61 protein-coding genes and 1 riboswitch (1 of these 62 running past the window's edge) are annotated in these 56,028 nt (G+C 70.3%); of the genes, 8 read left to right on the top strand and 53 right to left on the bottom strand.

Annotation, left to right across the window (positions count from 1 at the left end):
• Positions 1-1,150 carry the 3' portion of an ABC transporter substrate-binding protein gene (locus ACFY1S_RS11240; protein WP_387116046.1) on the top strand. The gene continues 8 nt to the left of window position 1, outside the view, so the window shows 1,150 of its 1,158 coding nt (coding positions 9-1,158); its start codon lies off the left edge, out of view; the stop codon is at positions 1,148-1,150.
• A gap of 74 nt (positions 1,151-1,224) precedes the next feature.
• On the opposite strand, the gene ACFY1S_RS11235 is transcribed toward ACFY1S_RS11240, so the two are convergent.
• Both ACFY1S_RS11235 and ACFY1S_RS11230 read right to left on the bottom strand, forming a co-directional pair.
• Complete coding sequence (locus ACFY1S_RS11235; RefSeq protein WP_139583398.1) at positions 1,225-2,076, bottom strand: ABC transporter permease; 852 nt, start codon at positions 2,074-2,076, stop codon at positions 1,225-1,227.
• Between the two features lie 99 nt (positions 2,077-2,175).
• Positions 2,176-3,207: an ABC transporter substrate-binding protein gene (locus ACFY1S_RS11230; protein WP_387115524.1), complete on the bottom strand. Its 1,032-nt coding sequence runs from the start codon at positions 3,205-3,207 to the stop codon at positions 2,176-2,178.
• 270 nt (positions 3,208-3,477) lie between these two features.
• On the opposite strand from ACFY1S_RS11230, the gene ACFY1S_RS11225 reads away from it, so the two are divergent.
• From ACFY1S_RS11225 to ACFY1S_RS11210, 4 genes are all read left to right on the top strand, one after another.
• A complete protein-coding gene (locus tag ACFY1S_RS11225; RefSeq protein WP_387115521.1) occupies positions 3,478-4,263 on the top strand; it encodes an ABC transporter ATP-binding protein in 786 nt (261 codons plus the stop codon).
• Positions 4,264-4,265: 2 nt separating this feature from the next.
• On the top strand, positions 4,266-5,216 hold the full coding sequence (locus ACFY1S_RS11220; RefSeq protein WP_387116042.1) for an LLM class F420-dependent oxidoreductase: 951 nt from the start codon (positions 4,266-4,268) through the stop codon (positions 5,214-5,216).
• Positions 5,213-5,521, top strand: coding sequence for a cupin (locus ACFY1S_RS11215; RefSeq protein ID WP_203177721.1), 309 nt, complete (start codon positions 5,213-5,215; stop codon positions 5,519-5,521). The genes ACFY1S_RS11220 and ACFY1S_RS11215 overlap by 4 nt, the downstream gene beginning before the upstream one ends.
• 77 nt (positions 5,522-5,598) lie before the next feature.
• Positions 5,599-8,364 (top strand): hypothetical protein, encoded by a 2,766-nt coding sequence (locus ACFY1S_RS11210; protein ID WP_387115518.1) that lies wholly within the window; start codon positions 5,599-5,601, stop codon positions 8,362-8,364.
• 84 nt (positions 8,365-8,448) lie between these two features.
• Here the strand turns inward: ACFY1S_RS11210 and thiC are convergent, their stop codons facing one another.
• The 7 genes from thiC to thiE form a co-directional block, all read right to left on the bottom strand.
• Positions 8,449-10,041 carry a phosphomethylpyrimidine synthase ThiC gene (thiC, locus tag ACFY1S_RS11205; protein WP_387115515.1) on the bottom strand — a complete coding sequence of 531 codons (1,593 nt, stop codon included), beginning with the start codon at positions 10,039-10,041 and terminating at the stop codon, positions 8,449-8,451.
• 17 nt (positions 10,042-10,058) lie between these two features.
• On the bottom strand, positions 10,059-10,844 hold the full coding sequence (gene thiD, locus ACFY1S_RS11200) for a bifunctional hydroxymethylpyrimidine kinase/phosphomethylpyrimidine kinase (RefSeq protein ID WP_387115512.1): 786 nt from the start codon (positions 10,842-10,844) through the stop codon (positions 10,059-10,061).
• Positions 10,841-11,587, bottom strand: coding sequence for a thiamine phosphate synthase (locus tag ACFY1S_RS11195; RefSeq protein ID WP_387115509.1), 747 nt, complete (start codon positions 11,585-11,587; stop codon positions 10,841-10,843). Before ACFY1S_RS11195 ends, thiD begins: the two co-directional genes overlap by 4 nt.
• Positions 11,584-12,363 carry a thiazole synthase gene (locus tag ACFY1S_RS11190; RefSeq protein WP_139585996.1) on the bottom strand — a complete coding sequence of 260 codons (780 nt, stop codon included), beginning with the start codon at positions 12,361-12,363 and terminating at the stop codon, positions 11,584-11,586. The genes ACFY1S_RS11195 and ACFY1S_RS11190 overlap by 4 nt, the downstream gene beginning before the upstream one ends.
• Positions 12,360-12,560: a sulfur carrier protein ThiS gene (gene thiS, locus ACFY1S_RS11185; RefSeq protein WP_139585994.1), complete on the bottom strand. Its 201-nt coding sequence runs from the start codon at positions 12,558-12,560 to the stop codon at positions 12,360-12,362. The genes ACFY1S_RS11190 and thiS overlap by 4 nt, the downstream gene beginning before the upstream one ends.
• Positions 12,551-13,678 (bottom strand): glycine oxidase ThiO, encoded by a 1,128-nt coding sequence (gene thiO, locus ACFY1S_RS11180; RefSeq protein WP_387115505.1) that lies wholly within the window; start codon positions 13,676-13,678, stop codon positions 12,551-12,553. The genes thiS and thiO overlap by 10 nt, the downstream gene beginning before the upstream one ends.
• Entirely contained in the window at positions 13,675-14,298 is a 624-nt protein-coding gene (gene thiE, locus ACFY1S_RS11175) for a thiamine phosphate synthase (RefSeq protein ID WP_387115502.1), read from the bottom strand. The genes thiO and thiE overlap by 4 nt, the downstream gene beginning before the upstream one ends.
• Positions 14,293-14,402: riboswitch (TPP riboswitch) on the bottom strand. (Overlaps the previous gene by 6 nt.)
• A 293-nt stretch (positions 14,403-14,695) precedes the next feature.
• Between thiE and ACFY1S_RS11170 the strand changes: the two genes are divergently transcribed.
• Positions 14,696-20,539, top strand: a complete 5,844-nt coding sequence (locus ACFY1S_RS11170) for a ThuA domain-containing protein (RefSeq protein ID WP_387115499.1) — start codon at positions 14,696-14,698, stop codon at positions 20,537-20,539.
• Between the two features lie 73 nt (positions 20,540-20,612).
• Positions 20,613-21,146 (top strand): hypothetical protein, encoded by a 534-nt coding sequence (locus ACFY1S_RS11165; RefSeq protein WP_387115496.1) that lies wholly within the window; start codon positions 20,613-20,615, stop codon positions 21,144-21,146.
• Positions 21,147-21,157: 11 nt separating this feature from the next.
• On the opposite strand, the gene ACFY1S_RS11160 is transcribed toward ACFY1S_RS11165, so the two are convergent.
• The 4 genes from ACFY1S_RS11160 to ACFY1S_RS11145 are packed head-to-tail and all read right to left on the bottom strand — an operon-like array spanning position 21,158 to position 25,343.
• Positions 21,158-22,183, bottom strand: a complete 1,026-nt coding sequence (locus ACFY1S_RS11160; RefSeq protein WP_387115493.1) for an aldo/keto reductase — start codon at positions 22,181-22,183, stop codon at positions 21,158-21,160.
• Between the two features lie 37 nt (positions 22,184-22,220).
• Positions 22,221-23,021, bottom strand: a complete 801-nt coding sequence (locus ACFY1S_RS11155; protein WP_387115490.1) for a nucleotidyltransferase domain-containing protein — start codon at positions 23,019-23,021, stop codon at positions 22,221-22,223.
• Entirely contained in the window at positions 23,018-24,697 is a 1,680-nt protein-coding gene (locus ACFY1S_RS11150; protein WP_387115487.1) for an ABC-F family ATP-binding cassette domain-containing protein, read from the bottom strand. Before ACFY1S_RS11150 ends, ACFY1S_RS11155 begins: the two co-directional genes overlap by 4 nt.
• A gap of 40 nt (positions 24,698-24,737) precedes the next feature.
• Positions 24,738-25,343 carry a class I SAM-dependent methyltransferase gene (locus ACFY1S_RS11145; RefSeq protein ID WP_387115484.1) on the bottom strand — a complete coding sequence of 202 codons (606 nt, stop codon included), beginning with the start codon at positions 25,341-25,343 and terminating at the stop codon, positions 24,738-24,740.
• 102 nt (positions 25,344-25,445) lie between these two features.
• On the opposite strand from ACFY1S_RS11145, the gene ACFY1S_RS11140 reads away from it, so the two are divergent.
• On the top strand, positions 25,446-26,504 hold the full coding sequence (locus ACFY1S_RS11140; RefSeq protein WP_387115481.1) for a hypothetical protein: 1,059 nt from the start codon (positions 25,446-25,448) through the stop codon (positions 26,502-26,504).
• Positions 26,505-26,531: 27 nt separating this feature from the next.
• Here the strand turns inward: ACFY1S_RS11140 and truA are convergent, their stop codons facing one another.
• The 40 genes from truA to ACFY1S_RS10940 all read right to left on the bottom strand — a co-directional run bounded on the left by truA (position 26,532) and on the right by ACFY1S_RS10940 (position 55,854).
• A complete protein-coding gene (gene truA, locus ACFY1S_RS11135) occupies positions 26,532-27,362 on the bottom strand; it encodes a tRNA pseudouridine(38-40) synthase TruA (RefSeq protein WP_387115478.1) in 831 nt (276 codons plus the stop codon).
• A 68-nt stretch (positions 27,363-27,430) separates the two neighbouring features.
• On the bottom strand, positions 27,431-27,991 hold the full coding sequence (gene rplQ / locus ACFY1S_RS11130) for a 50S ribosomal protein L17 (RefSeq protein WP_357986649.1): 561 nt from the start codon (positions 27,989-27,991) through the stop codon (positions 27,431-27,433).
• Positions 27,992-28,025: 34 nt separating this feature from the next.
• Positions 28,026-29,048 carry a DNA-directed RNA polymerase subunit alpha gene (locus tag ACFY1S_RS11125; protein WP_007465227.1) on the bottom strand — a complete coding sequence of 341 codons (1,023 nt, stop codon included), beginning with the start codon at positions 29,046-29,048 and terminating at the stop codon, positions 28,026-28,028.
• Positions 29,049-29,147: 99 nt separating this feature from the next.
• Positions 29,148-29,774, bottom strand: coding sequence for a 30S ribosomal protein S4 (gene rpsD / locus ACFY1S_RS11120; protein ID WP_089018952.1), 627 nt, complete (start codon positions 29,772-29,774; stop codon positions 29,148-29,150).
• 13 nt (positions 29,775-29,787) lie between these two features.
• Complete coding sequence (rpsK, locus tag ACFY1S_RS11115) at positions 29,788-30,195, bottom strand: 30S ribosomal protein S11 (protein ID WP_030329919.1); 408 nt, start codon at positions 30,193-30,195, stop codon at positions 29,788-29,790.
• 87 nt (positions 30,196-30,282) lie between these two features.
• Positions 30,283-30,663 carry a 30S ribosomal protein S13 gene (gene rpsM, locus ACFY1S_RS11110; protein ID WP_007465236.1) on the bottom strand — a complete coding sequence of 127 codons (381 nt, stop codon included), beginning with the start codon at positions 30,661-30,663 and terminating at the stop codon, positions 30,283-30,285.
• 264 nt (positions 30,664-30,927) lie between these two features.
• Positions 30,928-31,041 carry a 50S ribosomal protein L36 gene (rpmJ, locus tag ACFY1S_RS11105; protein ID WP_012184307.1) on the bottom strand — a complete coding sequence of 38 codons (114 nt, stop codon included), beginning with the start codon at positions 31,039-31,041 and terminating at the stop codon, positions 30,928-30,930.
• Positions 31,042-31,132: 91 nt separating this feature from the next.
• Positions 31,133-31,354: a translation initiation factor IF-1 gene (gene infA, locus ACFY1S_RS11100; protein ID WP_007073013.1), complete on the bottom strand. Its 222-nt coding sequence runs from the start codon at positions 31,352-31,354 to the stop codon at positions 31,133-31,135.
• A gap of 271 nt (positions 31,355-31,625) precedes the next feature.
• Positions 31,626-32,195 carry a DUF1707 domain-containing protein gene (locus ACFY1S_RS11095; protein WP_387115474.1) on the bottom strand — a complete coding sequence of 190 codons (570 nt, stop codon included), beginning with the start codon at positions 32,193-32,195 and terminating at the stop codon, positions 31,626-31,628.
• Between the two features lie 56 nt (positions 32,196-32,251).
• Entirely contained in the window at positions 32,252-33,103 is an 852-nt protein-coding gene (map, locus tag ACFY1S_RS11090) for a type I methionyl aminopeptidase (protein WP_387115470.1), read from the bottom strand.
• An 87-nt stretch (positions 33,104-33,190) separates the two neighbouring features.
• Complete coding sequence (locus ACFY1S_RS11085; protein ID WP_282264468.1) at positions 33,191-33,844, bottom strand: adenylate kinase; 654 nt, start codon at positions 33,842-33,844, stop codon at positions 33,191-33,193.
• Entirely contained in the window at positions 33,845-35,173 is a 1,329-nt protein-coding gene (gene secY, locus ACFY1S_RS11080) for a preprotein translocase subunit SecY (protein ID WP_357986640.1), read from the bottom strand.
• 233 nt (positions 35,174-35,406) lie between these two features.
• Complete coding sequence (rplO, locus tag ACFY1S_RS11075) at positions 35,407-35,850, bottom strand: 50S ribosomal protein L15 (protein ID WP_357986637.1); 444 nt, start codon at positions 35,848-35,850, stop codon at positions 35,407-35,409.
• On the bottom strand, positions 35,850-36,032 hold the full coding sequence (gene rpmD, locus ACFY1S_RS11070) for a 50S ribosomal protein L30 (RefSeq protein ID WP_030329904.1): 183 nt from the start codon (positions 36,030-36,032) through the stop codon (positions 35,850-35,852). The genes rplO and rpmD overlap by 1 nt, the downstream gene beginning before the upstream one ends.
• Positions 36,032-36,646 (bottom strand): 30S ribosomal protein S5, encoded by a 615-nt coding sequence (gene rpsE / locus ACFY1S_RS11065; RefSeq protein ID WP_074314587.1) that lies wholly within the window; start codon positions 36,644-36,646, stop codon positions 36,032-36,034. Before rpsE ends, rpmD begins: the two co-directional genes overlap by 1 nt.
• A gap of 34 nt (positions 36,647-36,680) precedes the next feature.
• On the bottom strand, positions 36,681-37,070 hold the full coding sequence (gene rplR, locus ACFY1S_RS11060; protein ID WP_139585972.1) for a 50S ribosomal protein L18: 390 nt from the start codon (positions 37,068-37,070) through the stop codon (positions 36,681-36,683).
• Positions 37,067-37,609 (bottom strand): 50S ribosomal protein L6, encoded by a 543-nt coding sequence (rplF, locus tag ACFY1S_RS11055; RefSeq protein ID WP_364375594.1) that lies wholly within the window; start codon positions 37,607-37,609, stop codon positions 37,067-37,069. The genes rplR and rplF overlap by 4 nt, the downstream gene beginning before the upstream one ends.
• Before the next feature lie 16 nt (positions 37,610-37,625).
• Positions 37,626-38,033, bottom strand: a complete 408-nt coding sequence (gene rpsH / locus ACFY1S_RS11050; protein WP_007465270.1) for a 30S ribosomal protein S8 — start codon at positions 38,031-38,033, stop codon at positions 37,626-37,628.
• 116 nt (positions 38,034-38,149) lie between these two features.
• Positions 38,150-38,335: a type Z 30S ribosomal protein S14 gene (locus tag ACFY1S_RS11045; RefSeq protein ID WP_007465272.1), complete on the bottom strand. Its 186-nt coding sequence runs from the start codon at positions 38,333-38,335 to the stop codon at positions 38,150-38,152.
• A gap of 1 nt (position 38,336) precedes the next feature.
• The gene (rplE, locus tag ACFY1S_RS11040) at positions 38,337-38,903 is read right to left on the bottom strand and encodes a 50S ribosomal protein L5 (protein WP_364375599.1); all 567 of its coding nucleotides are present in this window, start codon (positions 38,901-38,903) and stop codon (positions 38,337-38,339) included.
• Positions 38,903-39,223 (bottom strand): 50S ribosomal protein L24, encoded by a 321-nt coding sequence (gene rplX, locus ACFY1S_RS11035; RefSeq protein WP_007465276.1) that lies wholly within the window; start codon positions 39,221-39,223, stop codon positions 38,903-38,905. The genes rplE and rplX overlap by 1 nt, the downstream gene beginning before the upstream one ends.
• Positions 39,220-39,588: a 50S ribosomal protein L14 gene (gene rplN, locus ACFY1S_RS11030; protein WP_007073026.1), complete on the bottom strand. Its 369-nt coding sequence runs from the start codon at positions 39,586-39,588 to the stop codon at positions 39,220-39,222. Before rplN ends, rplX begins: the two co-directional genes overlap by 4 nt.
• A gap of 97 nt (positions 39,589-39,685) precedes the next feature.
• Entirely contained in the window at positions 39,686-39,964 is a 279-nt protein-coding gene (gene rpsQ, locus ACFY1S_RS11025; protein WP_109817183.1) for a 30S ribosomal protein S17, read from the bottom strand.
• Positions 39,961-40,197: a 50S ribosomal protein L29 gene (gene rpmC, locus ACFY1S_RS11020; protein ID WP_007465283.1), complete on the bottom strand. Its 237-nt coding sequence runs from the start codon at positions 40,195-40,197 to the stop codon at positions 39,961-39,963. The genes rpsQ and rpmC overlap by 4 nt, the downstream gene beginning before the upstream one ends.
• Positions 40,197-40,622, bottom strand: coding sequence for a 50S ribosomal protein L16 (gene rplP / locus ACFY1S_RS11015; protein WP_121653126.1), 426 nt, complete (start codon positions 40,620-40,622; stop codon positions 40,197-40,199). The genes rpmC and rplP overlap by 1 nt, the downstream gene beginning before the upstream one ends.
• 3 nt (positions 40,623-40,625) lie before the next feature.
• On the bottom strand, positions 40,626-41,495 hold the full coding sequence (rpsC, locus tag ACFY1S_RS11010; RefSeq protein ID WP_007465294.1) for a 30S ribosomal protein S3: 870 nt from the start codon (positions 41,493-41,495) through the stop codon (positions 40,626-40,628).
• Positions 41,495-41,953: a 50S ribosomal protein L22 gene (gene rplV, locus ACFY1S_RS11005; protein ID WP_139585967.1), complete on the bottom strand. Its 459-nt coding sequence runs from the start codon at positions 41,951-41,953 to the stop codon at positions 41,495-41,497. Before rplV ends, rpsC begins: the two co-directional genes overlap by 1 nt.
• A 41-nt stretch (positions 41,954-41,994) precedes the next feature.
• The gene (rpsS, locus tag ACFY1S_RS11000; protein ID WP_007465299.1) at positions 41,995-42,276 is read right to left on the bottom strand and encodes a 30S ribosomal protein S19; all 282 of its coding nucleotides are present in this window, start codon (positions 42,274-42,276) and stop codon (positions 41,995-41,997) included.
• Between the two features lie 12 nt (positions 42,277-42,288).
• Positions 42,289-43,128, bottom strand: coding sequence for a 50S ribosomal protein L2 (gene rplB, locus ACFY1S_RS10995; RefSeq protein ID WP_007465301.1), 840 nt, complete (start codon positions 43,126-43,128; stop codon positions 42,289-42,291).
• A 12-nt stretch (positions 43,129-43,140) separates the two neighbouring features.
• Positions 43,141-43,443, bottom strand: coding sequence for a 50S ribosomal protein L23 (gene rplW, locus ACFY1S_RS10990; RefSeq protein WP_007465304.1), 303 nt, complete (start codon positions 43,441-43,443; stop codon positions 43,141-43,143).
• Positions 43,440-44,090: a 50S ribosomal protein L4 gene (gene rplD / locus ACFY1S_RS10985; RefSeq protein WP_357986624.1), complete on the bottom strand. Its 651-nt coding sequence runs from the start codon at positions 44,088-44,090 to the stop codon at positions 43,440-43,442. Before rplD ends, rplW begins: the two co-directional genes overlap by 4 nt.
• The gene (rplC, locus tag ACFY1S_RS10980) at positions 44,087-44,752 is read right to left on the bottom strand and encodes a 50S ribosomal protein L3 (protein ID WP_139585963.1); all 666 of its coding nucleotides are present in this window, start codon (positions 44,750-44,752) and stop codon (positions 44,087-44,089) included. The genes rplD and rplC overlap by 4 nt, the downstream gene beginning before the upstream one ends.
• An 11-nt stretch (positions 44,753-44,763) precedes the next feature.
• Positions 44,764-45,072, bottom strand: a complete 309-nt coding sequence (rpsJ, locus tag ACFY1S_RS10975; protein WP_007073037.1) for a 30S ribosomal protein S10 — start codon at positions 45,070-45,072, stop codon at positions 44,764-44,766.
• Positions 45,073-45,422: 350 nt separating this feature from the next.
• Entirely contained in the window at positions 45,423-46,616 is a 1,194-nt protein-coding gene (tuf, locus tag ACFY1S_RS10970; protein ID WP_139585961.1) for an elongation factor Tu, read from the bottom strand.
• 214 nt (positions 46,617-46,830) lie between these two features.
• Positions 46,831-48,927, bottom strand: coding sequence for an elongation factor G (gene fusA, locus ACFY1S_RS10965; protein WP_387115458.1), 2,097 nt, complete (start codon positions 48,925-48,927; stop codon positions 46,831-46,833).
• A 74-nt stretch (positions 48,928-49,001) separates the two neighbouring features.
• Entirely contained in the window at positions 49,002-49,472 is a 471-nt protein-coding gene (gene rpsG, locus ACFY1S_RS10960; RefSeq protein ID WP_076466673.1) for a 30S ribosomal protein S7, read from the bottom strand.
• Position 49,473: 1 nt separating this feature from the next.
• A complete protein-coding gene (rpsL, locus tag ACFY1S_RS10955) occupies positions 49,474-49,848 on the bottom strand; it encodes a 30S ribosomal protein S12 (protein ID WP_007465318.1) in 375 nt (124 codons plus the stop codon).
• A 523-nt stretch (positions 49,849-50,371) separates the two neighbouring features.
• The gene (locus ACFY1S_RS10950; protein ID WP_387116039.1) at positions 50,372-50,794 is read right to left on the bottom strand and encodes a phage holin family protein; all 423 of its coding nucleotides are present in this window, start codon (positions 50,792-50,794) and stop codon (positions 50,372-50,374) included.
• Positions 50,795-51,502: 708 nt separating this feature from the next.
• The gene (locus tag ACFY1S_RS10945) at positions 51,503-51,871 is read right to left on the bottom strand and encodes a hypothetical protein (protein WP_387115454.1); all 369 of its coding nucleotides are present in this window, start codon (positions 51,869-51,871) and stop codon (positions 51,503-51,505) included.
• Between the two features lie 92 nt (positions 51,872-51,963).
• The gene (locus ACFY1S_RS10940; protein WP_387115452.1) at positions 51,964-55,854 is read right to left on the bottom strand and encodes a DNA-directed RNA polymerase subunit beta'; all 3,891 of its coding nucleotides are present in this window, start codon (positions 55,852-55,854) and stop codon (positions 51,964-51,966) included.
• Positions 55,855-56,028: the final 174 nt, after the last annotated feature.

The following is a 56,028-nucleotide window of genomic DNA, read 5'->3' as shown; positions in this document are numbered from 1 at the left end:
GCTCGCATCGGCCGTAGTTGCCACCACGCTCACCGGCTGCCAGTTCGGCGGGGACGACAAGGACACGAGTCCGATCGTGATCGCTGCGGACCTCGAACTCTCCGGCGCCGCCGCCCCCGTCGGGCGGGCATACCAGCGTGCGTTGGAACTCAAGAGGGACCAGTTGAACTCGTCCGGCGCACTGAACGGCCGGAAGATCGACCTGAAGGTCAAGGACAACCGTTCCGACGCCGCCGAGTCACTGCGCAACATCGCCGACTTCAGCAGCGATTCCCAAGTCAGCGCCATCATCATGGGCGGCTGTAACGAATGCGCGGTGGGTGCGGTCGGCACCATCAACGAGAAGCGGATTCCCACCATTGCGCTAGCCGCTTCCGGGGCGATCGCCGCTCCGGTCGCCGAACGGCGCTACGTGTTCAAGCTGGGCCCGAACGCCGCCGACAGCGCCGCCGCGCTGACCTCCGAACTGCGCCGCAAGGGCGTCCGCAAGGTCGGTCTGCTCTACAGCGACGACGACTACGGCCGGGAGGGCGCGACCGCGCTGCGCCGCGAACTGGCCAAGGTCAGCATCAAAGCGTCCGGCGAGCAGGTGGTGAAGACCACCGACACCGAGGTCGGCCAGCAGATCGGCCAGCTCACCTCGAAGAAGCCCGACGCGCTTGTCATCTGGACGCCGCCGGAGCAGGCGGCGCTGGCCGCGACCAGCGCGCAGCAGGCCGCCTTCAAGGGATCGCTCTTCTTCGACGCGGGAGCGGCAGGTGACCTGTTCCTCGGCGCGGCGGCCCGCGCCACCGAACAGGCCACGCTCATCTTCACGCAGACGATGGTGATCGACGACGTCATCGCCACCACGCCGGCGAAGGCGGCCCGGCGGCAGTGGTTCCAGGACTACACGGCGCGCTACGGCGGGTACAACGGATCGTCGTCGTTCGCCGCCGACGCCGTGCAGCTGATCGCCGACGCCGAACTGCGGGCCGGCGGCGAGATCGGCACGGTGGATCGCAGCGGCATCCGCGACGTGCTGGAGACGTCCCAGATGGACGGCCTCTCCGGCCCGATCCGGATGACGCCTGACAACCACTCCGGGCTGATGCCGCAGGCACTGACCACGCTCGTCGCCCGCAACGGCCGCTGGCGGCTGGCGGGCTGAGCACCACCACGAACGGCGAGGGCCGGCCCCCAACCAGGGGGCCGGCCCTCGCCGTTGTCCGGCCGGTGGAGCCGTCAGCGGCTGCTGGTGGTCTCGCGTACCCAGGGCAGGGCGATCCGCTCGATGAGCAGCAGCGCCGAGTAGAGCAGGATGCTCACCAGCGCCACCAGCATGATCGCCGCCCAGGCGGTGGCGGTGTCGCCGACGCCCGCGTACTGGAGGATGACGTAGCCCAGGCCGCTCTCACCGGCCTGGAACTCACCGATCACCGCGCCGATCGCGGCAAGCGGCATGGCCACCTTGAGACCGACGAAGATCTGCGGCAGCGCGGCCGGGAAACGCACCTTGCGGAACGCCTGCCAGCGGGAGGCGTTCCAGGAACGCACCAGCTCCGCCAGGTCGGACGGGGTGGTGGTCAGCCCGGTCGCGGTGGACAGCACGATCGGGAAGAAGCACAGCAGGAACACCATGGTCAGGATGGGCTTCTGACCCCATCCCAACGCCACCACGAGCAGCGGGCCCAGCGTGATCTTCGGCACCGCGTTCACCGCGACCAGCAGCGGGGTGAACATCCGCTCCACGGTGCGGGAGCTGGCCAGGGACAGTCCGATCAGGACGCCGGCGGCCGCCGACAGGGCGAAGCCGAACAGGATCTCCAGCAGCGTGTCCCAGGTGTGTTCCAACATCCGGGCGGGCTTGTCGACGAACGCGGCGAGCACGTCGCCCGGCGGCGGCAGGGCAGCCGGGTGGACCAGCTCCAGCCGGGCGATGAGCCACCACGCCGCCAGGGCCACGACGATGCCGGCCACGGGCAGCAGCGTCGCCCCGGTCCCGGCGCGCAGGCCGGCGCCCCGACCCGCCTCGCGGCCGGGACCCGGAGGCGGGGTCGCCGCCACGGCCGGCTCTGCTGAGCGGACGTCGGTCATCTTCTTCTCCTCGATATCCCACGGCCGCGGGGGCCGGCAAGCGACGGGGGTACGTCCCACCGGATGCGGCGGGACGTACCCCCTGGTGACACCGGACGATCAGGCCTTCGGCGCGAGGCTGAAGTCGATGATCTGCTCGGGGGTGATGTTCTGCTTCAGAGCGCCCGCGCCCTGCAGGATCGCGATGCTCTTGGCGACCCGGCCGCTGTCGAGCGTGCCGATGGCGGTGCCCGAGTTGCCGGAGCGGACGTACGCGGCCATCAGCTCCAGCTCGGCGGCGGCGGAGGCGATGTTGGTGGCGTCGACATTCTTCTTCAGCAGGTCGGCGGCCTCCTTCGGGTTCGCCAGGCTGTACTCCAGGCCCTTGAGCAGCGCCGTGGTGAACTTCTTCACCATCTCCGGCTTCTCCTTGGCGATCTTCGAGGAGGTGATCAGCACGTTGCCGTAGAGGTCCTGCATCACGTTGCTGTACGGCAGCATGACGGCCTTCTTCTTGGCCACCGCCTCGATCGTCGGCTGACCGACGACGAACTGGCCGATGCCGTCGACCGAGCCGGAGGCCAGCGTGCCGATCAGTGCCTGCGCCTCACCGTTGACCCAGGTCACCTTGCTGGCGTCCACACCGGCGAGCCGGGCGTACGTCGGGAACAGGTTGCGGACCACGGAGCCGGGGGTGTCGGCGAGCTTCTTGCCCTCGAGGTCCTTCGGGGAGGCGATGTTCTTGCCCTCGACGGTGGCGATGCCGGCCATCGTGCGCTGCTGGATCGCGGCCACCGCGACGAAGTCCTTCGCCTGGCCGTTGCCGAGTTGGAGCAGACCGCCGGTGAGGTCGATCGGCCCGAAGTCGGCCTGGCCGCCGACGACCGTCTGGATGACGCCACCGGTGCCCTGACCAGCCTTGATCTCGACGTCGAACCCGGCCTCCTTGAAGAAGCCCTTCTCCTTCGCCACCCAGGCGTAGGAGTCACGGCCGAAGTTGCCGAAGGAGGTGAGGTAGGTCACCTTCTCCAGTGCCCCGCCGCTGCCGCCCTTGGCGTCGTCACCCGAATCCGACCCGCTGCTGCACGCGGAGACGAGGGCGAGGGCAGTGGCCAGCGCGGCCGTAGCGACCGTACGGGTCAGCCTTCTCATCAGTAGCACCATGTCCTTTCCGACCGGGGCCGGCAGGCCACCGGAGGGGGTTGTCGCGGCGGAACCGGCGAGAGGGGTGGAAGCCGGCACCGCCATCGTGAGGGGACTCTTCGCGGGCACAGCGTACGAGAAACCCACAGTTGCGACGCCAGGCGTATCGGGTTGCGGAACGGAAACAACATGACGACCACCCCGGACGGTGCGATACCTCGACGGCCCCGCTAGCCTTTGTCGGATTCCTGACCGTCCACTCAGCGGAGGCCGCCGGAGATGATCCGACTGTCCGGGGTGTCGCGTACCTTCGAGGGCCGGTCCGGCCGGGTCGAAGCCCTGCGCGGCATCGACCTCGACGTGGCCGACGGCGAGTTCGTCGCCGTCCTCGGCCGCTCGGGCTGCGGCAAGTCCACACTGCTCCGGCTGATCGCCGGGCTGCTCCCGCTGACCGCCGGCGAGATCACCGTGGCCGGTACGCCGATCACCAGGCCCCGCCGGGACATCGCCATGCTCTTCCAGAAACCGGCTCTGCTGCCCTGGCGCAGCGTGCTCGACAACGTCCTGCTGCCGGTCGAGGTCTTCGGCTGGAGCCGCGCCAAGTACCGCGAACGCGCCCGGCAACTGCTCGACGTCGCAGGCCTGTCCGGCTTCGAGAAGCGGCTGCCCCACGAACTCTCCGGCGGCATGCAGCAGCGCGTCTCGCTGTGCCGCTCGCTGATCGGCGAGCCCCGGGTGATGCTGATGGACGAGCCGTTCTCCGCGCTTGACGCGCTCACCCGCGAGGAACTCTCCGGTGAGCTCCAGCGGGTGCACATGGAGAACAAGCCGACGATCGTCTTCGTCACCCACTCGATCGACGAGGCGGTGCTGCTAGCCGACCGGGTGGTCGTGCTGAGCCCCCGCCCCGGTCGGATCCGCAAGGTCGTCGACGTGACCATCCCCCGGCCCCGCACCCTGGGCCGCAACGCCCACCTGGCCGATGTGGCCCAGGTCAGCGCCGACCTGCACGAGCTGTTGATGGAACGCGACCAGCCGGCCGCGGCCGGCGCGGAGGGGCGATGACCATGCGGGTGTCGGTCTTCACCGAGCCGCACCGCGGCGCCACCTACGACGACCAGCTCCGCTTCGCCAAGCTGGTGGAGGCCGGCGGCTACGAGGGTTTCCTGCGCGCCGACCACTACCAGTCGATGGGCGCCGACCCCGGCCTGCCCGGCCCGACCGACGCCTGGCTGACCCTCGCCGCGCTGGCCCGGGAGACCGAACGCATCCGCCTCGGCACCCTTGTGACGTCGGCCACCTTCCGGCTGCCCGGCCCCCTGGCCGTGATGGTCGCGCAGGTCGACCAGATGAGCGGCGGCCGGGTCGAGCTGGGCATCGGCGCCGGCTGGTACGAGCGCGAGCACAGCTCGTACGGCATCCCGTTCCCGGCCGTCGGTGAACGTTTCGACAGGCTCGCCGAGCAGCTTGAGGTGATCACCGGTCTGTGGGCGACGCCGCCCGGCGAGACGTACCGCTTCACCGGTGACCACTACCGGCTGGTGGACGCGCCCGCCCTGCCCAAACCGGTGCAGGTGCCCGGGCCACCGATCATCGTGGGTGGACGCGGCCCCAAGCGCACGCCCGACCTGGCCGCCCGGTACGCCACGGAGTTCAACATGCCGTTCAAGTCCGTGGCGGAGACCGCCACGGCGTACGACCGGGTGCGGGAGGCGTGCGACCGCGCGGACCGGGCCGGCTCCGGGCGCGCGCCGCTCGTACTCTCCGCCGGGATCGTGGTGGCCATCGGCCGGACCGACGCGGAGGCGCAGCGGCGTGCCGCTCCCCTGCACGAGAAGAGCGCGTTGCCGCCGGAGGACCCGGTGGTCGGTTCGCCCGCGCAGCTCGTGCAGCGCCTCGGCGAGTTCGCCGAGATCGGCGCCACCCGCGTGCACCTGCGGATGACCGACCTCGCCGACCTCGACCACCTTGAGCTGATCGCCGCCGAGGTGCTCCCGCAACTGGACGGAGAACGATGACCAACGTGATCGACGGAACCGAACTCGGGCCGGTGGGCCAGGAGATCGTGTACGAGAACGACCGGGTCCGGGTCTGGCACATCCGGCTCGAGCCGGGTGAGCGGCAGCCACTGCACCGGCACGACCACCCCTACCTCGTGGTGGCGATCGAGGGCGCGAAGAACGTCGTACAGACCGTCGACGGGACCCGGATCGACGCCGACGAGCCCACCGGCGGAGTGGTCTACCGGGACCCGGGAGCAGTGCACATGCTCACAAATGTCGGAGACACGACTTACCTGGCCCGGCTGGTCGAACTCAAGTAGACCCGCCGGACGCGGGCCGGCGCGCCGCGCGGCGCGCCGGTGGCGATCCGGTGTACCAGGTGCGTAACGTGCCGGACATGGCCTTTCGGACCTGGGGCAGACTGCTGCTCACGGCGCTCGGGGTGAGCGTGCTGGCCGGGGCCGGTCAGCTCGGTGTCGCGTACGGCTTCGGCATCGTCCGGCTCACCGGCGCTTTCACCGGCACGACCGTCAACCAGTGGCCGGCCCAGCTCGTCTGGGTGGGCTGGTTCGCCGCGAACGCCGCCGTCGCCGGCGCCGTCCTGACCGGACGACTGGCGCGCCGGGACACCCCGGCGGCCAGCACCGGCCGGCAGCTGGCCATCGGTGGCGCTGCCGCGCTCGGCGCCACCGCCGTCGCGCCGCTGTGCATGCAACCCGCCCGAGCCGCCGAGCTGATCTCGGTCGACCCGGTCTGGGCGGTGGGCATCTGCGCCATCCTCGGCGCGGTCATCGGAGCGGGCGCGGCAATCGCCGTCCTGCTCCGGCCCGAGCTGGGCTGGAACATGGCGGCCGTGGCAGGCGCGGTATGGCTGGTGGCGCTGATCTCCGTCCTGCCGTCGCTCGGCACCACGGGCCCCCTGCCCACTGTGCGACTCGGCGTGCTGGAGCCGAGCTGGCTGGACGACGACGTCGCCCAGCGGCTGTCGCTGGTGCTGCTCCCGATCACGGCGCTGCTCGCCGGCGCCGCGACCGCCGGGTTCTCCCGCTGGCGGGGCCAGGTCCCCCTGATCAGCGGGGCCACCGGCGTGGCCGGTCCGGTTCTTGTGGCGTTCGCGTACCTGACCGCCGGCCCCGGTGACGCGGTGGACCGCTACCAGACCACCCCCTACTACGGCGCGCTGATCGCGGTCCTCGCCGGCGCGCTCGGCGCGGCGGCGGCGGCCCTGCTGCGCTGGCCGGTACGCGCCCGCGGCACCGCCAGCCAGGTGATCGAGCCGACCACCATCCTGCGTCCACTGCCCGCCGGTCCCGCCCTACCCGGTGCCAGGTCGACGGATCCGGTGGACGACCGCGACGCCACCGACCACCGGTCGGACGAGCCCACCACCGGGCGCACCGGCCTCGGGACCATCGCCGGCGAGCCCACCGTCACGGGGCGGACCGGTCCCGACCCGCACGCCGCCGACGCCGCGGTGCGCACCGTTCCGGCGCACTGGGACTGGCCGGGTACGACGGCGAGCGGCCAACACGGCCCAGCCACCCCCGACGCTCCCCGACCCTCCGCCGCCACGTGGGTGACCGCGCCGACCGGCGAACTCCTCGCATCGGACCAGGACCCCACCGCCGCGTCTCCCCTCGCCGGGCTGGACTCGTCGCTGAACGCCGACCTGTCGGACCGCCCGCTGGAGAGCGCCACGGGCCGCACGGTTCCGCCGATCGACGGCCTGTCGACGAGCGAAGGCACGGCCGCCGGGCGGGCGGACACCGGCACGGACGCCGACGACCAGGCCACGACCCGCGGGGGCACGACCGGCGCGAGCCCGACGGGCGGCACGAGCAGCAGCGGCGGCACGAGCGCGGCGGACGGTGACGCCACAGCGGCAACGCCGGCACCGAAGCCGCGCCGGACCCGCAAGGCGAAGTCCACCCCCTCCACCGCGGGCTTGGACGCCGACGGCACGCCGTCGACCACCGAGGCGGTACCGACCGCCCCGGTCCCGGCGACCACCGGAACCGGAGCGACCGCGACGCCCACCGACGGCACCCCGTCGAACACCGACGCCACCGCATCGCCCGCCGACGCCGCTGGCACCTCCGCCGCCGGTGCGGGCACGGGCACCGGACGGTCCAGGAAGGGCGTCCGGTCCGCGAGCGCCACCGACGGTGGCCGTCCCGCCGGCCGCAGTGCCCGGACCGACCCGGACACTCCCAGCGACCTGGACACCCCGGCCGCCACTCCGCAGAGCCCCGCCGCTCCCGAAAAGCCTCGCGACGCGGATGGCCAGGGAGCTGCGACGACGTCCGCGACGGCAGCCGAGGTCACCGCCTCCGAGGACGGCTCCGCCGCGCCTCTCTTCGGCGTGGTGTCCGCCGGCGACACGCAGCCGGACCGCTGGACGCCGACCCCGCCGGCCTGGCCCGTCACCTCGGGGCGTACGACAGCCGCGCCGGCCGAGGACGCCGAGTCGACGGTGCCGGACGCCGAGGCCAGCTCGGACCCGGTCGAGTGGACGCCCCGCCCCCGCCACCGGGCATCCCTGCCGGACCTGAGCCGGGCCACCAGCTGGGACGCGTTCAACACCACCAGGCGCCCTGGCCCGCCCGGCGTGCAGAACGTTCCGACGGACGCCTCCCGCAAGCCGTCGACCGACGTGCCAGCGTCGACCGACACGACGCCAGGTGACACGGCGGAGGCCGCCCCGACGGCGGGTTCGACCGCCTCGACCGAGCGCGGTGGCGGCCGTAGCGCGTTGGACCGGGCGGCTGGGCGCTGGCGCCGCGCGACAGGTACGTCGACCCGCTCCAGCGGGCTGCCGACGTCCGAGCCGGCTGAGGCACCGGAGCCGGTCCCGACCTCCCCTGTCGTGCCGGGGCAGGCTGATTCCGCGGTAGACCGCCCGGCGAACGCCGACCCGGCGGCCGGGGACGAGTCGGAGCAGCCCGTCCGGCGTGGACGGCTCGGCGGACTGTTCCGCCGCAACCGGTCCCGGGTGGACGAGGAGACCCGGCAGGTGTCGGACGCCGAGGAGCCGCTGCCGGCACAGGACGAGGAGTTCGTCGACTGGGTCGCCGGCCTGGGCAAGCCGGTGGCCGACAACGAACCGGACCAGGAGAACGGTCGCCGCTCGCTGCGTTCCACCGGGCGGCACCACCGCGACTGACCGGCCGCAGCAGGCAAGCGCGGTCTACCCGTCGAGCCGCTGCCGGCCCGCCCGTAGAAAGCGGGCCGGCACCGGACGGACGGATCAGGCAAGCGGCAGGTACACCCGGCTCCCGCCGGACACGAACTCCTCCGACTTGTCCTTCATGCCGCGGGCCGCGTACTCCTTGAGCTCCTGGGTGATCTTCATGGAGCAGAACTTCGGGCCGCACATCGAGCAGAAGTGGGCAGTCTTCGCCGGCTCGGCGGGCAGCGTCGCGTCGTGGTAGGAGCGTGCCGTCTCCGGGTCCAGTGAGAGGTTGAACTGGTCCTCCCAGCGGAACTCGAACCGCGCCTTCGACAACGCGTCGTCCCACGCCTGCGCGCCGGGGTGACCCTTCGCCAGGTCCGCCGCGTGGGCAGCGATCTTGTACGCGATCACGCCCGCCTTCACGTCGTCGCGGTCGGGCAGGCCGAGGTGCTCCTTCGGCGTCACGTAGCAGAGCATCGCGGTGCCGAACATGCCGATCATCGCGGCGCCGATCGCCGAGGTGATGTGGTCGTACGCGGGCGCGATGTCGGTGGTCAGCGGGCCGAGCGTGTAGAAGGGGGCCTCGTGACACCACTCCTGCTGGAGGTCCACGTTCTCCTTGATCTTGTGCATGGGCACGTGACCCGGCCCCTCGATCATCACCTGCACGTCGTGTTCCCAGGCGACGGTCGTGAGCTCACCGAGGGTACGCAGTTCGGCGAACTGCGCCTCGTCGTTGGCGTCCGCGATCGAGCCGGGCCGCAGCCCGTCGCCGAGGGAGAACGTCACGTCGTAGCGCGCCAGGATCTGGCACAGCTCGGCGAAGTTGGTGTAGAGGAAGTTCTCCTCGTGGTGCGCCAGGCACCACGCCGCCATGATCGAGCCGCCCCGGGAGACGATCCCGGTGACCCGGTCCACGGCCAGCGGCACGTACGGCAGCAGCACCCCGGCGTGCACAGTCATGTAGTCGACGCCCTGCTCGGCCTGCTCGACGACCGTCTCCCGGAACACCTCCCAGCTCAACTTCACCGGGTCACCGCCGACCTTCTCCAGGGCCTGGTAGATCGGCACCGTCCCGATCGGCACCGGCGAGTTCCGCACGATCGCCTCCCGGGTCTCGTGGATCCGCTTGCCTGTGGACAGGTCCATCACCGTGTCCGCACCCCACCGGGTGGCCCAGGTCAGCTTCTCCACCTCCTCGGCCACCGACGAGCTGACCGCCGACGTACCGATGTTGGCGTTCACCTTGACCAGGAACGCCTTACCGATGATCGCCGGCTCGCACTCGGGGTGGTTGACGTTGAGCGGCAACACGGCCCGACCGGCGGCGATCTCCGTCCGGACCAGCTCCGGGTCGACGTTCTCCCGGATCGCCACGAACTCCATCTCCGGCGTCACCACACCGGCCCGCGCGTACGCGAGCTGCGTCGGACGACGGCCGTCCGCGCCGGCAAGCGGCGTACCCGCGCCGCGCACCGGGGCCACGTCACCCCGCTCGGCGATCCACGGACCTCGCAGCGCGGGCAGCCCGACCTCCGGGTCCGATCCGGGGCCGGACGTGTCGTAGAGCCGCACCGGCGGCAGGTCCCCGGTCAGCCCGACCTCCGCGAACGGCACCCGCACATCCGGCCGCGAACCCTCGACGTACACCTTGCCTCGTGCCTGCACGACAACCTCCCTGGTGATCAAGCGGACCAGCCGAAGTGGTCCAGCGGCCCACGTCCCGCGCCCAGCTCCCAGCTCCGCGCGCCGGTCAGCCCGCGAAGCACGTACTCCTTGGCGGCCCCCACGGCCGCCGGCACCGGATCGCCGAGCGCGAGCCGCACCGCGATCGCCGCCGAGAACGAACACCCGGTGCCGTGGGTGTGCCGGGTGTCGACCCGGGGGGCGCGCAGCAGGGTGGTGACACCACCGCCGCACAGCACGTCGACGGCCTCGTCGCCGTCCACGTCACCGCCGGTCACCACGACGTACTCCGGGCCGCCGGCCGCGAGCGCCTCGGCGGCCACGACCATCGCGGCCACGTCGTCCACGTCGCGTCCGGTGAGGGCCGCGGCCTCCGCGCAGTTCGGCGTCGCCACCCTGGCGTACGGCAGCAGCCGCTCCACCGCGCCGACCACGCCGAGCCGGTGGCCGCTCGTGGCGACCAGCACCGGGTCGACGACGAGGTGCGGCAGCCGGCCGTCCCGGGCCGCCTCGGCCACCACGTCGGCGACAGCCGGTGTGCCGAGCATTCCCGTCTTGACCGCGCCGACCGTGAAGTCGCCGAGCACGCTGTCCAGCTGTTCGGCGACAGTGCGCGGCGGCAACGGCAGCACGGCGTCGACACCAGTGGTGTTCTGCGCGGTGACCGCCGTGAGGACGCTGGTGCCGTACGCGCCCATCGCGGCGAAGACCTTCAGGTCGGCCTGGACGCCGGCGCCGCCGCCGGAGTCTGAGCCGGCGATGGTGAGGATGGTGCGCGGGGTCATCTTTCCTCTTTGGTTGCGGTTTGGGGCTGCGGCCGACCGTGCCCACTCCGGGCGGTCAGGCTTGATCCCTGCGTGGGCACGGTCGGCCGCAGCCCACGTCGTGGAGACCTGGATGACCCCGCGCCGGGTTTTGAGAACCTTGGGGTGACCGCCTCGTGGAAGGCTCTGGTGAGGGTGGTGGCTGTTTCGGTGGGGTCTGGGGATCGCATTAGTGCGCCCAGCACCGCCACCCCGGCGGCTCCTGCTTGGACGCAGGCGGTCACCTGGTCTGGGGTTTCCACTCCGCCGAGGGCCAGAACGGGCACCGGGCTGACCTCGATCAGCTTTCGCAGGCCGTCCGGGCCGAGGGGTGGGCCGTAGCCGGGCTTCGTCCTTGTCGGCCAGACCGGGGAGACGGTGGCGTAGTGCTCGCTGGTCAGGCGGCTCAGCTCGACCACGCTGTGGCAGGAGCGGCCGACCAGTTGCCGGGGCGGTGGCGGGTACGGGCCGGCGGCGGGCAGGTGGACGGCGTCGCCGCCGAGCGGGTCCGGGCCCGCCACGACGAGGCTTCCGCCGACGTCGGCGAGGATCGCGCGCAGGTCGGCGGCGAGGGCGGCACGCTCGGCGCTGGGCAGGTCCTTCTCCCGCAGCACCACCCAGCGCACTCCCCCGGCCACCGCCCCCGCCACCACCAGGTCGAGCGGCCCTCCCGCGACCAGCCGATCGGTGAGCAGAACGACAGCCGACGGCACCGGCCCGGTCACAGGTCCGGTCTCCCCTCGTCGGGGGTGGATCCGAGGGCGTGGAAGCGGCGGGTGATCCGGCCGGCACCGGCGGCAAGGCGGCCCGCCTCGACCGCGTACCGCATCGCGGTTGCCATCGCCACCGGGTCGGCGGCCCTGGTGACCGCGCTGGCCAGCAGCACCGCGTCGCAGCCCAGCTCCATGGCCAGGGCCGCGTCGGACGCGGTGCCGATGCCGGCGTCCAGGATCACCGGCACGTCCACGCTCTGCCGGATCAGCCGGATGTGGTGGGGGTTGCCGATGCCGAGCCCCGAACCGATCGGGGACCCGGCCGGCATCACCGCGGCGCAGCCCACGTCGGCGAGCCGGCGGGCGAGCACCGGATCGTCACTTGTGTACGGCAGGACGGTGAACCCGTCGGCGACGAGCTCCTCGGCGGCACGCAGCAGCTCCACCCCGTCGGGCAGGAGTGTCCGCTCGTCGCCGATCACCTCCAGCTTCACCCAGTCGGTGTCGAACGCGTCCCGGGCCAGCCGGGCCACCTTCACCGCCTCGGTCGCGGTGTGGCAGCCGGCGGTGTTCGGCAGCAGCCGTACGCCGCAGCGGTCCAGCAGGTCCAGCAGCCCACCGCCGGTGCCGGGGGCGGTGTCCACCCGGCGCAGGGCCAGGGTGACCAGCTCGGTCCCGGAGGCGCGGATCGCCTGCTCCAGCACATGCAGGTTCGCGGCTCCGCCGGTGCCGAGGATCAGCCGCGATCCGAAGGTCTCCCCACCCAGCTCGAACGTCACGCCGCTCACCCGCCCTGCGCGGCGGTGAGCACCTCGACCCGGTCACCGTCGCGCAGCACCGTGACCGGCCAGCCGGCTCGGGGCACCACCTCCCCGTTGACCGCCACCGCCACTCCCCGGTGCTGCGGGGCGATGTCGCCGACGAGGTCGGCCACCGACGTACCACCTGCCACGCTGCGTCCGGTCCCGTTCACGGTCAACTCCACTGGTCCCCCTCCGTCGTCCGATCAGGTCCGCCACCGGCACCGGCGAACCGGTCCGCTCCGAAGGGCGCGAGCAGCGGATCGGGGACGCCGGTGAGCACCAGGTCCGCGATCAGGTCGGCGGTGACCGGGGTGAGCACGATGCCGTGCCTGTGGTGCCCGGTGGCGGCGAGCACGTCCGGCCGGCCGGGCAGCGGTCCGAGGACCGGCGCGTTGTCAGGGGTGCCGGGGCGCAGCCCCGCGACGGCCTCGACGAGGTCGTACTCGGCCAGCTCGGGCAGCAGGTCGACGCCGGCGCGGAGCAGCCGCAGCACGGCGCCGGCGGTGACAGTGGTGTCCGTGCGTTCCTCGACGGTCGCGCCGAGCACCACCTCGCCGTCGGCGCGGGGCACCGCGTACACCTGCTCGCCGTCGGCGTACCCCCGGATGACGTGCCGGAAGCCCGGCGCGACGCCGCCGGGCGCGCGCAGCCGGAGGATCTGGCCCTTCACCTGCCGCACCGGCAGCCCGGTGAGCGCGGCGGCGCCGCAGCCGGCGGCGACCACCGTGACCCGCGCGTCCAGGTCGGACAGTCGGCGGACCGGTCGCGGCACGAGCACCGCGCCGGCCCGCTGCGCGGCCGTGCGCAGCGCCGGCACCAGCAACCGCGGATCGACCTGGTGGTCGGTGGGCGCGAGCGCCCCGCCGCGCACCCTCGGCGCGAGCGCCGGCTCGCGGTCGCGCAGACCGCTGGGCAGCAGCGGGGTCACCGGCAGGCCCAGACCCTGCTGGTACGCCCAGAGCCGCCGCGCCTCGGCCAGGTCGTCACCGGTCAGGCCGACCATCAGGGTGCCCTCGGTCCGGTAACCGAACTCGACGCCGCTCGCCTCGGTCAGCTCGGCGGCGAACGCCGGCCAGCGCGCGGCGGACGCCAGCAGCAGCCCGGTCAGCTGCCGCTCACCGAAGTACGCCTCGGCGACCGGGGAGAGCATGCCGGCGGCCACCGCCGAGGCCCCCGACCCGGAGGCCGGATCGTGTACCACCACCCGCAGCCCCCGGGCGGCCAACCGCCAGGCGACGGCCAGTCCGATCGGTCCGGCCCCCACCACCGCCACGTCGACGGCTGCTCCGTCGCCTGTCACGCCAGTGCCCGCAGCAGCTCGGCGGTGGCACGGGCCGGGTCGGCGGCGGTGGAGATCGCACCGACCACCGCCACCCCGTACGCCCCGGCGGCGCGCAGCGCCGGCACCCGGGCGGCGGTCACCCCGCCGATCGCGATGACCGGGACGTCTACCGCGTCGGCGACCGCGCGTACCCCCTCGGGGCCGATGGGGTCGGGCAGTCCCGCTTTGGTGCTTGTGGCGTGACACGGTCCGACGCCCAGGTAGCTGGCCCCGGCGGTGACCGCCCCGGTCGCGGTCCCCGGCGCCCGGGCTGTGGCGCCGAGCACCGCGGTGGGGCCGAGCACCAGGCGGGCGGCGCCGATCGGCAGGTCGTCGGCTCCGACGTGCCCACCGGCGGCACCTGCCGCGAGCGCCACGTGCAGGCGGTCGTTGACCAGGCAGGTCGCCCCGTACGGCGTGCAGAGCGCCAACACCGCACCGGTCAGCTCGTACGCCTCGCGGTCGGTGGCGGAGTCCTCGACGCGGACCTGCACCACCAGCTCGGCACGGGCCGCAGTGAGGGCGGCGCGGACCACGCCGAGGGGGTCGCGCCCCGGTCGGGTGTCGGTGATCAGATGCAGTCGTCCAAGGGACGGCACGGCAACGCTCCTCCCTGCGCCGGCATTATCCGGATCAGGTTCGACGGTCGGGGGCTGTCAGCCCCCCTCTCAGCCCGGTACACCGGGCTCCCGTGGGTTACTTGCGTGTCACCGTACGACAGATCCGCCGGCCTGCCAAGGGAGGGGTCGGCGGCCGGGCACCACCAAATCGACAGGGTGCTTTCTCCCGGTCCCGTTCGGAATGTCGCCCGCCGTTGCAGAACCGTTACCCGCCGGCATCTTGCCCGACATCGAGCGAGCCGAATTAATTTGTTCAGCGATTCGACAAAATGCCGGCGTGGACGCCCTGGCACGGCGTCCCCACCGGCTCCATCCGGGACGGTCTTCGGCGAGCCGGCCCCCGCGTATTCCTGTCCACTGCGACATTGGAGGCGGCGTGTCCCGTTCTCGTCGTGCCCGAAAACCCATCACCGCGACCCTCATCGCCCTGGCCCTCGCGTCGACGACCCTGCTCGGGTCCCCGGCGCAGGCGGCCCCCGCTGCCGCCCAGATCCCCCCGCGCGACGCGCAAGCCGCGACCCCGGTGACCCAGGTGGTGCCGAAGGCGCCGAAGGCCGCCGCCGCCGACCCCTTCTCCGTGCTCGTCTTCTCCAAGACCGCCGGCTTCCGGCACGACTCCATCCCGACAGGCATCGCCGCCATCCAACAGCTCGGCGCCGCCAACGGATTCACAGTCGACAACTCCGAGGACGGCGCGGTATTCACCGACGCCAACCTGGCGAAGTACAAGGCGGTCATCTGGCTCTCCACCACCGGTGACGTCCTCAACGCCGACCAGCAGGCGGCGTTCGAGCGGTACGTGAAGGCCGGCGGCGGTTACGTCGGCATCCACGCCGCCTCGGACACCGAGTACAGCTGGGCCTGGTACGGCGACCTGGTCGGCGCGTACTTCGCCAACCACCCGCAGAACCAGCAGGCCACGGTCAAGGTGGAGGACCACGCCCACCCGTCCACCGCCGAACTTCCGGACCGCTGGTCCCGGTTCGACGAGTGGTACAACTTCCAGACCAACCCCCGGCCGGACGTGCACGTGCTGGCCAGCCTGGACGAGAAGAGCTACACCCCGGGCGCGGGCGCGATGGGCGCCGACCACCCGACCGCCTGGTGCCAGGACTTCGACGGCGGCCGATCCTGGTACACAGGCGGTGGACACACCCGGGAGTCGTACGCCGAGCCCGAGTTCCTCAAGCACCTGCTCGGTGGCATCCAGACGGCGGCCGGCGTGGTCGACGCCGACTGCGGCGCCTCGAAGACCGCGAACTTCGAGAAGGTCTCCCTGGACAGCAACACCAGCAACCCGATGGAGCTGGACATCGCCCCCGACGGGCGGGTCTTCTACATCGAGCGCGACGGTCGCGTGCAGATCATCAAGCCGGACACCGGCAACACCGTCACCGCCGTCGACCTGGACGTCTTCACCGGCAACGAGGACGGCCTGATCGGCATCCGGCTCGACCCGGGCTTCGCCACCAACAGGTGGGTGTACCTGTACTACGCGCCGAACGACGGCGTCACCCGCAACCTGCTGTCCCGCTTCACGGTCACCGGCGACACCATCGACCTGGCCAGCGAGAAGCAGGTGCTGCGGGTGGACACCCAGCGCAACACCTGCTGCCACGCCGGCGGCAGCATGACGTTCGACGGCGACGGCAACCTGTACCTGGCCACCGGTGACAACACCAACCCGTTCGAGTCGAACTCCTACTCGCCGCTCGACGAGCGGCCGGGCCGTCAGGACTACGACGCGCAGCGCACCTCGGCCAACACGAACGACCTGCGCGGCAAGGTGATCCGGATCCACCCGGAGGACGACGGGACGTACACAGTTCCGGCCGGCAACCTCTTCGCGCCGGGCACCGAGAAGACCCGTCCCGAGATCTACGCGATGGGCTTCCGCAACCCGTTCCGGATCGGCACCGACCCGAAGACCAACACGCTGTACGTGGCGGACTACGGGCCGGACGCCAACTCCGACAACCCGAACCGCGGCCCTCGGGGCCTGGTCGAGTGGAACATCGTGACCCCCGGCAACTACGGCTGGCCGTACTGCACCGGGACGAACGAGGCGTACAACGACTACACGTTCCCGTCCGGCCCGAGCGGCCCGAAGTTCGACTGCGCGGCGCCGGTGAACAACTCGCCCAACAACACCGGCCTGACCAACCTCCCGCCGGTCGTGCCCGCGACCGTCGACTACGGGTACGCCGGTGACGCGCGTTACCCGGAGATCGGCGGCGGTGGCGCGCCGATGGGCGGCCCGGTCTACCGCTACGACGCCGACCTCAACTCGACCCGCAAGTGGCCGGCGTACTACGACGGCAAGGCGCTGCTCGGCGAGTGGAACCAGAACAAGATGTACACCATGCAGCTGACGGCCGACGGCAAGTCGTTGGTGGACATCAACCAGCTGCTCACCGGCATGACCATGGTCCGTCCGATGGACTTCGAGTTCGGCCCCGACGGCGCGCTGTACCTGATCGAGTGGGGCAGCGGCTTCGGCGGCAACAACGACAACTCGGGCGTCTACCGGATCGACTACACCGCCGGTGACCGCGCGCCGATCGCGGCGGCGTCCGCCACCCCGACCTCCGGTGCGGCACCCCTGGCTGTCACCTTCTCCAGCGCCGGATCCCGGGACCCGGACGGTGGCACGCTCACCTACGCCTGGGCCTTCGGCGACGGGCAGACCTCCACCGAGGCGAACCCGACGCACACGTACGCCACGGCCGGCAACTACACCGCCCAGCTCACCGTGACCAACCCCAAGGGCCGTACCGCGGTGGCCAACGTGCCGATCACCGTGGGCAACACGTCCCCGACCGTGACGATCGAGTTCCCGCCGGACGGCGGGTTCTTCGAGTGGGGTGACCAGGTCCGCTACTCGATCAAGGTGACCGACCCGGAGGACGGGGAGATCGACTGTGACCGGGTGAACCTCCAGGTCCTGCTGGGTCACGACGAGCACGCCCACCCGCTGGAGCAGCACACCGGCTGCACCGGCACCGTCCAGACGTCGCTCGCCTCCGGGCACGGCGCCGAGGCGAACGTGTTCGCGGTCTTCGAGGCCACCTACACCGATGACGGTGGCGCCGGCGGGGCCAGCCCGCTCACCGGCCGGGTGATCGAGGTCCTGCAGCCCAAGCGCAAGCAGGCCGAGTTCTTCACCGCCACCGGGCGCGCCCCGGTGAGCACCGGCGGCGGCGACGCCGGCGTGCAGCGCGAGACCGGAGCCGACAGCGCGGGCGGCGGTCAGAACATCGCGTTCATCGAGGACGGCGACTGGTGGTCGGTGGCCCCGGCGGACCTGCTCAACATCACCGAGATCCGGTTCCGGGCCGCCTCGGCCGCCGCCGGTGGTCGGATCGAGGTCCGCGCGGGCGCGGTCGACGGACCGGTGGTCGCCACGGCGACAGTGCCGGCGACCGGGGCGTGGCAGACGTACACGGACGTGAGCGCACCTGTCACCGGCGCCGCGAGCGGTTCGCTGTACTTCGTGGCCCGCGATCCGAACGGCGGAGCGGGTTCGCTGTTCAACGTCAACTGGATGGACTTCGTCGGTCGGGGCGTCACCGAGAACGCGCCGCCTGTGGTCACCGCCACCGCAACCCCGGCGACCGGCACCGCGCCGGTCACCGTGGCATTCGACGGCACGGCCACCGACGCCGAGGGCGACACCCCGCTGACGTACGCCTGGGACTTCGGTGACGGCGGCACGGCGTCCACGCTGGACGCCAGCCACACGTACGCCAGCCCGGGCACGTTCACGGCCACCCTCACGGTGACCGACAGCAAGGGCGCCAAGTCGTACGCCACCGTGCCGGTGCGGGTCGACGCCCCGGACACGTCCTGCTTCGGGGCGCGTTCGGACGACTTCAACGGCAACAGCCTCGACAAGGCCCGCTGGTCAAGCATCATCCGGGAGAACCAACTCTACTCGCTCAGCGGCGGCGCGCTGCGGCTGCCAACCGGTGTGGGTGACCTCTACGGCGCCCGCAACGACGCCACCAACCTGGTGCTCCAGCCGGCGCCCACCGGCGCGTGGCAGATGACCACAAAGGTCACCCTCCCCGTCACGGCCAACTACCAGCAGGCCGGTCTGCTGGTGTACGGCGACGACGACAACTACGCCAAGCTGGACCTGCTGTACAACGGCAGCCGGCGGGTGGAGTTCATCCGGGAGACCGCCGGCACGCCTCGCAACGAGGCCGCCGACAGCGCCGCCGCACCGGCCGGTGACACCGTGTACCTGCGGATCACCAGCGACGGGACGAACCTGACCGCCGCCGCCTCGGCCGACGGGCAGACGTTCACCCCGGTCGGCCGGTCGGCCGCGCTCGCCGGCATCACCAACCCGCGGATCGGGGTGTTCGCGCTCAACGGCGGCACCGAGGCTCCGGTGGTCGACGCGGCGTTCGACTCGTTCCAGGTCACGCCGGACGCCCCGGCCGGCCCGGTCGACCCGTCGGACGAGTTCACCGGCGACACGCTGGACAAGTGCCGGTGGGACGCCATCGTGCGGGAGGACCCCGCCGGTTACCGGGTCACCGGTGGCGCGTTGCGGATCGACGTGCCCAACGGTGACATCTACGGCACCGACAACACCGGGCCGAAGAACTTCATCCTCCAGACCGCGCCGTCCGGCGACTGGACCCTGGAGACGAAGGTCGACGGCAGCCTGCTGAACGAGCAGTACCAGCAGGCCGGTCTGCTCGTGCAGGCGGACGACGACAACTACCTGAAGTTCGACTTCATCGCGGACAACCAGGCCGGCCAGGCGGTGACGCGGCGGATCGAGTTCCGCAGCGAGATCGCCGGGACGGTGCAGAACCCGCAGCCGGAGGCGACAAGCCTCACCTCGGCGGTGTGGCACCTGCGGCTGGCCCGCACCGGTGACACGTTCACCGCGTCGTACTCGGCCGACGGGACCACCTGGACCGCGTTGGAGGCGCTCACCAACAGCGCGGTGGGTGCCACCCCGAAGGTCGGGTTGTTCACCCTCGGCGCCAACCAGACCGCCTCGAAGACCGTCGCGTTCGACTACTTCCGGTTGAGCACGAAGGCCGCCGACGAGACCGCGCCCGTCACCACGGCGACGGTGTCCGGCACCCCGACGGAGGGGTGGTACACCGGGCCGGTGACGGTGACCCTCACCGCCGCCGACGAGGCCGGCGGCAGCGGTCTGGCCGGTACGGAGTACCAGCTGGACGGTGCCACCACCTGGACGGCGTACACCGCCCCGGTTGAGGTCAGCGGCGACGGCGAGCACGAGCTGCGGTTCCGCTCGACCGACCAGGCCGGCAACGTGGAGTCGACGAAGACCGTCTCGGTCAAGATCGACGCCACCGCGCCGGTGACCACCGCGACGTTCGCTCCGGCGAACGACGCGGGCTGGCACAACGGGACGATCCCGGTGGTGCTGACGTCGACCGACGCCGGTTCCGGGGTCAGGACGGTGGAGTGGTCGCTGGACGGTGGCGCGTGGACGCCGTACACGGCACCTGTCGAGGTGACGGGTGACGGGCAGCACGAGCTGCTGTACCGCTCCACCGACAAGGCGGGCAACGCCGAGACGCTCAAGTCGGCGATCCTGAAGATCGACGGCACCAGGCCGACGCTGCTGGTCTCCGGCATCGCCGACGGCCAGCTCTACGGTGACAGCCAGGACGTCCGGGTGTCCTGGCAGGCCGTCGACCCCACCTCGGGCATCGCGGGCGTGGTCGGCCAGCTCGACGGCAGGGCGTACGCCAGCGGCACCCTGCAGGCCATGTACGAGCTGCCGCTCGGCCTGCACGAGCTGACCGTCACCGCGACCGACAAGGCGGGCAACACGACCACCTCGAACGTCCGGTTCTTCGTCACCACCTCGTTCCGGGACATGCAGAACCTGCTGGACCGGTTCAAGGCGACGGGCCGGCTGTCGGCCAAGGCGCACAAGCAGTTGACGGCGAAGCTGGACGCGGCCCGCCAGGCCGAGGCGGCCGGCAACGACGCCAAGGCGATCAAGCAGCTGACGCAGTTCCGGACGCTCGCCGCCGACGCCACACTGGTGGCCGAGGCGGAGGTCCGGGACGTCCTGATCCGGGACGCCGACGCCATGATCGTCAGGCTTGGCGGCACGGCCAGTAAGGCCGGAGTCAAGGCGAACGACGGCGAACCGGTCAAGGGCGCCGGGCGGCTCGGTGGCGATGCCACCCGGTTGGCACCAGGTCGCCAGCTCTGATCCGACGAGGCCCCTCCCCGACGCCGCGCGGCGTCGGGGAGGGGCCTCCCTCATCGGTAGTGGGGAGATGTCCGTGACGGGTATCCGCAGATTGATCGCCGCCGTGTTCGTGGGGCTGACCCTGACCCTGTTCGCCGCGACCCCGGCGGCCGCTCGGGCCGACAAACTCAAACTGACAGTGGCCGGCGACGGAGCCGAGGGGGTCACCATCCAGGCCACCTACGCCGACGGCCGTCGGCTCGACAGGGTGGTGCGGCTGGTCCTCACCGCCACCGGCCCGGACGGGCAGAAGGTCGGCCCGCTGCAACTGGAACCGCAGCCCGAGGGGCAGGGCTTCTACAGCAGCGGCCCGGTGCTCTCCGCCGGCGCCTGGAAGGTGACGGTGAAGGCTCCGGAGCCGTACCGGAACGAGGCCACGGCGACGGTGCGGGCCCGGGCCGCACAGTCCCCGCCGGCGCCCGCCCCGGTCGCGGTGACCGCGCCCGCCGACGGGACGACCGGACGCGGGGGCGCTGCCGGTTGGTGGCCGTTCGCGGCGGCCGGCCTGGTGCTCGTCGCCGCGGCGATGGGGGTGGCCATGCTGTTCGGCCGCCGCCGCACCGACTGACCAACTGGCACTCAAGAACGCACGAACAACGACCGGGCCGGGCCGCGACGAGCGGCCCGGCCCGGCGTCGTCCGGCTCAGAGAACGGCGCGCAGCGGCCAGGTCCTCGTCGCTGGGCTCCCACGTCCCGGCTGCGGCGTTGCCCCGCACCTGCTCGGGCGTCGTGGCGCCGGCGATCACCGAGGTCACCGCCGGCTGGGCGGCCAGCCCACCGATAGCCACCTGGAGCATCGTCAGGCCCCGCTCGTTCGCGTACGCCTCGATCGCCTCGATGGTGTCCCAGTCGGCGGCGGCGAATCGCTCGGCGTACCGGCCACCGCCGGAGAGCCGGCTGCCGGCCGGCGGCCGCTCGCTGCGCTTGTACTTGCCGGTGAGCAGGCCGTTGGCGAGCGGGAAGAACGGCAGCATGCCGAGGCCGAACCGCTCGCAGGCGGGGATGACCTCGGTCTCCACCGAGCGTTCCAGCAGGCTGTAGTGGTTCTGCGCGCTGATGAAGCGGGAGCGGCCGTTTGACGAGGCGACCCAGTCGGCGTCGGCGATCTGCCAGCCGGCGAAGTTGGAGTTGCCCAGGTAGCGCACCTTGCCGTCGCGGACCAGGTCGTCCAGGGCGGCGAGGGTCTCGTCGATCGGGGTGCCCGGGTCGGGCTCGTGCATCTGGTAGAGGTCGATGTGGTCCGTGCCGAGCCGGCGCAGCGACGCCTCGACCGCGCGGGCGATGTAGCGGCGGGCGCCACGCGCGCCGAAGTCGGGCCCGTTCAGGCCGTTCATGTCCATGCCGAACTTGGTGGCCACCACCACGTCGTCGCGGCGACCCTTGAGGGCCTGCCCGAGCAGCTCCTCGGAGGCGCCCTGCGGTTCACCGTAGATGTCGGCGGTGTCGAACAGGTTGATTCCGGCGTCCAGGGCGGCGTCGACCACCGCGCGGGTGCCGTCGAGGTCGAGCTTGCGGCCGAAGTTGTTGCAGCCGATGCCGACCACGGACACCACGAGCCCGGAGTCGCCCAGCCGGCGATAGGTCATGTCAGTCACGAGATCCACCCTATGCCGGCCGGCTGCGGCAGACCTGGGCGGCGGCTCAGCCGACCACCTCGTTGACCAGCGCACGAGCTGCGCCGATTGTGTCCGCCAGCTCGGTGGGGCTGCGACCGACGGCGCCAAGGAGCGCCTGTGCCCGCTGCGCGAAGTCCGGCGGCGCGCCGGGCAGCCGTCCCGTGGCGGCGATCATTCCCTTTTCGTTGACCAACCATCGGCCCGCTCGGGCGTGCAGCACCTGGGCCAGCACCCCGACCACCCGGAACAGGCATCCGGCGACGTAGCCGCTGTCCCCACCGGCGCTGGCCTTGGCCGCGCCGGCCAGCAGGAACCCGGCCTCCCAGCCGCCCGCCACCAGCGCGTCGGCAAGCGCGGGCGGGTACTCCCGGGTCTGCTCCTTCAGGCGGGTCAGCTGGCCGGTCGGGTCCGCGAGCACCTGACACAGCGCGACCTCGCCGACGTAGGCCGACGAGTAGAACCCGAGCGGGTGCCCGGCCTGCACCCCGACCTCGTACCGGCCGGCCCGGCAGTCCGTCCAGGCACGGTCCACCCGGTCGAGGTCCCGGTAGATCCAGTCGACAGCGGCCCCGCCGATCCGCAGCCATCCACCGCCGTCGACCCAGGGGCCCCAGCCACCGGGGGCGGTGAGCGCCACGTCGGTGTCGTCGGTGACAGTCGCGGCGACCGCTCGCAGAGCCGGCACGTCAAGCTCGCCCCGGTAGTACAGGCCCAGGTCCCAGTCGGAGTCCGGGCGGTGCTCGCCGCGTGCCCGGCTGCCACCGAGCGCCACGGCGACCACTCCTCGGACGGCGCAGAGCCGGTCGGGCAGGTCGGCGGGGATCACCCGACGTCCCAGACCGGTTCCGGGGTCTCCACGACCTCGTTGTCGCCCCGGAACAGCACGAACCTGTCGAAGGACCGGGTGAACCAGCGGTCGTGGGTGACCGCGATCACCGTCCCCTCGAACGCGTTCAGGCCCGCTTCGAGCGCCTCGGCGCTGGCCAGGTCGAGGTTGTCGGTCGGTTCGTCGAGCAGCAGCAGGGTGGCGCCGGACAGCTCCAGCAGCAGCACCAGGAACCGGGCCTGCTGGCCACCGGAGAGGGTGCCGAAGCGCTGGTCGCCCTGCCCGGCCAGCTCGTAGCGGCTGAGCACCCCCATGGCGGCGTGCCGGTCCATCCCGGTGCGGTGGTCGTCACCCCGCCAGAGGATCTCGACGAGCGTCTTCGACATCAGCTCCGGCCGGTCGTGGGTCTGCGAGAAGTGCCCGGGGCGGACCCGGGCACCCAGCCGGGCCGTGCCGTCGTGCGCCACCGGGGCGAGCGCGCCCGCCCCGTCGACAGGTCCGTTCGCCGGGTCCGGGTCGGTGCCGCCCCGGGCCAGCAGCCGCAGGAAGTGCGACTTGCCGGTGCCGTTGGCGCCGAGCACCGCGACCCGGTCGCCGTACCAGATCTCCAGGTCGAAGGGGAACGTCAGGCCGTCCAGCTCCAGCTGCTCGCAGACGACCGCGCGCTTGCCGGTCCGCCCGCCGCTCAGCCGCATCCGGATGTCCTGGTCCTTCGGGGGTACGGGCGGCGGCCCGGCCTCCTCGAACTTGCGCAGCCGGGTCTGCGCGGCCTGGTACCGCGAGGCCAACCCGTCGTTGTACGCCGCCTTCTGCTTGTACATCAGCATCAGCTCGCGCAGCTTCTGGTGTTCCTCGTCCCAGCGTCGGCGCAGCTCGTCGAGGCGGGCGTGCCGGGCGACGCGCGCCTCGTGCCAGCTGGCGAAGCCACCCGGGTGCACCCAGGCGCTGCCGCCCTCCACGGCGACGACCCGGTCGGCGGTCTGGGCCAGCAGCTCGCGGTCGTGCGAGACGTAGAGCACCGACTTGGTCGACTCGCGCAGCCGCGCCTCCAACCACCGCTTGCCGGGCACGTCGAGGAAGTTGTCCGGCTCGTCGAGAAGCAGCACCTCGTCCGGGCCGCGCAGCAGCAGTTCCAGGGCGAAGCGCTTCTGCTGGCCGCCGGAGAGCGTCCGCACCGGACGGTCCCGGGCGGCGTCCCACGGCAGGCCGAGCACGATTGTGGAGACGGTGTCGAAGAGCACCTCTGCGTCGTACCCGCCGACCTCACCCCAGGCGCCCAGGGCGTCGGCGTACGCCAGCTGGGCCTTCCCGGCGGCGGTGCTGTACTTGCCGCGGACCTCGGCGGCCCGCATGACCGCCTCGGTCTCGGCGAGTCGGAGGCCGGCGTCGCGCAGCGCCGGCGGGGCCAGCGACAGCGCCAGGTCGGCGAGCGTCGACTCGTCTCCGATCATGCCGATGAACTGGCGCATCACGCCCAGGCCGCCGGCGCGCGCGACGACCCCGGTACGCACCGGCAGGTCCCCGGCGACCATCCGCAGCAGCGTCGTCTTACCCGCGCCGTTCGGCCCCACCAGGGCGACCTTGGCGCCCTCACCGACCCGGAACGACACGTCGGCGAAGAGTTCCCGACCGTCGGGCAGGATGTGCCCGACCCCTGCCACGTCCACGTATCCCACGCCGGGATCCTGCCGCAGACGGCGGCGGGGGCATATCCATTTACCGGGTGACCCGCAGCACCCGGAAGCCCTTCTGGCTGGCGTGCCGCTCGACCTGCCAGCCCTGGTCGGTGAGCCAACGGTGCAGTGAGTCGCCGCCGAGGTGCCGGGCGACCACCAGCCAGGCGACACCGTCCGGGGCGAGCCGGGGCAGCCACCGCAACAGCAGCTTGTGCAGCTCTTCCTTGCCGATCCGGATCGGCGGGTTGGACCACAGCTCGGTGAACGTCAGGTCCGCGGGTACGTCGTCCGGCGCGCTCACCCGGACCCGGTCGCCGGCGCCGATCCGGGCGGCGTTGGCGGCGGTGAGGTCGCGGGCCCGGGCGTTGACGTCGACGGCCCAGACGGTGCTCGCCGGTGCCACGTCGGCCAGGACGCACGCGATGGGGCCGAACCCGCAGCCGAGGTCGAGCAGGTCGCCTGTGGTGTCGGCGTCGGGCAGCTCCGCCTTGCGCAGCAGCACCGCGGTGCCGGGGTCGAGCCGACTGGCGGAGAAGACCCCGCCGGCCGAGGCGAGCCGGTAGTCGCGGTCGGCGACGGAGAACTCGACCTCGCGCGGCGGAGCGTCGCCTGCGGGTTGAGCGGTGAAGTAGTGGTCGCCGGTCACGCCGGCAATTCTCGCACCGGTCGGGACGCGTGCCGACACGGCCCACGCATACATTTCCCGTTATTACCCCCTAAAGGGACAATGCCTCTTACTCTGGGCGACATGGTGTATCGGTACGAGTCCGATCAGGACGCTTTCGAGGAGTACCCGGAGACCGGGTCCGACGTGGCCGAGTTCGACGGCCCGCCCCCACCGGCCGGACCCTCTCCGTCGCGCTTCCCCGCGCCGTCGCTGCCCAGGCCGAACCAGCTCGTCCTGCCATCGACGCAGCAGCCGCCGCCGGCCCGTGCCGAGATTCCGCTGGCCGCGCCGCGCGAGCAGGTCTACAGCTCGGCGCAGCCGATCGAACAGACCACCAGGCGCGGCGGCGGCCGGCTCTGGCAGGTGGTGATCGGCGGCGCGGCCGTCCTGGTCCTGCTCGCGCTCTGCGGCCTCGGCGCCGCCGCGCTCCTGTCCGAACGCGACAAGCAGCAGCCGGAGACCAACCCGACGTACCAGCCGAACGCCGCCGCGTCCGCGCCCGCCGAACGGCAGGACCTCGACTCCCGGGACACCGACCAGGCCCCGCTCACCGCAAGGGAGGTCTTCCCCGGCAAGGAACTGAAGCTCGCCGACGGCCAGCCGCCCTACCAGGTGCTCAAGACACACTCCAGCGGCAGTTGTGCCGTCGCCGCCACCGGCGAGGTGGCCGACATGCTGGTCCGGCTCGGCTGCAACCAGGTCGTACGCGCCACCCTGCGGACCCCCGACGGCGACCACCTGGTCACCACGGGCCTGTTCAACCTCACCGACAAGGCCAGCGCCGAGCGGACCCGGGAGCGGATCCGACAGCTCCTCGACGAACGGCAGGGCCGCTTCCGGGGCCTCACCGCCGGCGACGACACGAACGTGCTGGGCACCGCACCCGCCCGGGTCGGCTGGCAGGTACGCGGCCACTACCTCGCGTACGCGCTGGTGGTCCGCGCGGACGGCGCGGCCGTCAAGGCCGGCGACCCCAGGATCCGGGAGATCCTGTTCGACGTGATCGAGCTGCATCTCAGCAAGGGCGTGCTGCAGAGGCGCGCGGACGGCGGCACGGCCGGGCAGCCGACGGCGGCGCCCACGGAGAGCAGCGGCACCCAGAGCGGCGAGACCGGCGACGGAGAGCTGCCCGGCGACTGACGGCGGCGACCGGCCCGCCCGCGGCGGTCAGCCCTCGACGGGGACCCGCAGCCGGCGGGTCAGCTCGGCGCGGCGCGCGTACTCGGCCGGGTCCTGCGGGTAACCCACCTCGACGAGGGTCAGCCCGTGCGCCGGCGCCACGGTGACCTCGCTGGACCGCTCCCGGTGGACGAGCAGACTGCCCGGCCACTGCACCGGGCGGCGGCCGTCGCCGGCCACCAGCATGGCCCCCACCAGGCTGCGCACCATGGCCTGGCAGAACGCGTCCGCCTGCACGGTGGCGACCAGGATGCCGTCCGGGTCCCGACGCCAGTCCAGCCGCGTCACCTCGCGCAGCGTCGTCGCGTTCTCCTTGCGCCGGCAGTACGCGGCGAAGTCGTGCTCCCCGACCAGGCCGGCGGCCGCGGCGTTCAGCGCGGTCAGATCCAGCGGTCGCGGCCAGGCCAGCACCTCGTGCCGCCGCAGCGGCTCCGCGCCGAACGGCGCGTCGGTCACCCGGTACTCGTAGCGCCGGAAGGTGGCCGAGAACCGGGCGTCGAACTCGGCAGGTACCTCGGTCATCGCCCGGACCCGCACATCGGTGGGGAGCAGACGGGCCAGCCGGCGCAGCAACCGTCCCTCGTGCTGCCGCCACACGTCGACGGGCAGGTCCAGGTGGCAGACCTGCCCGGTGGCGTGCACCCCCGCGTCGGTGCGGCCGGCCACTGTCAACCCGGTGGCCGTACCGGCGCCGAGGACCAGGCCCAGGGTCTCGACGAGCACCCCCGCGACGGTCCGCCGGGTCGGCTGGGCCGCCCAACCGGAGAAACCGGCGCCGTCGTACGAGACGTCCAGCCGTAGCCGGATCCGCTCGTCCACCTCGTACCTCCTGTTACGGGTCGGGCCCGACACCCCGCGAGGGGTGCCGGGCCCGACGATGCCCGAGATCAGGCCTTGTTCTCCTCGGTGGCGAGATCGCTGTCCTCGCGCGCCTCGGCGGTGTCGCCGGAAGCCGACACCGGAGCCTCGGAGTCCTGGTCGGCGTCGGCCGACTTCGGGGTCTCGTCAGCCGGGGCGAGGGCCTCGACCTTGTCCTGCTGCGCGGCCTTGCGGGCGGCGGTCTTCTTGTTCGCCTTCGGCTCGGCGACCTGAAGCTCCTCCACCAGCTCGATGATCGCCATCGGAGCGGCGTCACCCTTGCGCGGGCCGGTCTTCACGATCCGGGTGTAACCGCCGGGGCGGTTGGCGTACCGGGGCGCGATCTGGTCGAACAGGGCGTAGACGACGTCCTTGTCCTTGACGACACCCAGCACCCGACGCCGCGAGGCGAGGTCACCGCGCTTGGCCTTGGTGATGAGCTGCTCGGCCAGCGGACGCAGCCGCCGGGCCTTCGTCTCGGTGGTCTGGATCTTGCCGTGCTGGAACAGCGCGGTGGCCAGGTTGGCCAGCATCAGCCGCTCGTGCGCGGGGCTGCCGCCGAGGCGGGGGCCCTTGGTGGGCGTGGGCATTCTTGGTGCTCCTCAGTTGTGGCGGCAGCGCGGACTAGAGCTGCTCGGTCTCGCGGTAGTCGTCGGTGTCGTAGTCGGCCTCGCCGAAGGTGTCCACGACGTGCGCCGGGTCGAAGTTCGGAGCCGAGTCCTTCAGCCCGAGACCCATCCCGGCGAGCTTCATCTTGACCTCGTCGATCGACTTCTGACCGAAGTTGCGGATGTCGAGGAGGTCGGCCTCGGTACGCCCGATGAGCTCACCAACGGAGTTGATGCCCTCGCGCTTGAGGCAGTTGTAGGAGCGGACGGTGAGGTCCAGCTCCTCGATCGGCAGGGCCAGGTCCGCCGCCAGCTGGGCGTCCTGCGGGGACGGCCCGATGTCGATGCCCTCGGCGGTCTCGTCCAGCTCCCGGGCCAGACCGAACAGCTCCACAAGCGTCGAACCGGCGGAGGCCAGCGCGGTACGCGGACCCATCGACGGCTTGGTCTCGACGTCGATGATCAGCCGGTCGAAGTCGGTGCGCTGCTCGACACGGGTCGCCTCGACGCGGTAGGTCACCTTCAGCACCGGCGAGTAGATCGAGTCGACCGGGATGCGGCCGATCTCGGCGCCGGACTGCTTGTTCTGCGCGGCCGTCACGTAGCCCCGGCCCCGCTCGACGGTCAGCTCCATGTCGAGCCGGCCCTTGCCGTTGAGGGTCGCGAGCTTCAGGTCCGGGTTGTGCACCGAGACGCCGGCCGGGGGCTGGATGTCGCCCGCGGTCACGTCGCCCGGGCCCTGCTTGCGCAGGTACATGCTGACCGGCTCGTCGTGCTCGGAGCTGACGCACAGCTCCTTGATGTTCATGACGAGCTCGACCACGTCCTCCTTGACACCGGGGATCGTGGTGAACTCGTGCAGCACGCCGTCGATCTTGATCGAGGTGACGGCCGCGCCCGGGATCGACGACAGCAGCGTGCGCCGCAGCGAGTTGCCCAGGGTGTAGCCGAAGCCCGGCTCCAGCGGCTCGATGGCGAACCGCGACCGGGTCTCGTTGATCGACTCCTCGGAGAGGGAGGGTCGCTGGCTGATGAGCATCTTTTCTCTTCTCTTCCGGGACGCCCGCTATTTGACGTCCACGACACAAACTGTTCCGGTGGCCCGCCCCCGGGGGGCGGGCCACCGAACGAGCTCGGACTACTTGGAGTAGAGCTCGACGATCAGCTGCTCCTGGACCTGCGTGTCGATGACCTGCCGGGCCGGGAGGGAGTGCACGAGGATCTTCATCTGGCTGGGGATCGCCTCGAGCCACGCGGGCACGGCCCGCGAACCCGCCTGGGCCTGCGCCACGATGAACGGGGTGAGCTCCTTGCTCTTGCCCCGAACCTCGATGATGTCGTGCTCCTTGACGCGGTACGACGGGATGTCGACCTTCTTGCCGTTCACCGTGAAGTGACCGTGCTTGACCAGCTGGCGGGCCATGTCCCGCGAGTGGGCGTAGCCGGCCCGGTAAACGACGTTGTCCAGCCGCGACTCGAGGATCTGCAGGAGGACCTCACCGGTCTTGGCCTGCTTGCCGACGGCTTCCTCGTAGTAACCGCGGAACTGCTTCTCCAGCACGCCGTAGACACGGCGGGCCTTCTGCTTCTCACGGAGCTGGAGCAGGTACTCCGTCTCCTTGGTGCGGCCGCGGCCGTGCTGCCCGGGCGGGAACGGCCGGGACTCGAACGGGCACTTCGGTCCATCGCACTTGCTGCCCTTGAGGAACAGCTTCATCTTCTCCCGCCGGCAACGGCGGCAGTCAGCACCGGTGTAACGAGCCATCTCTCTCTACCTCTCAGACCCGACGACGCTTAGGCGGACGGCATCCGTTGTGCGGCTGCGGGGTGACGTCGGCGATCTGGCCGACCTCCAGCCCGACGGCCTGCAGCGAACGGATCGCGGTCTCCCGGCCGGAGCCGGGGCCCTTGACGAACACGTCGACCTTGCGCATGCCGTGCTCCATGGCCCGACGCGCGGCGGCCTCGGCGGCCAGCTGAGCGGCGAACGGAGTCGACTTGCGGGAGCCCTTGAAGCCCACCTGGCCAGCGGAGGCCCAGGAGATGACCGCACCGGTCGGGTCCGTGATGGACACGATGGTGTTGTTGAAGGTGCTCTTGATGTGCGCCTGCCCGTGGGCGACGTTCTTGCGTTCCTTGCGCCGGACCTTCTTGACAGCGGCTCCGGCACGAGCCTTCGGTGGCATAAGTCTGTGCGCTCCTAGTTGACTTTCCGGACTGGGTTGCGGCCTGGCCCACCTCGGCGGCGGCCGACCCCGTCATCCGGTTAAGAACTACTTCTTGCCGGGCTTCTTCTTGCCGGCGACGGTCCGCTTCGGGCCCTTGCGGGTCCGCGCGTTGGTCTTGGTCCGCTGGCCACGCACGGGCAGGCCCCGGCGGTGCCGGATGCCGGCGTAGCAGCCGATCTCAACCTTGCGGCGGATGTCAGCGGCGACCTCGCGGCGCAGGTCGCCTTCAACCTTGTAGTTGCCCTCGATGTGGTCGCGGAGCTGCACGAGCTCCTCGTCCGTGAGGTCCCGAGCGCGCTTGTCCGGCGAGATGCCGGTGGCGGCGAGTGTCTCCAGGGCGCGGGTGCGACCGACCCCGAAGATGTAGGTGAGCGCGATCTCCATCCGCTTCTCGCGGGGGAGGTCCACGCCGACTAGACGTGCCATGTGCGGGCGTACTCCTCGTGATGTGTGGCGGAGGTGTGGACCCGTCCCATCCCGCTACCGGCCGTCCCGTCTTTCCGACGCGGTGAGCGCCGGCGACCGGGATCGGTCGCTGCCCGAGCGGGCCCCGGCCTCCGACCGGGGGTCAGCCACGCAGGAGTACGTCTTCACGTACCGCTCGTGGCTGGGACGAGCATGTGTGATGTGTGTCGCTGGGGATCTGCCCGGACCAACGCCACCCGGCCGGTCACGGCCGGACGGGCTGAGTCAGCCCTGGCGCTGCTTGTGGCGCGGGTCGGTGCAGATGACCATGACCCGGCCGTGCCGGCGGATAACCCGGCACTTGTTGCAGATCCTCTTGACGCTCGGCTTGACCTTCACGGTTGCCTTACTTCCCATCTGGCCCGGCGACGCGGGGTACGCGAGACCGGACGTCGAAGACGGACACGGGACTTCCCGGCCGCCGTCAGGACTACTTGTAGCGGTAGACGATGCGCCCGCGGGTCAGGTCGTACGGCGAGAGTTCGACGACGACCCGGTCCTCCGGAAGGATGCGGATGTAGTGCTGCCGCATCTTGCCGCTGATGTGAGCCAGCACCTTGTGGCCGTTCGCGAGCTCCACCCGGAACATGGCGTTCGGCAGGGGCTCGATGACCCGACCCTCGATCTCAATGGCTCCGTCTTTTTTCGGCATGTCCTCCGCTGTCCTGACGTCGATTGCTCCGGGCGGCCCACAACGTCTTACACGGGAAACTGACCTTGGTCAGAAGCCCGCGCCAGCCGCGGCTCCAGGACCCACCGAAGCGCAGGGTGGGCATGCCGGAGTGGACGCTGTGCGCCGATCAGAAAGTGTACGCCCGCCTGCGGGCCGTCGCCAAACCGGCCACCCACCGCGTCGCCGTGGCGGCCGACCGCCCCCGTCCGGGGTGCCGATGATCTTGTCGGAGTGACAGACGGCGGGACGGTCAGCCGGCCGGCTCGTCCCGTTCATCCGGTTCGGCGGACCCCGGCTCCCGCCTGCGCTCCCGCTTCGCCCGCTTGCGCTGCCGCTGGCGTTCCCGCTCCACCGCTCGCCGCCGAGGCTCTCCCCCGGCCAGGCCGGTCACCGTCCGGACCACGAGCACCGCACCCCACGGCCCGGCCACCCACACCGGCCAGAAGTAGAGCAGGTCCCGACTGAGCAGCGAGGCCACCGCCCAGATGGTCACCACGACGGCGATCACCTGCAGGTACGGCAGCCACACATCGGCCAGCCAGCGGGCCGCGACGCCACCGCCCACCGGGGCGGGCTGGCCGACGCTCACCGGCGCCGCCGGGTCGACGGGCGCCACAGCCGAGCGCTCGGCGGGCGTCACCGGCGGCAGGTCGGTCAGCAGGGCGTCCAACTCGGCGTACGTGCGCGCCGCGTAGGCCCGCTGTAGGCGCTCGTCGTACTCGTGCAGGTCGAGTCGGCCCTCGCCGAGGGCGACGCGCAAGCGGTCGGCCACCGCCTCCCGGTCCGCGTCCGCGGCCCGCATCCCGTCGCGCCCGTCCATGCCGGCAAGCATGCCACCGACGCGCCAGCCGCGTCCCACCCCGGACGGGCCGTCGGTCAGGGGGCGGTTGAGACCGCTGGCTGGCGGGCGGTCACCAGGTCACCCAGGCGGGCGCGGCCTCCGTCGAAGGCGGTGAGCACCCAGACGCCGTCGGGCAGCAGGGCCATCGAGTGCTCGACGTGCGCCGCCACCGAACCGTCCCGGGTGACGACGGTCCAGCCGTCGGCCAGCTCGACCGTCCGCGGCGACGCCATGGTGATCATCGGCTCGATGGCCAGCGCCATGCCGGGCACCAGCCGTGGGCCCTTACCGGGGCGGCCATGGTTGAGCACGTGCGGATCCTGGTGCATCTCGGTGCCGATGCCGTGCCCGCCGTAGCCGTCGACGATCCCGTACCGGCCACCCTTGCGGACGGCGGTCTCCACCGCGTGGGAGATGTCGGTGAGCCGCCCCTTGCCGCTGGCGGCGCCCCGCGCGGCGGCCGCGATACCTGCCCACATCGCGTCCTCGGCCACCTCGGCCATCTTGAGCAGCGCCGGGTCGACCTCGCCGACCCCCACGGTGATCGCCGAGTCGCCGTGCCAGCCGTTCAGCACCGCGCCGCAGTCGATCGAGACGAGGTCACCCTCGGCGAGCACCTGCTTCGGCGAGGGGATGGCGTGCACGATCTGCTCGTTCACCGAGGAGCAGATCGACGCCGGGAAGCCGTGGTAGCCCTTGAACGACGGAACGGCACCCGCCTCGCGGATGGTCGACTCGGCGATGGCGTCCAGATCGGCGGTGCTCACACCGGGGGCGACTGCCTCCCGCATCCGGCGCAGCGCCTCCGCCACCACCAGCCCGGCGGCCCGCATCTTCTCGATCTGGTCAGGGGTCTTCAGCTGGATGTCCAGCTGGGGACGACGCATGGAGCGATTACCTTTCGTTGCCGAACAGCGGGGCACGTCTCGCGTACCCCGCTGTTCGCACTCTATCCGCCGTGGCCCGGCCGGACCTCAGCCCCCGTACGACCGCAGCGCGTCGATGGCCCGGGTGGTGACGTCCTCCACCGGCCCGGTGGCGTCGATCCCGACCAGCTTGCCCTGGGCGCCGTAGTAGTCGACCAGGGGCGCGGTCTTCTCGCCGTACTCGCGGAGCCGCGTGGCGATCGTCTCCGGCTTGTCGTCGTCGCGCTGGAACAGCTCGGCGCCGCACCGGTCACAGATCCCCGGACGGGTGGTGGCGTCGAACTCGACGTGCCAGATCTTGCCGCAGCCCCGGCAGGTACGCCTGCCGGAGAGCCGCCTGATCACCTCGTCGTCGTCGACGACCAGCTCCAGGACCAGGTCGAGGGCCGTGCCCAGGTCGGCGAGGAGCTTGTCCAGGGCGGCGGCCTGCGGAGTGGTCCGCGGGAAGCCGTCCAGCAGGAAGCCCTCGCTGGCGTCGGGCTCGGCCAGCCGGTCCCGGACCATGTTGATGGTGACCTCGTCCGGAACCAGTTCGCCCGCGTCCATGTACCGCTTCGCCTCGACACCGAGGGGCGTGCCCTGGGTGACGTTCGACCGGAAGATGTCCCCGGTCGAGATCTTCGGCACCGAGAGGTGTGCGGCGATGAACTCGGCCTGAGTGCCCTTGCCCGCGCCCGGCGGGCCAACCAGAACGAGTCTCATCTACCGCAGGAACCCTTCGTAGTTCCGCTGCATGAGTTGGCTCTCGATCTGCTTCACGGTCTCCAGACCGACGCCGACCATGATGAGCACAGCGGTGCCGCCGAACGGGAAGTTCTGGTACTGCTGGTTGTCCAGCCAGATGAAGAAGAAGTTCGGCAGGATCGAGATGACGCCCAGGTAGAGCGCGCCCGGCAGGGTGATCCGGCTGAGGATGAAGTCCAGGTAGTCGGCGGTCGGCTTGCCCGGGCGGATGCCCGGCACGAACCCGCCGTACTTCTTCATGTTGTCCGCGACCTCGGTCGGGTTGAACGTGATCGAGACGTAGAAGTACGTGAAGAAAATGATCATCAGGAAGTAGACCGTGATGTAGATCGGGCTACTCGGATTGACCAGGTTGTTCTGGATCCACGCCTGGGTCTTGCCCGGGTCGTTCTGGTCGAAGAACTGCAGGGCCAGCTGCGGCAGGTAGAGCAGCGACGAGCCGAAGATGACGGGGATGACACCGGCCTGGTTGACCTTCAACGGGATGTAGGTCGAGGTGCCGCCGTACATCCGCCGGCCGATCATCCGCTTGGCGTACTGCACCGGGATCCGACGCTGCGCCTGCTCGATGAACGTGACCGCGGTGATGACCACCAGCACCAGCGCGATGACCAGGGCGAACATGTCCCAGCCCTTGCTGGTCTTGATCTGCCAACCCTCGCTGGGCAGCCGCGCCGCGATCGAGGTGAAGATCAGGACGGACATGCCGTTGCCGACGCCCCGGTCGGTGATCAGCTCACCGAGCCACATGACCATGCCGGTGCCGGCGGTCATCGTCATCACCAGGATGGTCAGCGTCAGCCAGTCCGGGATGCCGGTGCCGGTCGGGATGATCGGGAACTGGTCGCACTTGTTCTGGAAGAGCTGCCCCGAACGGGCCAGGGCGACGAACGCCGAGGCCTGCAGCACACCGAGACCGAGGGTCAGGTACCGCGTGTACTGGGTGATCTTCGCCTGGCCGGCCTGGCCCTCCTTGCGGAGCTGCTCCAGGCGCGGGATCACGACGGTCAGCAGCTGCAGGATGATCGACGCCGTGATGTAGGGCATGATGCCCAGCGCGAAGACCGAGAGCTGGAGCAGCGCCCCGCCGGAGAAGAGGTTGAGCAGGTTCACCACACCTGTGGTGTCACCCTGGATGGAGTCGAGGCACTTCTGCACGTTGCCGTACGAGACGCCCGGGCTGGGGAGCGTGGCACCCAGCCGGTAGACCGCGATGATGCCTACTGTGAACAGCAGCTTCTTGCGCAGGTCAGGCGTACGGAACGCACTGAGAAAGGCGGACAGCAACTTCTTCCTCCTGCGCGAGGCGGGCCGCCGGTGATCCCTGGCGGGTCGGGGCGGATCACGGGCGAGCGCCCGCAATCCATGGCTGGGATGGGACTCTAACAGCCCTGTCCCGCTCCGGGCAGGTGTGCCCGGCTACATAAACCGATTCCGATATTACCGGGCGCACACGGCCCAGGAAGACCATGGCGTCCGTCCAGTTGCTCACAACTGGACGGACGCCATGGTCGTACGCCTTACAGCTCGGTGACGGAGCCACCGGCGGCAGCGATCTTCTCCTTGGCCGACGCGCTGAACGCGTGCGCCGACACCTGGAGCGCCACCCCGCCGAGGTCCCCGGTGCCGAGGACCTTGACCGGGTGGCCCTTGCGGACCGCACCGGCCTCGATCAGCTCCAGCGGACCAACCTGGCCGCCGTTCGGGAACAGCTCGGCGAGCCGGTCCAGGTTGACCACCTGGAAGACCACCTTGAACTTGTTCTTGAAGCCCTTCATCTTCGGCAGGCGCATGTGGATGGGCATCTGCCCACCCTCGAACGCCGCCGAGATGTTCTTACGGGCCTTGGAACCCTTGGTACCGCGACCGGCGGTCTTGCCCTTGGAACCCTCACCGCGACCCACACGGGTCTTCGCGGTCTTGGAACCGGGCGCCGGACGCAGGTGGTGAACCTTGATCGTCATTACTCGACCTCCTCGACCTTCACGAGGTGGTTGACCGTGAAGATCATGCCGCGAATCTCGGGCCGGTCCTCCTTGACCACCACGTCGTTGATCCGCTTGAGACCGAGCGAACGCAGCGAGTCACGCTGGTTCTGCTTGGTCCCGATACCGGACCGGAGCTGGGTGACCTTCAGGCGTGCCATCAGTGCGCCACCCCCGCCCGCGACGCCAGCATGGCGGCCGGCGCGACGTCCTCCACCGGCAGGCCACGACGCGCCGCGACCTGCTCGGGGGACTCGAGCCCCTTCAGGGCCGCCACGGTGGCGTGCACGATGTTGATCGGGTTCGACGAACCGAGGCTCTTGGAGAGCACGTCGTGGATCCCGGCGCACTCCAGCACGGCCCGCACCGGACCACCGGCGATGACACCCGTACCGGCCGAGGCCGGCTTGAGCAGCACCACGCCGGCGGCGTCCTCACCCGTCACCGGGTGCGGGATCGACTGGCCGATACGCGGAACCTTGAAGAAGTGCTTCTTGGCCTCCTCGACACCCTTGGCGATGGCCGCGGGCACCTCCTTGGCCTTTCCGTAGCCCACGCCGACCGTGCCGTCGCCGTCGCCCACGATCACCAGGGCGGTGAAGCTGAAGCGACGACCACCCTTCACGACCTTGGCGACGCGGTTGATCGCGACGACCCGCTCAAGGTGCGGGGTCTTCTCGACGGGCGCGTTTCCGCGGCCGCCCTCACGGCGGTTGTCGCGGCGACCACCCTCGTTGCCACCGGACCCGCCGCCACGGCGCTGTTGACCTGGCATCAGCAGCCTTCCTTATCTCTCGTGACGGGGTTGTTTAGAACTCGAGCCCGGCTTCGCGGGCGGCGTCGGCAAGCGCGGCGACACGCCCCGCGTACCGGTTGCCACCGCGGTCGAAGACGACCTTGGAGACGCCGGCGGCCTTGGCCCGCTCGGCGAGCAGGGCGCCCACCTTGCCGGCGAGGGCGCTCTTGTCGCCCTCCGTACCGCGCAGCGAGGCGTCCAGGGTCGACGCCGACGCCAGGGTGTGACCCTTGGAGTCGTCGACGATCTGGGCGACCATGTGCCGCAGCGAACGGGTGACGACCAGGCGCGGACGCTCGGCCGTACCTGTGACGTTCTTGCGGACGCGGAAGTGCCGACGCGCACGCCCAACGGCGCGCTTGGCGGCGACGCCGCGGCGGCGCTTGAGCAGCGTGGCGCTCACTTCTTACCTGCCTTTCCGGCCTTGCGGCGGATGACCTCGCCCTGGTACTTCACGCCCTTGCCCTTGTAGGGCTCCGGCGGACGGATCTTCCGGATGTTGGCGGCGACCTCACCGACCTGCTGCTTGTCGATGCCGGCCACGTGGAACAGGGTCGGCCGCTCCACCGTGAAGGTGATGCCCGCCGGGGCGGAGACGACCACCGGGTGCGAGAACCCGAGCGCGAACTCGAGGTCCGAACCCTTGGCGGTGACCCGGTAACCGGTGCCGGCGATCTCCAGGCTCTTGCGGTAGCCCTCGGTGACCCCGACGATCATGTTGGCGATCAGCGTACGGCTCAGGCCGTGGAGCTCCTTGGCCTTGCGCTCGTCGTTCGGCCGGTTGACGCTCAGCTCCCCGTTGTCCGCCCGCTCGATCGTGATCGGCTCGGCGAGGGTGTGCTGGAGCTGGCCCTTGGGGCCCTTGACCTTGACGGTCTGCCCGTCGATCGTGATGTCGACGCCGGTCGGTACCGGGATCGACTTACGTCCAATTCGCGACATTTCTACCTGTCTCCCGTTACCAGACGAAGGCGAGGACTTCCCCGCCAACACTCCGCTTGCGGGCCTGCCGGTCGGTCAGCAGCCCCTGGGACGTCGAAATGATCGCCACGCCCAGCCCACCGAGCACCCGCGGGAGCCCGTCCGACTTGGCGTACACCCGGAGACCGGGCTTGGACACGCGCTTGATGCCGGCCAGGCTCCGCTCCCGGTTCTGGCCGTACTTCAGCTCGACGACCAGTCGCTTGCCGACGGCGCCCTCCTCGGGCTCCTCGACCGACCAGGTGGCGATGTAACCCTCGGCCTTCAGGACCTCGGCGATGTTCGCCTTGATCTTGGAGTAGGGCATCTTCACCTGGTCGTGGTACGCCTGGTTGGCGTTACGCAGACGCGTGAGCATGTCTGCGATCGGGTCGGTCATCGTCATGGATTTCGTCAGCCTTTCTCGCCGGGGTTCCCGGGGCATCAGCCCCGGGCCTACGGCGAAGAGCAATACCTAATCGGTGCAGGAGTTCCCGGCTGACAGCCGGGACGCGGTCGCCCTTACCAGGAAGCCTTGGACACGCCCGGCAGCTCACCGCGGTGGGCCATCTCCCGGATGCAGACCCGGCAGAGACCGAACTTGCGGTAGACCGCCTTCGGACGCCCGCACCGCTGGCAACGGGTGTACGCGCGAACCGAGAACTTCGGCTTCGCGGCCGCCTTGATGATCAGCGCCTTCTTGGCCATCTCAGTTCTCCTTGAACGGGAAGCCCAGGAGCTTGAGCAGCGCCCGGCCCTCGTCGTCGGTCGTGGCGGTCGTGACCACCGTGATGTCCATGCCCCGCTGGCGATCGATCTTGTCCTGGTCGATCTCGTGGAACACCGACTGCTCGGTCAGACCGAACGTGTAGTTGCCGTGCCCGTCCAGCTTGCGCCCGTCGAGACCGCGGAAGTCGCGGATACGCGGCAGCGAGATGGACAGCAGCCGGTCCAGGAACTCCCACATCCGGTCACCGCGAAGGGTGACCTTCGCGCCGATCGGCATGCCCTCGCGGAGCTTGAACTGCGCGATGGACTTGGTCGCCCGCCGCACCTGCGGCTTCTGGCCGGTGATCGTGGCGAGGTCACGGACCGCGCCGTCGATCAGCTTGGCGTCGCGAGCAGCCTCGCCGACACCCATGTTGACGACGATCTTGACCAGCCGCGGCACCTGCATGGGGTTGCCGTAGCTGTGCTGCTCACGCAGCTGGGCCACGATCTCGTTGCGGTACCGCTCCTTGAGGCGCGGCATGGTCTTTTCGGTAGCCGTGGTCATCACAGGTCCTTACCGGTGCTACGCGCGATGCGGACCTTCTGGCCGTTGTCGTCGATCCGGTAACCGACGCGGGTCGGCTTGCCGTCGGAGTCCAGGACCTGCACGTTCGAGACGTGGATCGGGGCCTCCTGGGTGACGATGCCGCCGGTCTTGGCGCCACGCTGGGTGGTGCTGATGCGGGTGTGCTTCTTGACCCGGTTCACGCCCTCGACGAGGACCTTGTCCTGCCGCGGGTAGGCCGCGATGACCTTGCCCTTGGCACCCTTGTCCTTGCCGGCGATGACGACGACCGTGTCGCCCTTCTTGACCTTCACGGTCACAACACCTCCGGCGCGAGGGAAATAATCTTCATGAACCGCTTGTCCCGCAGCTCCCGGCCCACCGGGCCGAAGATGCGGGTACCGCGCGGGTCCCCACCGTCCTTGATGATGACGGCGGCGTTCTCGTCGAAGCGGATGTACGAGCCGTCCGGCCGACGCTTCTCCTTGGCGGTGCGAACGACGACGGCCTTGACGACGTCGCCCTTCTTGACACCGGCACCCGGGATCGCGTCCTTGACGGTGGCCACGATGACGTCGCCGATACTCGCGTAGCGCCGACCGGAGCCACCGAGAACCCGGATGCACAGGATCTCCCGGGCACCCGTGTTGTCGGCGACGCGCAGTCGCGACTCCTGCTGAATCACGTCTATCTCCTATGTCTGCCGGTTCTCCGGCCGCCGTGGCGGCCGGAGCCTGGCGGAACCAACGCCCGACGCAACGCCGGGCGAGCTCGAGCCTTCGCTACTTGGCCTTTTCCAGGATCTCCACGATCCGCCAACGCTTGGTGGCGCTCAGCGGCCGGGTCTCCATGATCAGGACCCGGTCGCCGGTGCCGGCGGCGTTCTGCTCGTCGTGCACCTTCAGCTTGCTCGTACGGCGCATGATCTTGCCGTAGAGAGCGTGCCGAACCCGGTCCTCGACCTCGACCACGACGGTCTTGTCCATCTTGTCGCTGACCACCAGGCCCTCACGGACCTTGCGGCGGGACCGCGCGGCGGCGGTGGCGGTGTCTTCGGTCATGATGCAGTCACCTCAGTCGGCGCGGCCGAGAGCCCCAGCTCGCGCTCGCGCATGATCGTGTAGATCCGGGCGATCTCCCGACGGATGACCTGCAGCCGCCGGTTGTTGTCCAGCTGCCCGGTTGCGGCCTGCACGCGGAGGTTGAACAGCTCCGCCTTGGCCTCCCGCAGCTTCGTGACCAGCTCCTCCTCGGAGAGCTCACGCAGCTCGGTCGCCTTAACGCCCGCTGCCATCAGGATTCACCCACTTCGCGCGTAACAATGCGGCACTTCATCGGGAGCTTGTGGATCGCGCGACGCATGGCCTCTCGCGCGATCTGCTCGTTGGGGAAGGACATCTCGAAGAGAATCCGACCCGGCTTGACGTTGGAGACCCACCACTCCGGCGAACCCTTACCGGAACCCATCCGGGTCTCGGCAGGCTTCTTGGTGAGGGCCTGGTCCGGGAAGATCGTGATCCAGACCTTGCCGCCACGCTTGATGTGACGGGTCATCGCGATACGCGCCGACTCGATCTGGCGGTTGGTCACGTACGCCGGCTCGAGAGCCTGGATCCCGAACTCGCCGAACACCACCCGGTTACCACCCTTGGACGCGCCACTGCGGTCCGGGTGGTGCGGCTTGCGGAAGCCCTTCGGGGGCTTGCGCGGCATCAGCATCTGTCAGCCCTCCTGCTGCGTTTCTGCCGGAGCAGCCGCGGCGGCGACAGCAGCGCTGTCCACCGGCTCGCCGCTCGGCGTCTCGGCCTGCTGCGCGATGGTGGTCGCAGCAGCCCGGCCGGCCTCGGTGCCGCCAGCCGTGGTGCCGGACGAACCCGACCGGCCACGGCGCGGACGCTCGGGACGGTCGCCGCGCTCACCACGACGCGGGCGGGACGGACCGGCCTCGGCCGGAGCCTCCCGGCCCGGGACGGCGTCGCCCTTGTAGATCCAGACCTTCACACCGATCCGGCCGAACGTCGTACGGGCCTCGAAGAAGCCGTACTCGATGTTGGCCCGCAGCGTGTGCAGCGGAACCCGGCCCTCGCGGTAGAACTCGGTCCGGCTCATCTCGGCGCCGCCGAGGCGACCCGAGACCTGAACCCGGATGCCCTTGCAGACCGGGTTCTTCATCGCCGACTGCATGGCCTTGCGCATCGCCCGACGGAAGCTGACCCGGCTGGACAGCTGCTCGGCCACGCCCTGCGCGACGAGCTGAGCGTCCGACTCGGGGTTCTTCACCTCGATGATGTTCAGCTGGACCTGCTTGCCGGTGAGCTTCTCCAGCTCGCCGCGGATCCGGTCGGCCTCCGCACCCTTACGGCCGATGACGATGCCCGGCCGGGCGGTGTGGATGTCGACCCGGACCCGGTCGCGGGTGCGCTCGATGTCGACCTTGGAAATCCCGGCGCGCTCCAGGCCCTTGGACATCATGCGGCGGATCTTGACATCCTCGCCGATGTAGTCCTTGTAGAGCTTGTCCGCGAACCAGCGGGACTTCCAGTCGGTCGAGATGCCGAGCCGGAACCCAGTGGGGTGAACCTTCTGACCCATTACTCGGCGCCCTCCGTCTTGCTCTGCGCTTCGGCCGGTGCGGCCTCCGTGGCCGGAGCGGCCTTCTTGGCCGCGGCCTTCCTCGGCGCTGCCGGCGCGACCGCCTCGACCGCCACGGTGATGTGACAGGTCCGCTTGCGGATCCGGTACGCCCGACCCTGCGCCCGAGGCTGGAACCGCTTCATCGTCGGGCCCTCGTCCACGAACGCCTCGCTGACGAGCAGCGCGTCGGGGTCCAGCCGCTCGTTGTTCTCCGCGTTGGCGATCGCGCTAGCGAGCACCTTGTACACCTGCTCGCTCGCAGCCTGCGGCGCGAACTGCAGCACCGTGAGCGCCTCCTTCGCGGGCAGGCCGCGGACGAGGTTGACCACCCGGCGCGCCTTCATCGGCGAGATGCGCACGTGCCGCGCAACCGCCCGCGCGCCCGGAAGCACCGGAGCGTCGCCCTTTCCTGGCATCGCTGTAACCCCTTGTTCCCTCTATCCGTATGCCCGCGGCGTCAGCGCCGACGGCTCTTCCGGTCGTCCTTCTCGTGACCCTTGAACGTGCGGGTCAGCGCGAACTCGCCGAGCTTGTGCCCGACCATCGCCTCGGTCACGAACACCGGGACGTGCTTGCGTCCGTCGTGCACGGCGATCGTGTGCCCGAGCATCTCGGGGATGATCGTCGAGCGCCGCGACCAGGTCTTGATCACGTTCTTGGAGCCCTTGTCGTTCTGCACTTCCACCTTCTTGAGCAGGTGGTCGTCTACGAACGGGCCCTTCTTCAGGCTGCGAGGCATGTCTTATCTCCCTCAGCCGCGCTTACGCGTGGCGTAGCGACGGCGGACGATCAGCTTGTCACTCGGCTGGCCCTTACGGCGGGTGCGGCCCTCGGGCTTACCCTGCGGGTTGACCGGGTGGCGACCACCGGAGGTCTTACCCTCACCACCACCGTGCGGGTGGTCGACCGGGTTCATGGCGACACCACGGACGGTCGGGCGCTTGCCCTTCCACCGCATACGGCCGGCCTTACCCCAGTTGATGTTCGACTGGTCGGCGTTGCCGATCTCGCCGACGCTCGCGCGGCAGCGCACGTCCACACGCCGGATCTCGCCGGACGGCATACGCAGGGTCGCGTACGCGCCCTCGCGGCCGAGCAGCTGGATGCCGACACCTGCGGAACGGGCCAGCTTGGCCCCGCCACCCGGACGCAGCTCCACGTTGTGGATCGTGGTACCGACCGGGATGTTGCGCAGCGGCAGGTTGTTGCCGGGCTTGATGTCGGCGCCCGGACCGGACTCGACGCGGTCGCCCTGCTTCATGTCCTTCGGCGCGATGATGTACCGCTTCTCGCCGTCGGCGTAGTGCAGCAGCGCGATGCGCGCCGTGCGGTTGGGGTCGTACTCGATGTGAGCGACCTTCGCCGGCACGCCGTCCTTGTCGACCCGCTTGAAGTCGATCAGACGGTACTGGCGCTTGTGACCTCCACCGTGGTGCCGCGTGGTGATCCGGCCGTGGGCGTTACGCCCGCCCTTCTTCGGCAGCGGAGCCAGCAGCGACTTCTCCGGCGTGGACCGGGTGATCTCGGCGAAGTCGGCGACACTGGAGCCACGTCGGCCCGGCGTCGTCGGCTTGTACTTACGGATAGCCATTGTCTACACCCCTCAGCTGACCGGGCCGCCGAAGGCCTCGATACGGTCACCGTCAGCCAGCTTCACGATCGCCCGCTTGGTCGCCTTGCGCTGACCGAAGCCGGTCTTGGTGCGCTTGCGCTTCCCCTGGCGGTTGAGCGTGTTGACCGTCAGGACGCGGACGTTGAAGATCTGCTGGATAGCGATCTTGATCTCGGTCTTGTTCGCGTCCGGGTGCACCAGGAAGGTGTACCAGTTCCGGTTCAGCTCGCTGTAGCTCTTCTCCGAGACGACCGGCGCCACGATGATGTCGCGCGGGTCGGCGATCGTGCTCACTTGCCACCCTCCTCGGTGGTCTCGGCGGGCACGCCCAGGAACTCGTCCAGGGCGTCCTTGGTGAAGACCACGTCGTCGGCCACCAGCACGTCGTACGTGTTCAGCTGGCCGGACTCGATCAGGTGCACCCGCGGCTCGTTGCGCAGCGACACCCAGTTCAGCTCGTCGGTGCTGCTCAGCACGACGAGGACCCGACGGGCCTCGGTGAGCTTGGTCAGCGTGGCCAGGGCGGCCTTGGTCGACGGCTTCTCGCCCGAGACGAACGCCTCGACAACGTGCACCTGCCCGGCGCGGGCCCGGTCGGAGAGGGCACCCCGCAGCGCGGCGGCCTTCATCTTCTTCGGGGTCCGCTGGCTGTAGTCACGCGGCACGGGACCGTGCACCACGCCACCGCCGGCGAACTGCGGCGCGCGGATCGAGCCCTGCCGGGCGCGACCGGTGCCCTTCTGCTTGTACGGCTTCTTGCCGCCGCCGGAAACCTCGGCGCGGGTCTTGGTCTTGTGCGTGCCCTGTCGGGCCGCCGCGAGCTGGGCCACCACGACCTGGTGCATCAGCGCGACGTTGGCCTGCACGTCGAAGATGTCCGCCGGCAGCTCGACCGAGCCGCTGGTGGTGCCTTCGACGGTGCGCACGTCAACGGTGGTCACTTGGCCGCACCGCCCTTCTTCACCTTGCTCTTGGCCGCGGTACGGACCAGAACCAGCGCGCCCTTGGGGCCGGGAATGGCACCACGGACGAGCAGGAGGTTGTTCTCGGTGTCGACCGCCTGGACGGTGAGGTTCTGCACGGTGTAGCGCACGCCACCCATGCGGCCGGCCATCCGGGTGCCCTTGAAGACACGACCCGGGGTGGCGCAGGCGCCGATGGAACCGGGCGAACGGTGCTTGCGCTCGACGCCGTGACCGGCGCCCAGACCGTGGAAGCCGTGCCGCTTCATCGGGCCGGCGTAGCCCTTGCCCTTGGTCTTTCCGGTGACGTCGATGGTGACGCCGGCCGGGAACTCCTCGACCGTGACCTCCTGGCCGAGCGAGTACTCACCGGCGTCCGTGGTGCGCAGCTCGACGATGTGCCGGCGCGGCGCCACGTCCGCCTTCGCGTAGTGCCCGCTGATCGGCTTCTTGACCTTGCGCGGGTCGATGTTGCCGTAGGCCAGCTGGACCGCGGAGTAACCGTCCTTCTCGGCGCTACGAACCTGGCTGATGACGCACGGGCCGGCCTCGACCACGGTCACGGGAACAACCTTGTTGTTGTCCCAGACCTGGGTCATGCCGAGCTTGGCGCCCAGGATCCCCTTGACTTGCCTGTCCATTTGTCCGGTCCCTACAGCTTGATCTCGATGTCGACGCCAGCCGGCAGGTCGAGGCGCATGAGCGAGTCGACCGTCTTCGGGGTCGGGTCGATGATGTCGATCAGCCGCTTGTGCGTGCGCATCTCGAAGTGCTCGCGCGAGTCCTTGTACTTGTGCGGCGAGCGGATAACGCAGAAACGGTTGATCTCCGTGGGCAGCGGCACCGGGCCCGCGACCTGCGCCCCGGTACGCGTCACCGTCTCGACGATCTTCCGAGCCGAGGAGTCGACGACCTCGTGGTCATAGGCCTTGAGCCGGATGCGGATCTTCTGTCCCGCCATGGTGGCTTCTGTTCCTTCTCTCGATGCCGCTGTGTTGCGGGCGCCTGTACCGGCTGGTACAGGCCCACTTCGCCGACCCCCGCGGTCGGGCGTGTCGCGCCCTCGGGCCGGGCTCCGCCCCGGGACTCCGGAGCGGTCCTGACCGCGCGGTGGGTCAAGGCGCCGATCGCATTACCGCGACCTGAACGCCGTGCGAGGGTGGTTGGCGACTGGGCCGCCAACCACCCTACGCTCGACTGTGCCGCCGCCCGGAGGTTCAGCGAAAGCCGAACACAGGCGACGAACTGTCGTTACGCAACCTGACTAGTATGCCGCACGACCGGCGGCGGGTCTAATCGGGGTTACCTAGCTCACTTGACGATCTTGGTGACGAACCCGGCGCCGACGGTGCGGCCACCCTCGCGGATCGCGAACTTGAGGTTCTCCTCCATGGCGATGGGCTGGATCAGCTTCACCGACATGGTGGTGTTGTCACCAGGCATGACCATCTCGGTGCCCTCGGGGAGGGTGACGACACCGGTGACGTCCGTGGTCCGGAAGTAGAACTGCGGACGGTAGTTCTGGAAGAACGGGGTGTGCCGGCCGCCCTCCTCCTTGGAGAGGATGTAGACGGTCGCCTCGAACTCCGTGTGCGGGGTCGTGGTGCCCGGCTTGACAACCACCATGCCGCGCTCGACGTCCTCGCGCTTGATGCCACGCAGCAGCAGACCGACGTTCTCGCCCGCGCGGGCCTCGTCGAGCAGCTTGCGGAACATCTCGATACCGGTGCAGACCGTCTTCTGCGACTTCTCGCGGATACCGACGATCTCCACCTCCTCGTTCGGCTTGAGGATGCCGCGCTCGGCGCGACCGGTGACGACGGTGCCACGACCGGTGATCGTGAAGACGTCCTCGATCGGCATGAGGAACGGCTTCTCGGTCTCGCGCTCCGGCTGCGGGATCGCGGTGTCGACAGCGGTCATCAGGTCCAGCAGCTTGCCGGTCCACTCGGGGTCACCCTCGAGGGCCTTCAGCGCCGAAACCCGAACGACCGGCAGGTCGTCACCCGGGTACTCCTGCGAGGAGAGCAGCTCGCGCACCTCGAGCTCGACGAGCTCCAGGAGCTCCTCGTCGTCGACCATGTCGCTCTTGTTGAGCGCCACGACGATGTACGGCACGCCAACCTGGCGGGCCAGCAGCACGTGCTCGCGGGTCTGCGGCATCGGACCGTCGGTCGCCGCGACCACCAGGATCGCGCCGTCCATCTGCGCGGCACCGGTGATCATGTTCTTGATGTAGTCCGCGTGGCCGGGGCAGTCGACGTGCGCGTAGTGCCGCGCCTCGGTCTGGTACTCGACGTGCGCGATCGAGATCGTGATGCCGCGGGCCTTCTCCTCCGGCGCCTTGTCGATCTCGTCGAACGGCGTGTACGGGTTCAGGTCCGGGTACTGGTCGTGCAGGACCTTGGTGATGGCCGCCGTCAGCGTCGTCTTACCGTGGTCGATGTGACCAATGGTGCCGATGTTGACGTGCGGCTTAGTCCGCTCGAACTTAGCCTTCGCCACTGGTGTCCTCCTGTGGACTTCTTGGTTCGTACGCCCGGCGCGCCGGTCGGCGCTTAGGACTCTGTCGACAGCCTTTCCGGCCTGAACGGCCGGAGAGCTTTTGTGGGTTCTGCGGCGATGAAGCCTACAGGCCCGGTCTCACGCGATCCGATCGTGGTGGCCGCGGGCGGGAGAACCCTCCCGCGACCACCCACGAATCACCTGCTCAGCGACGTTACTCGCCCGTCGCCTTGGCGATGATCTCCTTCGCCACGCTCTGCGGAACCTCGGCGTAGGAGTCGAACTGCATGCTGTAGCTAGCCCGGCCCTGGGTCTTCGACCGCAGGTCGCCGACGTAGCCGAACATCTCCGACAACGGCACCAGAGCCCGGACGATGCGGGCGCCGCTGCGCTCCTCCATCGCCTGGATGATGCCGCGGCGGGAGTTGAGGTCGCCGATGACGTCACCCATGTTCTCCTCAGGAGTGGTGACTTCAACGGCCATCATCGGCTCGAGCAGTGCGGGGTCGGCCTTGCGGGCCGCCTCCTTCATCACCATCGAGCCGGCGATCTTGAATGCCATTTCCGAGGAGTCAACCTCGTGGTACTGGCCGTCCAGCAGCGTCAGCTTCACACCGACGAGCGGGAAGCCCGCCAGGATGCCGTACTGCATGGCGTCCTGGGCACCGGCGTCCACCGACGGGATGAACTCCCGCGGGATGCGGCCACCGGTGACGGCGTTGGCGAACTCGTAGGTCGGCGAGTCGTTGTCCAGCGGAAGCGGCTCGACGCTCACGATGACGCGGGCGTACTGACCCGAACCACCGGTCTGCTTCTTGTGGGTGTACTCGATCTTGTCCACCTTGCGGCGGATCGTCTCGCGGTACGCCACCTGCGGCTTACCGATGTTCGCCTCGACGTTGAACTCGCGGCGCATCCGGTCGACCAGGATGTCCAGGTGCAGCTCACCCATGCCGGCGATGACCGTCTGACCGGTCTCCTCGTCCAGCTTGACGCGGAAGGTCGGGTCCTCCTCGGCCAGCCGCTGGATGGCGGTGCTGAGCTTCTCCTGGTCAGCCTTGGTCTTCGGCTCGATGGCGACCTCGATGACCGGCTCCGGGAAGGTCATCGACTCCAGGATGACCGGGTTCGCCGGGTCGCACAGCGTGTCACCGGTGGTGGTCTGCTTGAGACCCTGCACCGCGATGATGTCGCCAGCCTGGGCCGAGCTGCGCTCTTCCCGCTTGTTGGCGTGCATCTGGTAGATCTTGCCGATCCGCTCCTTGCGGTCCTTGGTGGAGTTGACCACCTGGTTGCCGGTCTCGACCGTGCCCGAGTAGACCCGGACGTAGGTGAGCTTGCCAAGGTGCTTGTCGGTCTGGATCTTGAACGCCAGGCCGGAGAAGGGCTCGGCCTTGGACGGCTTCCGCAGCAGCGGGGTCTCGCCGTCGGTGGCCGTACCCTCGATGGCCGGAACGTCCAGCGGCGACGGCAGGAAGTCGACCACGGCGTCGAGCATGGGCTGAACGCCCTTGTTCTTGAACGCCGAGCCGCACAGCACCGGGTTGGCCTTGCCGGCGATGGTGGCACGCCGGATGGCGGCCTTGATCTCCTCGACGGAGACCTCCTCGCCTTCCAGGTACTTCTCCATCACCGAGTCGTCGACGTCGGCCAGGGTCTCCATCAGCTTCTCGCGCCACTCGGCAGCGGAGTCGGCCAGCTCGGCCGGGATCTCCTCAACCGCGTAGTCCTCACCCTTCTGGGTCTCCCCACGCCAGGTGAGAGCGCGCATGCCGATCAGGTCCACGACGCCGATGTGGTCGCCCTCGAGCCCGATCGGGATCTGGAGCACCAGCGGGGTGGCGTTCAGCCGGTCGATCATCATCTGCACGCAGCGGAAGAAGTCGGCGCCGGTCCGGTCGAGCTTGTTGACGAAGCACATACGCGGGACGTTGTACTTGTCGGCCTGCCGCCAGACGTTCTCCGTCTGCGGCTCCACGCCGGCGACACCGTCGTAGACCGCGACCGCACCATCCAGCACGCGCAGCGACCGCTCGACCTCGACCGTGAAGTCGACGTGACCGGGCGTGTCGATGATCTGGATCGTGTGGCCCTTCCACTCACACTTGGTAGCAGCGGAGGTGATGGTGATACCACGCTCCTGCTCCTGCTCCATCCAGTCCATGACGGCAGCGCCCTCGTGGACCTCGCCGATCTTGTACGTGATGCCGGTGTAGAACAGGATCCGCTCGGTGGTCGTGGTCTTACCGGCATCGATGTGCGCCATGATGCCGATGTTGCGTACGTTGGCGAGCGCGTCTGCGGCGGCCACTTCAATCCCTACTTATCGTCGTCTCGACTCAACTGGTGGCGGTTCCGGCGCCCGAGAGCGCCGGAACCAGGGTGTTACCAGCGGTAGTGCGCGAAGGCCTTGTTGGACTCGGCCATCTTGTGCGTGTCCTCGCGCCGCTTGACGGCGGCACCGAGGCCGTTGCTCGCGTCCAGCAGCTCGTTCATGAGCCGCTCGACCATGGTCTTCTCGCGGCGGGCGCGGGAGTAGGTGACCAGCCAACGCAGGCCCAGCGTGGTCGCCCGGGCGGGGCGGACCTCGACCGGAACCTGGTAGGTGGCGCCACCGACACGACGGCTGCGCACCTCGAGGGTCGGCTTGACGTTGTCCATCGCCCGCTTGAGGGTGACGACCGGGTCGGTGCCGGACTTCTCGCGGCAGCCCTCGAGGGCCGCGTACACGATGGACTCGGCGAGCTGACGCTTGCCGCGGAGCAGGATCTTGTTCACCAACTGGGTGACCAGCGGCGAGTTGTACACCGGGTCAGCGACCAGCGGCCGCCGCGGAGCGGGTCCCTTACGCGGCATGTCAGCTCTTCTCCTTCTTCGCGCCGTAACGGCTGCGCGCCTGCTTGCGGTTGCGGACACCCTGGGTGTCCAGCGAGCCGCGGACGATCTTGTAACGCACGCCGGGGAGGTCCTTCACACGGCCGCCACGCACGAGCACGATCGAGTGCTCCTGCAGGTTGTGGCCGACGCCCGGGATGTAGGCGGTCACCTCGATCTGGCTGCTGAGCTTGACACGAGCGACCTTGCGCAGCGCCGAGTTCGGCTTCTTCGGGGTCGTGGTGTACACGCGGGTGCACACGCCGCGCCGCTGGGGAGACCCCTTCAGCGCAGGGGTCTTGGTCTTGGTCGTCTTGGCCTGACGGCCCTTTCGGACCAACTGCTGAATGGTGGGCACCGGGTTTCTCCGCTCCCTTCGGCCGCACAGTCGCGGCCGCGCCGTCTGCTCGTTAGCCGGCCTGATGACCGGCTCTCCTACATTCCGACCAGGGCCACCTCGCGGAGGCCCCGGCACCCGCGGTCGGGCGTGTCGCCCAGCTCACGGTCCCGGTGCGGACGCTTTCGCGGACCTACCGGGTTCTGTCACCGGCACGCGGGTCGCCCCGCACCGGGTCTTTGGCTTGTCGTGCCCGCTGGCCGGCTCACCGGAACCAGCGCACGCACGAGTTGCCCGGGCAGGCCCGGGCACAAGGGGAAAGAGTACCTACCACAGCCGGCCAGGTCAAAACGGATTGGCCCGGCGGCCGTCTCACGCCCGCCAGTCGGATCCCGCTCTGCCCCGTCGCCCGCGATGGGCACCTACGGATACAAGTGTACCGGCTTCCCCACCGGGCCACCCGTCGCCCCCGCAGCGGGCACCGCCGACCCGACCCGGGACCTGCGGCGACCACTCCACCCGGCCATCCGGCGGGTGACCGGCCTCACGTCAGGGAGATCAGCAGGGACAGGCCGAGCGCCAACAGGCTGAACAGCGCCCCCGCAGCCCCGCAACTGATGCCGGCCACCGCCAGCCCTCGACCGGTGAAGCGGACCGCCGGCGGGCCCGTCGGCCGGCCGATCTGCCGCCGACCGAGCAGGCCGGCCACGATCGCGGCCACCCCGGCCAGCACGCCCAGTACCGCGAAGGCCCCGGACGCCCAGGCCCCACCCTCGTTCGCGAAGGCCACCCCGAAACAGACAACCAGCAACGAGACCAGGACCGACGCGACACCGGCCACCAGCGCACCGACGGCCAGACCCGAGGTGACCGGCGCCACGTCCAGGTAGACGACGCCGTACGGCGTGCCGGCCACCGCCTCGACCCGCTTCGGTGGGCGACGCTGCTCGTCGCTCGGAGGCGGCACCGGGGAGTTCCAGCCAGGGGCCTGCCCCGGCTGTCCCAACTGCCCCGGCTGTCCCCATCCTGGCGGGGGCCCGTACCCGGGCGGTGGCTGCCACCGGTCGTGCTGCGGGGATGACGCACCTGACACCGCGTACGGCTGGGCCGAGCCGGGCGCGACGGCCGCGCCCCACCCGGTCGGTGTGGCGCCCGCACCGGACGGTGTCGCGCCGCCGCCGGGCGCCGGACCCCAGCCGGGCGGCGGCGTGCCCCAGCCCGGCGCGGGCGTTCCCCAGCCCGGCGGCGGCGCGGAGAACGGCGGCGCGGAGGGCTGCGGCGCGGAGGGCTGCGACGCGGAAGGCTGCGGCGCGCCCCAGGCCTGCGCGTCCGGGCGCGGGGCGTCCCCCTGCGGGGAGGAGGTAGGCGACGCGTCGGCGGCGGGCGGGTCCTGCTGCCCACTCGGGTCGGGCCGCGCCCAGGCGCTCGGCGCGGCCGGAGCCTGCTCCGCCGGAGCCTGCTCCGCCGGCGCCGGGTCCGCCGGCCGATCCGCTGCCTCCGCAGGGGTTGGCGGCGGGGCCGACGCGCCAGGATGCCCGGCCGGTTCGTCCGCCGGGGGCCGCGCCGGTTCCGTCACGAGGTCCTCCTGTCGACAGGCCACCACCGCCGTGCGGCGGACACCGGCCAGGCTACCGCCGGGGGTCCCGCCGCCCACGCCCGGCGACCGTTGATCGGGTCAGTCCATGTTCGTCGGGTAGTCATGGCCGAACGGCGAACCCGCCATCTGGACCACGCCGATCACCACCACGATCACCACGCTGACCGCGACCAGCACCAGGCCGATCCAGGCCATCCGCTCCCCCCGCCGCAGCCATGCGCCGCCGGTCAGGAAACCCCCTGAGGCGTACGCCTCGCGGCGCGCCTGCCGGGACAGTTGGAGCGCCACGGTCGCCGGCACCACCCCACCGATGAACAGACCGGTGAGCATCCCGAGCAGCCCGAGCGCGAAGACCGCCCGCGCCTTCGTGGCACGCGCCGGGTCGGGATCCAGCGGATGCCGTGGGGCCTGCTGCGCGCTGGACACCTGGCCGGCTGCGGTGGTCATGCCCCCATTCTGCCGAACCGGGTGCGCGGGTGGGCAGGTCCGGACACGACGAGGCCCCCGGCAGGTGCCGGGGGCCTCGTCGGTGTCAGTGCTTAGCGGTACGACCCGAAGTCGAAGTCGTCCAGCGGCACAGCCTGCCCGCTGGCCGGCCCGAACCCGTAGTCGGTCTCCGGGTAACCGGTCATCGAGTAGACCTTGGCCTTGGCCTCCTCGGTCGGCTCCACCCGGACGTTGCGGTACTTGCTGATGCCCGTACCGGCCGGGATGAGCTTACCGATGATCACGTTCTCCTTGAGGCCGACAAGCGAGTCGCTGCGCGAGTTGATCGCAGCGTCGGTCAGCACCCGGGTGGTCTCCTGGAAGGAGGCCGCCGAGAGCCAGGAGTCCGTGGCCAGCGAGGCCTTGGTGATACCCATCAGCACCGGACGACCGGCGGCGGGCTCGCCGCCCTCCGACACGAGCCGGCGGTTCTCCGACTCGAACAGCGCCCGGTCGACCAGCACACCCGGCAGGAACTCGGTCGAGCCGGAGTCGATGACCGTCACCCGCTTGAGCATCTGGCGAATGATGATCTCGATGTGCTTGTCGTGGATGAGCACGCCCTGCGAGCGGTAGACCTCCTGGACCTCACTGGTCAGGTGGACCTGGACCGCCCGCGGACCCATGATCCGCAGAAGCTCGTGCGGGTCGATGGTGCCCTCGGTGAGCTTCTCGCCGACCGCGACGTGACCGCCGTCGTGGGTACGCAGACGCACCCGCTTGGAGATCTTGTCGTAGACGATCTCGTCGCTGCCGTCGTCCGGCACCACGATGATCTTCCGCGAACGCTCGCCGTCCTCGATGCGGATCCGGCCGGGGGTGTCGGCGATTGGCGCCTTACCCTTCGGGACCCGGGCCTCGAAGATTTCCTGGACACGCGGCAGACCCTGGGTGATGTCCTCACCCGCGACACCACCGGTGTGGAAGGTACGCATCGTCAGCTGCGTACCCGGCTCACCGATCGACTGGGCGGCGATGATGCCGACCGCCTCGCCGACGTCCACGGTCTTGCCGGTCGGCAGCGAACGCCCGTAGCAGGCACCGCAGACGCCCAGCTTCGACTCGCAGGTGAGCACGCTGCGCACCCGGACCGTCTCCACGCCGGCGGCGACGATCTTGTCGACCCCGATGGAGTTGATGTCCTGACCCCGCTCGGCGACGACGGTGCCGTCCGGCCCCTTGATGTCGTCGGCCAGGGTACGGGCGTGGACGCTGGTCTCGGCGTGCTCGTGCACGACCAGCCTGCCGTCCTCCAGGCGCTCGCCGATCTGCATCGGGATCGCCCGGTCGGTGCCGCAGTCCTCCTCGCGGATGATCACGTCCTGCGAGACGTCCACCAGACGACGGGTCAGGTAACCCGAGTCGGCGGTCCGCAGGGCGGTGTCGGCGAGACCCTTACGGGCACCGTGCGTGGAGATGAAGTACTCCAGCACGGACAGACCCTCCCGGTAGCTGGCCTTGATCGGCCGCGGGATGATCTCGCCCTTCGGGTTGGCCACCAGACCACGGATCGCCGCGATCTGCCGGAGCTGGAGCAGGTTACCGCGGGCACCCGAGTTGATCATCTTCCACAGTGGGTTCTCCTGCGGCAGCGCGGTGTCCATCTCCTTGGCGACCTCGTTGGTCGCCTTGGTCCAGATCTCGATGAGTTCGCCGCGACGCTCCTCGGCGGTCATCAGACCACGCTGGTACTGCTTGTCGATCCGGTCGGCTTCCTTCTCGTACTTCGCCAGGATCTCCGCCTTGCGCGGCGGGGCGATGACGTCCTCCATGCCGATCGTCACGCCGGACCAGGTGGCCCAGTGGAAACCGGCCTCCTTGAGCCCGTCCAGGGTGGCCGCCAGGGCCACCTTGGGGAAGCGCTCGGCGAGGTCGTTGACGATCGCGGAGAGCTGACCCTTGCGGATCTCGTAGTTCACGAAGCGGTAGCCCTGCGGCAGCGTCTCGTTGAACAGCACCCGACCGAGGGTGGTCTCCACGGTCAGCGGCTCACCCTCGACCCAGCCCTCCGGGGCGGTCCACGCCTCGGCGCCGGCGCCGTTGTCGACACCGATCACGCCACGCAGACGGATCTTCACCGGAGCCTGCAGGTGCAGCTCGCCGTTGTCGAACGCCATCCGCGCCTCGGCGTCCGAGCTGAACGCCCGGCCCTCGCCCTTCTCACCGGCGGTGAGGTGGGTGAGGTGGTACAGGCCGATGACCATGTCCTGGGTGGGCATGGTGACCGGCTTGCCGTCGGCCGGCTTGAGGATGTTGTTCGACGACAGCATCAGGATCCGGGCCTCGGCCTGGGCCTCGGCGGACAGCGGCACGTGCACCGCCATCTGGTCACCGTCGAAGTCCGCGTTGAACGCGGTGCAGACCAGCGGGTGGATCTGGATCGCCTTGCCCTCGACCAGCTGTGGCTCGAAGGCCTGGATGCCCAGGCGGTGCAGGGTCGGCGCGCGGTTCAGCAGCACCGGGTGCTCGCCGATGACCTCTTCCAGCACGTCCCACACGACCGGGCGCTGACGCTCGACCATCCGCTTGGCGGACTTGATGTTCTGTGCGTGGTTGAGGTCGACCAGCCGCTTCATCACGAACGGCTTGAACAGCTCCAGGGCCATCTGCTTGGGCAGACCGCACTGGTGCAGCTTGAGCTTCGGGCCGACCACGATGACCGAACGGCCGGAGTAGTCGACGCGCTTACCCAGCAGGTTCTGACGGAAGCGGCCCTGCTTGCCCTTGAGCATGTCGGACAGCGACTTGAGCGGGCGGTTACCCGGACCGGTGACCGGCCGGCCGCGGCGGCCGTTGTCGAACAGCGCGTCGACGGCCTCCTGGAGCATCCGCTTCTCGTTGTTGACGATGATCTCGGGCGCACCGAGGTCGATCAGTCGCTTGAGGCGGTTGTTTCGGTTGATCACGCGGCGGTACAGGTCGTTCAGGTCCGAGGTCGCGAACCGGCCACCGTCGAGCTGCACCATCGGGCGCAGGTCCGGCGGGATGACCGGGACGCAGTCCAGCACCATGCCGAGCGGCGAGTTGCGGGTGTTCAGGAACGCCGCCACGACCTTGAGCCGCTTGAGCGCCCGGATCTTCCGCTGGCCCTTGCCGGACCGGATGGTCTCGCGCAGACTCTCGGCCTCGGCGTCGAGGTCCATGTTCTGGACCAGCGCCTTGATCGCCTCGGCGCCCATCGAGCCGGTGAAGTACTCACCGAACCGGTCGCGCAGCTCGCGGTAGAGCAGCTCGTCGGTGACCAGCTGCTTCGGCTCCAGCTTGCGGAAGGTGTCGAGCACCTCGTCCAGGCGGTCGATCTCGCGCTGGGCCCGGTCGCGGATCTGGCGCATCTCGCGCTCTCCGCCCTCCTTGACCTTGCGCCGGACGTCCGCCTTGGCACCCTCGGCCTCCAGCTCGGCCAGGTCGGCCTCGAGCTTGGCGGCCCGCTTCTCGATCTCCGAGTCGCGGCTGTTCTCGGACTGCCGCTTCTCGGCGAGGATCTCGTTCTCGATCGTCGAGAGGTCACGGTGACGCGACTCGGCGTCCACGCTCGTCACGACGTACGAGGCGAAGTAGATGATCTTTTCGAGGTCCTTGGGGGCGAGGTCCAGCAGGTAACCCAGCCGGCTCGGAACGCCCTTGAAGTACCAGATGTGGGTCACCGGAGCGGCGAGCTCGATGTGCCCCATCCGCTCACGACGGACCTTGGAGCGGGTCACCTCGACGCCGCAGCGCTCACAGATGATGCCCTTGAACCGGACGCGCTTGTACTTACCGCAGTAGCACTCCCAGTCCCGCTGCGGACCGAAGATCTTCTCGCAGAAGAGCCCGTCCTTTTCCGGCTTCAGGGTGCGGTAGTTGATCGTCTCAGGCTTCTTGACCTCGCCGTGCGACCACTGACGGATGTCGTCGGCCGTGGCGAGACCAATGCGCAGCTCGTCGAAGAAGTTGACGTCGAGCACTATGTCCCCTATGTCGTCGTCTGTACTGCTAATTCTCGGGTGGGGTCGGGGGGCGGCGGGCCCGCCCCCCCCCCCCCCCCCCCCAACACACAACCCCCCCCCCCCCCCCGCCCCGGCCAGGCGAATCCCACCACCCCCACCCCCCCCCAAACCCCCCCGGCCGGGGGCCCCCAA

The organism is Micromonospora sp. NPDC000663, from assembly GCF_042898105.1.
Taxonomy (GTDB): domain Bacteria; phylum Actinomycetota; class Actinomycetes; order Mycobacteriales; family Micromonosporaceae; genus Micromonospora.
This window is presented reverse-complemented; position numbering and strand designations above follow the sequence as displayed.

What these genes read in the sequence shown, in the direction of transcription:
- ACFY1S_RS11235 (WP_139583398.1), bottom strand. Translation starts at nt 2,076, where the DNA reads ATGACCGACGTCCGCTCAGCAGAGCCGGCCGTGGCGGCGACCCCGCCT.
- ACFY1S_RS11230 (WP_387115524.1), bottom strand. Translation starts at nt 3,207, where the DNA reads ATGAGAAGGCTGACCCGTACGGTCGCTACGGCCGCGCTGGCCACTGCC.
- ACFY1S_RS11225 (WP_387115521.1), top strand. Translation starts at nt 3,478, where the DNA reads ATGATCCGACTGTCCGGGGTGTCGCGTACCTTCGAGGGCCGGTCCGGC.
- ACFY1S_RS11220 (WP_387116042.1), top strand. Translation starts at nt 4,266, where the DNA reads ATGCGGGTGTCGGTCTTCACCGAGCCGCACCGCGGCGCCACCTACGAC.
- ACFY1S_RS11215 (WP_203177721.1), top strand. Translation starts at nt 5,213, where the DNA reads ATGACCAACGTGATCGACGGAACCGAACTCGGGCCGGTGGGCCAGGAG.
- ACFY1S_RS11210 (WP_387115518.1), top strand. Translation starts at nt 5,599, where the DNA reads ATGGCCTTTCGGACCTGGGGCAGACTGCTGCTCACGGCGCTCGGGGTG.
- thiD (WP_387115512.1), bottom strand. Translation starts at nt 10,844, where the DNA reads ATGACCCCGCGCACCATCCTCACCATCGCCGGCTCAGACTCCGGCGGC.
- ACFY1S_RS11140 (WP_387115481.1), top strand. Translation starts at nt 25,446, where the DNA reads ATGGTGTATCGGTACGAGTCCGATCAGGACGCTTTCGAGGAGTACCCG.
- rplQ (WP_357986649.1), bottom strand. Translation starts at nt 27,991, where the DNA reads ATGCCCACGCCCACCAAGGGCCCCCGCCTCGGCGGCAGCCCCGCGCAC.
- ACFY1S_RS11125 (WP_007465227.1), bottom strand. Translation starts at nt 29,048, where the DNA reads ATGCTCATCAGCCAGCGACCCTCCCTCTCCGAGGAGTCGATCAACGAG.
- rpsD (WP_089018952.1), bottom strand. Translation starts at nt 29,774, where the DNA reads ATGGCTCGTTACACCGGTGCTGACTGCCGCCGTTGCCGGCGGGAGAAG.
- rpsK (WP_030329919.1), bottom strand. Translation starts at nt 30,195, where the DNA reads ATGCCACCGAAGGCTCGTGCCGGAGCCGCTGTCAAGAAGGTCCGGCGC.
- rpsM (WP_007465236.1), bottom strand. Translation starts at nt 30,663, where the DNA reads ATGGCACGTCTAGTCGGCGTGGACCTCCCCCGCGAGAAGCGGATGGAG.
- infA (WP_007073013.1), bottom strand. Translation starts at nt 31,354, where the DNA reads ATGCCGAAAAAAGACGGAGCCATTGAGATCGAGGGTCGGGTCATCGAG.
- ACFY1S_RS11095 (WP_387115474.1), bottom strand. Translation starts at nt 32,195, where the DNA reads ATGGACGGGCGCGACGGGATGCGGGCCGCGGACGCGGACCGGGAGGCG.
- map (WP_387115470.1), bottom strand. Translation starts at nt 33,103, where the DNA reads ATGCGTCGTCCCCAGCTGGACATCCAGCTGAAGACCCCTGACCAGATC.
- ACFY1S_RS11085 (WP_282264468.1), bottom strand. Translation starts at nt 33,844, where the DNA reads ATGAGACTCGTTCTGGTTGGCCCGCCGGGCGCGGGCAAGGGCACTCAG.
- rplO (WP_357986637.1), bottom strand. Translation starts at nt 35,850, where the DNA reads ATGACGATCAAGGTTCACCACCTGCGTCCGGCGCCCGGTTCCAAGACC.
- rpmD (WP_030329904.1), bottom strand. Translation starts at nt 36,032, where the DNA reads ATGGCACGCCTGAAGGTCACCCAGCTCCGGTCCGGTATCGGGACCAAG.
- rpsE (WP_074314587.1), bottom strand. Translation starts at nt 36,646, where the DNA reads ATGCCAGGTCAACAGCGCCGTGGCGGCGGGTCCGGTGGCAACGAGGGT.
- rplF (WP_364375594.1), bottom strand. Translation starts at nt 37,609, where the DNA reads ATGTCGCGAATTGGACGTAAGTCGATCCCGGTACCGACCGGCGTCGAC.
- rpsH (WP_007465270.1), bottom strand. Translation starts at nt 38,033, where the DNA reads ATGACGATGACCGACCCGATCGCAGACATGCTCACGCGTCTGCGTAAC.
- ACFY1S_RS11045 (WP_007465272.1), bottom strand. Translation starts at nt 38,335, where the DNA reads ATGGCCAAGAAGGCGCTGATCATCAAGGCGGCCGCGAAGCCGAAGTTC.
- rplE (WP_364375599.1), bottom strand. Translation starts at nt 38,903, where the DNA reads ATGACCACGGCTACCGAAAAGACCATGCCGCGCCTCAAGGAGCGGTAC.
- rpsQ (WP_109817183.1), bottom strand. Translation starts at nt 39,964, where the DNA reads ATGACCGAAGACACCGCCACCGCCGCCGCGCGGTCCCGCCGCAAGGTC.
- rpmC (WP_007465283.1), bottom strand. Translation starts at nt 40,197, where the DNA reads ATGGCAGCGGGCGTTAAGGCGACCGAGCTGCGTGAGCTCTCCGAGGAG.
- rplP (WP_121653126.1), bottom strand. Translation starts at nt 40,622, where the DNA reads ATGCTGATGCCGCGCAAGCCCCCGAAGGGCTTCCGCAAGCCGCACCAC.
- rpsC (WP_007465294.1), bottom strand. Translation starts at nt 41,495, where the DNA reads ATGGGTCAGAAGGTTCACCCCACTGGGTTCCGGCTCGGCATCTCGACC.
- rplV (WP_139585967.1), bottom strand. Translation starts at nt 41,953, where the DNA reads ATGCCAGGAAAGGGCGACGCTCCGGTGCTTCCGGGCGCGCGGGCGGTT.
- rpsS (WP_007465299.1), bottom strand. Translation starts at nt 42,276, where the DNA reads ATGCCTCGCAGCCTGAAGAAGGGCCCGTTCGTAGACGACCACCTGCTC.
- rplB (WP_007465301.1), bottom strand. Translation starts at nt 43,128, where the DNA reads ATGGCTATCCGTAAGTACAAGCCGACGACGCCGGGCCGACGTGGCTCC.
- rplC (WP_139585963.1), bottom strand. Translation starts at nt 44,752, where the DNA reads ATGGACAGGCAAGTCAAGGGGATCCTGGGCGCCAAGCTCGGCATGACC.
- rpsJ (WP_007073037.1), bottom strand. Translation starts at nt 45,072, where the DNA reads ATGGCGGGACAGAAGATCCGCATCCGGCTCAAGGCCTATGACCACGAG.
- rpsG (WP_076466673.1), bottom strand. Translation starts at nt 49,472, where the DNA reads ATGCCGCGTAAGGGACCCGCTCCGCGGCGGCCGCTGGTCGCTGACCCG.
- ACFY1S_RS10945 (WP_387115454.1), bottom strand. Translation starts at nt 51,871, where the DNA reads ATGACCACCGCAGCCGGCCAGGTGTCCAGCGCGCAGCAGGCCCCACGG.